Here is a 57,671-nt window from a genome sequence, read left to right as displayed (position 1 = left end):
TGGCCGCCGACGGCGTGCTGGTGCTGCGTCTGCAGGCGACGTGGCAGGGCCAGACCCTGCGTAGCCAGCGCATTCTCAACCTGCACGCTGACACCGGCATCAGCGAAGAAATTGGCGTCGAGCTGCAACCGTCCGCCACCTTGCTGGCCGGCTCGCAGCTGTGGCTGCAAGTGCCGCCTCCGGCGACCATGGGCGACTTCAACAGCACCTCGCAGCTGAACCTGTTCGATCCAAGCGATGCCACCAGCCCGGCCGTGCTGCCGTTCAGCGCCGCGCGTCAGGTTTGGAACAGCCGCTTGCAAGGCACCGCGCTGCGCCTGGACGCTGTGCTGCGTGACCGTTCCGGCCACGAGAAAATCGCCAGCCGCAGCCTGGAAAAACTCGCCTACCTGCAAGCCGAAAACCGTCGTGACGCCATCGACACCGGCTACCGCGCCAGCTTCCTGACCGCCTTGCCGGGCCACGCCGAAGGCGCGGTGTGGGCGGAAAACCAGCAGCGTGACGGCTACCGCATTCGCACCCTCGACGGCCTGGTGGAAAGTCGCGACAGCGGCCATATTCGCCAGCTCACCTACACCGGCGCGTTGCTCGCCGCTCAGGTACGCCGCGACGGTCAGGATTACCTGCGCGTTTGGCGCTGGCAGGCCAACGCCTGGCAAACCGGCACCGAGCAAGCCATTGCCGGCACCCTGCTGGGCGGCAGCGGCGAACTGCTGTTCGTCCGTCATGGCCAGCAAGTGGGCGCCTATGCCGTGGGCAGCGCCGGCTTCGCCGATGTAATTGGCGTGAGCTTCAGCGATGAAATTCGCCAGGTTCAGGTCGACGGTCAGCGCTTGGTAGTGCTCACCAACAAAGGCCTGGAATGGCTGCAACTGGACGACAGCAGCCTGCCGCAACTGGTACGCAGCGCCCGCGTGGCACTGGCCGACCGCATCGGCTTCGCCCTGCAAGGCGAGCGCCTGCTGAGCTGGACCGCCACGCAAGTCAGCAGCCAGACCGTCAGCGGCGACACCCTCGGCGCGGCCACCGTATTGCCAGTGGGTGGCGCGGTCAGCCAGGTGCTCTTCGACGGCGAGCTGAGCTGGCTGAACGTACGCGAAGACCTCTACGGCAACGCCTGGCAAGCCTGGCGCGGCACCGAGCGCGTCGGCGCCTTGAGCAACGAGCGCGAGGCCATGGCCTTTGTGGCCGGTCGCCTGATTTCTCTGCAACAGCGCGACGACATCCAACAACTGGTGGTCGAGCCGCTGGCCGTCGCCGCACCGTCGCGCGTCGCACTCACTGCCCAGGCCGTGCGCCTGCCGTTCGGCGTGTTGGTCGGTGGGTTGCCGGCCGCTGCCGAGGCGGCGCTGGGCGGCGCTGACGTCAGCTTCCGCGACAGCCAGGGCCAACTGCTGGCGGCGCAACCGTATGTGTATCAAGGCGAGCTGGACAGCTACCTGGCGCAACCGTTTGCCAAAGGCCGCGCGTGGATCGTGGCGAGCAGCGCCACCCAGCTCGAGCTGAACCTCAACGATCACGCCGGCAACCAGCAGCTCGACCTGATTGTGGCCGCCAACACCGCCCAAACCGCCAGCCTGAGCCCGGACGACGGTGCGCTGCTGACCGCTGGTGCCCGCCTGCCATTGGCCGCGCACTTTGCAGCCGGCAGCGACGGTTCCGCGTCCGGCTTGAGCGCCAACGGCGAAGCACAACGCGCCGTCACCGGCCTGCGCCACAGCTTCCATTGGCTGAGCCTGCCGAGCACCGACACCGCCAGCCTGCAATGGCAAGACGCCGCCGGTAGCCGCGCCGTCAATTTGCTCACCCAAGCCAACCAGCCGGGCGCCAGCCTGACCCTGAGCGGCGCCGGCAATAACCAGATTTTCGCTGAAGGCAGCACGCTCAACCTCGGCTACCAAGTAGGTGAAGTGCCGGCGTGGGTCGAGGTGCAACTGCTCAGCTTCAACGGCCAGCCACTGCAACGCCTGCTCATCGCCGGCCAGCAAGGCCAGTTCAGCCTGCGTCTGCCGCAAGTCAGCGTGCAGGAAAGTTTCAGCCTGCGCGCCCGTGCCTACTTCGGCGGCGACTTCCACTTTAGCGAGCAGCAACTGAACCTGCGCGTGGCGCCGGCCCAGCAGTTGCCGCAACCGGTGCTGAGCGGCCTGCCGAGCGTGCTGTACGCCGGCAGCCAGGTTGAGCTGCGCCTCAGCGGCGTCGATGCCGCGCGCTATCGCCTGAGCCTGGAAGCCCTGAACGGCAGCGACCAATTGCTCGCCAGCGGCAGTGACAGCCTCAGCCTACGCCTGCCAGCCAACCTGAAAGAGCTGCGCGTGCGCGCGCTGATCAACGACGAACTGGGCAACCAGCAAGAGCAGCGCTGGAACGCGCCGGTGATTGACGCCTGGCACCTGCAAAGCGATGCCGTGCGCGTGCCGTTCGACGTGCTGTTGCCGCAAGTGGGCGGTTACTGGCTGGCGCGCGGTGCCGAGCTGCATGACGCCCAAGGCTTGCGCCAGCGCCTGGGAGGCGACATCGCCGCCATGGATTACCTGCAGCAATACCTGCTGCTTAGCGTTAAAGGCTTCGGCCTGACCCTGCTCGACCCAACCGACGGCCTGCAAACTGCCGGCACCGTCGCCGTTGCCGCACCGCTGCAACACCTGGCCGTGCAGGGCGAACGCATACTCGCTGCCAGCGCTCGTGATCTGTACTGGTTCGACGCCCTCGGCAACCAGCTGAAAGCTGCCGGCACCCAGACCGTTGGCGCCGAAGTGCGCGGCCTGCTCGCCGATGGCGACGGCTTCCTGGTGCTCACCAGCGGCCAACTGCTGCGCCTGTCCGCCAGCGGCCAGACCCTCGCCACCTTTACCGGCGAAGGCCTGCTCAACGTGGTGCGCGCCGGTGACTACCTGCAGGTGCTGGATAACGCCGGCCGCCTGTGGCGCCTGGACGCCAGCCTGAGAGGCAGCGCTACGCAGATCGGCGCGGGTGCCAAGCGCCTGTTCGCTCTGCCAGGCCAGGTGCTGGCGCTGTCGCCGCAACGCATTCAACTGATCGACACCGCCACCCAACAGCGCGTCGGCAACTGGTCGCTGGTGGCCGCCTCGGTCGACGCCGCGCAGTGGACCGGCGGCAAGCTGTGGCTCGGCGGGAGCGAAGGCCAAGTGCTGAACCCGGTTCGCGGCAGCGACGGTTTCGTCAGCCTGTATGACAGCCGCAGCGCCACCACGCCAACCCGTGGCAGCATTGAAAGCCTGGCCCTGCGCGACGGTCAGCTGCTGGTGGCCGCCGATAACTTCGGCGCCCAGGTGTTGCGTCAGGACGCCGCTGGCACTTGGCAATCCAGCCTCTACCCGGAAGCCGCCTTCACCCGCGCCGCCAGCAAAGTGGCAGCCGCCGGCAACACGTGGTTTGTGCTGCAAGACCAGCAGCAACAAGTGCAGGCCCTGAACCGCAGCACCTTGGTCGCGCGCACCGTGTTCACCGGCATCGCCGCCAGCGACCTGGCGGTGTCCAGCGATTACCTGATCGTCGCCAGCGGTGGCAGCCTGCAACTGGCGTCCTTGAACAATCTGGACAGCAAACGCAGCCTGCCGATCACCACGCAAGAGAACCTGCGCCAGCTGTCCGCCCGTGGCCAACAAGCCGCCGTACTCAGCGAAAGCGGCCGCGTATTCCTGGTTGACCTGCGCAGCGACGCGCAGCAGCCAGTGACTGAACTGAGCGGGCAACTGGGCGGCGAAGTGCGTCAGTTGGCGTTCAATGGCGACACCCTGTTCTACCTGCTCGGCGACAGCGCCTGGCGCTACGACCTTCGCAGCCAACAACGCAGCCAACTGCTGATCGGCGCCACCGTCAGCCAGCTGTACCTGGGCGGCAACCTGCTGTGGCTGGAACAACCGCAAACCCAGGGTGTGCGGCTGGATGCCATCGAGCCGGGCACCGGCGCCGTTGTTGCCAGCAGCACCTTGCTGCTGGCCCAGCGCACCACCGCCCTCAGCGTGGAAAACAACCGCCTGGCCGTCGGCCAAGGCACCCAGGGCGTGCAGCTGTTCCAACTGCCCTACGGCCTGGGCGCTGCCGATGCCGCCGTGCTGTCGCCACTGGCCAGCAGCCGCCTGACCCCGGCGCAAGCGCTGCCAATCGGCCTGAACACCGAGGCCCTGCGTGGCGCCGCCTTCAGGATCAACGGCCAGCCAGTGGGCGCGCTCAAACAAGGCCTGACCACCACCAGCCTGCGCCTGCCCGCCAGCCTGCCGGGCGGCCAAGGCTTCGCCCTGACCCTGCGCACCGAAGACGTATACGGCGTGCTGCGCGAATCCACCGCCCGCGACCTGTTCCTGATGCCAGGCGACGGCGTGGCCAACCCGTTCAGCGTCAGCCTCACCGCCGACGAACATTCCTGGCTGCCGCTGCCATTGGCCGTCAGCGCGCAAATTACCGGCAGCCAACAGCCGCTGGCGCAAGTGGAATTCCTGCTCTCGGCCACCACCAATGGCCCATGGCAACGTGTAGCTGTGCGCAAAGCCGAACCGTTCCAAGCCAGCGTGGCACTGGACACCAGCTTCAGCGGCCAGTACCTCAAAGCCCGCGCCGTTGACGTATTCGGCAACAGCGCCGAGTCGGCGGCCAAACGCTTCTACCGCCACCAAGACAATAAAGCGCCGACCGTAACCCTGAGCTACGAAGGCAGCGCCGTCTTTGTCGACAGCAAGAAAGCTGTGCGTGGCTACCCGTTCACCGTCAAAGCGCAAATGGCCGATACCGACGGCGCCCTCGACAAAGCCACCCTGCTGCGCAACGGCCAAGTGGTTGCCGTGGCCTTCGGCAAAAACCAACTCACCTACCAGGACGCCGCCAGCGCCGTGGGCGAGCAGGTGTACAACATCGAAGTGCGCGATCAGGCGGGTAATGCCAGCAGTGCTGAGTTGCGGGTGACGGTGATTGATGACGCCTTCGCCGAAGTAACCGGCCTCGTTCTGCCAGGGGAAATCATCGAGCGCAGCACCTTTAACGTGCAGCTGTCGGCCAAGGACGACGTCGGCCTGAAAGCAGTGGATCTGGTCTGGAATGGCTTTACCGATCACTACGATGTGAGTGGCCTGGCTATTAACGGCCGCAGCTTCAGCGTGCAGGACAAGCGTACCGAGCGCGTGGCTACGACCCTGACTCAGCCATTCAAAGTGCTGCTCACCGACAGCCGTGGCCAAGTCAGCGAATCGCAGCCGCAAACGCTGCGCGTGATTCGCGACCAAGCGCCGAATGCGCAAGCCCTGCAAGTAACCCTGCCGGCCCGTGGCGTTTACGGCGGCCTGGTGCGCTTGAACCTGGGCAATCTCAACGCGCTGGATGACACCGGCGGCCTGGCCCTGCGCGTGGTGCAGCGCGTCGGCGACGTGCGTCAGGAACTGTTTAGCTGCCTGCGCGGCGCTAATGATTACTTCCGCTGCGCCAACGGCGATTACTGGAACAGCTACGCCCGCGACCTGCGCATGCCGGATACCGCGCTGGCCAACGACCAGTTCCGCATTCAGGTGGAACTGACCGACCGCATGGGCCAGCAAGTGCTGAGCCAAGATTACAGCGTGGCCCTGACCCAGTCGCCGAACCTGGTGCGCTTCCAGACTCTACAGGGCAGCGACAACCCAGCCACCGTCGCCGTGCAAAGCCAAGCGCTGTACCGCGTGCAAGTGCTCGACGCCGCCGCGCGCCCTGTGCCAGACCAGCCCGTGCAATGGCGCCTGCGCCGCCTGAGCGACGGCACGGTGGAAAACCTCGCTAGCAGCACCAGCGATGCCAGCGGCTATGCCAGCCTGCCACTCGGCACCGACCGCAGCGTCGGCGAGTACCAGCTGTGGGCGGACCTGCCGCAGTTCAGCCAGATTGCCCGTGCCGAGAAGGCCATCAGCGTGGTAGCCGGTCCGACCCGCCACGTGCTACTCAGCTACCTGCCCGCCATGGCGGCTGGCAGCACCGTGAGCCTGAGCCTGCAGGCGCAGGACAACGCGTTGAACAGCGTGAGCAATGACCAGGCAAGCGTGTTCCAGCTCACCTTGCCGGCCAGCGACTTCCACGTGCTGCCAGGCGCCGGTATCCAGATTTCCAGCACCAGCGCCAACGGCCAGACCGTCGAGCTGGTACGTGTAACCCTGAAAGACGGTCGTGCCCAGTTGAACCTGCAAGCCGGCCAGAGCGTCGGCCGTTTCAACCTGCCGGTGAGCAGCAGCGGTAACCAGATTCGCTATACCTATAACGCCGGCGGCAGCATCAGCAATAACGTGTCGGCGCTGACGCTCGACGTACTGCCGGCCGCCGCCAGCCACCTGCGTCTGGCCAACGACCAGGGCCGTGTACAAGCCAGCGGTGACGTGCTCGCCCGTGGCGTGAAGCAGGACGTGCGCCTGCAAGTGCTGCTGCAAGATCGTTTCGGCAACGCCATCACTCAACTTGACGGCCAGCCGGCCAATCTCAGCGTGCAAGCTCGAGTAACCGGCGCCGCGGCCATCAACGGCCAGGCCGGCACCGCTACCGTCGAGCTGGTGCAGGGTCAAGCCTGGCTGGCGATTAGTGATGAAACCTACGAAGAAGTCACCGTCAGCCTGAGCACCCCGGTTACGGTGTTGCCGCAGCTGAATCTGGACAGCCAGTTCCGCATCAACTTCACCCTGCAGCCGCCGGAAATCATTCGCAGCGTAATCGAAGCGCGCGATGGCACTACGTTGCGCGCCTATTTCGACTACGACGAACCGGTGCGTCTGGACAGCGGCAGCGCGATCAAACTGCTCGAAGGCACCGGCGTGCGTAACGGCACCGCCACGCTTAGCAGCGATGGCCGCAGCCTCACATTCGTAGCGCAGCCTGTGCTGCAACTGGGCCGTTGCTACAACTTCGACACCAGCGACTCCGGCCTGCGTGGCATCGCCCGCAACGACGAAGTGCGCGAGCAGGGCGGCGAGCTGTGCGCGCCGCATGCGCTATTCAACCTCAGCGAACCCGTAAAACTGCTGGCCGGCCAGAGCTATGCCGTGCCGATGCTGCTGGCCGACAACCTCAACTGGTGGACCATCAGTAACGGCCGCGCCGAGCTGGGCGGCCAGAGCCAGGGTTTCAACTGGTATTACGGCCCGACCCGTACCGTGACCGTGCCTGAGTTCTTCACCCAGGGTAACAGTGCGGTGGTTGACGGTGCGCTGCTCCCGCTGACCCTGAGCGGCACGTTGCCAGGCACGCCGGCCAAGCCGGTAGTCATCGGCAACGCGCTGGAGATTCAGGTATTCGACCCGCTGACAGACTTCGACGGCGACGGTCTGCTGAACAAGCTCGAACTGGAAACCGTCGGCCTCGATCCAACGCTGACCGACAGCAATGGCAATGGCATCGAGGACGGCGCCGAAGACTTCGACGGCGACGGCCTGACCAACCTTGAAGAGCAAACCGCCGGCACCAAACTGCGCGTGATCGACACCGACGGCGACGGTTTGTCTGACGGCGCCGAAGTGCGCACCCACCGCACCGATCCGCTGAACGCCGACACCGACGACGACGGCATGACCGACGGCCAGGAAGTCAGCAACATTCCAGCCTCTTCGCCGCTGAAGAAAGACACCGACAACGACGGCATTCCAGACAAGCTGGAAATCGACATGGGCCTCAACCCAAGCGATGCCAACGACGGCACCGGCGACAAAGACAGCGATGGCCTGAGCAACGCCCGCGAAGTGCTGCTCGGCACCCAGATCAACAACCCGGACACCGACGGCGACACCCTTAAAGACGGCGCCGAAGTCGATCAACTGCACACCGACCCGCTGAAAGCCGACACCGACGCAGACGGCCTGCGCGACGACGAAGACAGCCAGCCGCTGATCAAAGACACCCAGGCGCCAACCGTTGCGCTGGTGAACCCGGCGCCGGGCAAACAGCTGATCAAAGGCCTCAACCTGGTCATCACCCCAAGCCTGCAAGACAACGGCCGTGTGACCAAAGTGTCGGTACGCCTCAACGGTGCGCAGATTGCCCTGCTCACCAGCGCGCCGTTCACCTACGCCATGGCCCTGCCGGCCGATGCCGACAGCCTGCGCCTGGAACTGATCGCCACCGACACCAACAACAACCAGGGCAGCAGCGGCGAGCACACGTTCGCCCTGGTAACCGACCCGCTGACCACCGTGATCGGCCGCGTATTGGGCAGCAGCAACCAGCCAATTGCCGGCGCGCAGGTTGAAGCGCTGGGCATCACCGCCAGTACCGCCGACGACGGCAGCTTTGTGATCACTGGCGTGCCGGTTGCGCCGGGCCATGTGCAGGTTATTGCCAACGGCATTCTCGGCAGCCAGGGCGTGACCGCGACTTCCGCCGATGTGGAGCCGGTGTGGGGCGGTACTACGGATGTGGGTGTAATTACGCTGGTGTCGCCGAAGGTGCGGGTGGGGTATTTCAACGTCAGCGAAGGCGTCGGTCGCCCTTACCAGCAATTGGTGATCGAGCGTGCCGGCTACGAACCTGTACTGATTGAAAACCTGTCTACTTTCGACTTGTCGACCATCGACATGCTGACTGTCGATAGCTCTCGCGGTTACTACGGCAATGGTGCTTACACCAACAACCTGAGCAAGGTGTCGAGCTTCGTTAATAGCGGCGGCGTGCTGCTGGTCAACGAAGAGGCCAATTCCACCAACGGGGCGGTGACAGATGTTCCGGGCCGGCCGGCCATCGAATCTGTGTGGACTGGCGACTGGAATTATTTGGTACCGACTCAGCGCTGGTCTGGCGTCAGCGAAGGCAAAGCCGGCTCCTGGTGGCCGCACCGCGGCATCTCTTCGAGCTTGGCGTATATGCGCCTGGAGACCCTAGGCAGCGACATCGTGCCGCTGACCTATTCGGGCGCACGTGCCGACAAACGCGTGACGTCGGTACGCTACGCCTACGGTGCCGGCCAGGTTTATTACGGCCACACCCGCAACCAAATCTGGCGTCCGGAGGATACGAATCCGCTGTTGACGGTCCATGCGCCGAACGTGCTGGTGCTGATGCACGAGCTGACCCTCAAAGACAGCGACAACGACGGCCTCAAAGACGTTTACGAATATGCCAATGGCACCAGCGCCTTTAACCCGGATCGCGACGGCGACGGCTTGCTGGATGGCTTCGAAGTTAAATACGGCTTCAACCCGCTGGTGGCCGGCGAGCAGAACCTCGACACCGATGGCGATGGCCTGAGCAACCTGCGCGAGCAGGAGCTGGGCACCCATCCACGTCAGGCTGACAGCGATGAAGATGGTCTTAACGACGGCCTTGAAGTTAGCCAGCACAACAGCGATCCGCTGAGCGAAGACACCGACCTTGACCGCGTGCTTGATGCCGTGGAAATCAGCAACGGCGCCAACCCGCGCAAAGCTGACAGTGACGACGATGGCATCAGCGATTACGAAGAACTCAATACCTACGGCACGCTGCCGGGCAACCCCGACACCGATGATGACGGCCTGTCTGATTTCATTGAAACCAAAGGCCCGTACGAAGACATTCTCGACCCGCGCAACAGCGTCGACGCCGCGCAGGATTACGACCAGGACGGCCTGAGCAACAAGCAGGAAATTCTCGATACCCTGACCAATCCGAAGGTCAAGGACAGCGACAACGACGGCCTGAGCGACGGCGCCGAAATGCAGGCTGGCCTCAATCCGCTCGACGCCGACATGGATAAAGATGGTCTGCTGGACGGCGAAGACGCCGAGCCGCAAGCCAAAGACCTGTTGCCACCACAAGTGGCGCTGACGTCGCCGGCTGCGGGTTCGAGCCTGGTGCATGGCCAGCAGCTGCGCCTGGTTGCCAGTGCTACCGATAATGGCCGCGTTACAGAGGTGACGTTCTACGTGAACGGCTCTGCGACGGGCAGCTTCGCCAAAGGTCCGTACGAGCACCTGATCGTGGTGCCGGAGCAGGGCAGTGAGCTGACTGTAGAAGTCAGCGCTCGTGACACCAACGGCAACGAAAGCCGCACCGCCGTGCAGCGTTTCAGCATCAGCGCCGACGCTGGCACGCAGGTGACTGGCCGCGTGGTGGACGGCAACGGCACGCCAGTGGCGGGTGCCAAGGTGCGCCTGGTCAACGACTTTGCACGTGGCCCGGTTGTGCCGGTTTCGTACAGCTTCGACAAGGTTGCGCATTCGTCCTATGCCGATGACACCGCTCGTCAACTGAACGATGACCAGCTCGGCCGCGCCGGCTTCAACATCGACCTCGGCCAAGGCACTGCTTATGAGTGGTTGGGCTGGAATACCCAAGTGGTGAACGTCGATTACGACTTCGGCCGCTCGGTACTGATCGACAGCATCAGCGTAGGCGCGACCCAGGATTACCTGAGCAACGTGGTGCTGCCGTCGGTTGAAGTGTTCCAGCGCCTGGGCGATACGTGGGTCAGTGCCGGCACGCTGATCGTGCCGCCGAGCTCCAGCAACGACAACAGCAACACCGCGACCGGCCCGCACCGTTGGCTGGATGTATCGGACCTGAACATCCAGAGCCGTTATGTGCGCGTTGCATTGAAAGGCACCGGCAGCTGGATATTTGTCGATGAAATCGATTTCTCGAATGCCAGTGGTGGCAGTACCGCTGATGCCAATACAGCCACCACCGACAGCCAGGGCCGTTACACCTTGAATGCCGGGACCACCCTGCTCGATCCGCAGGTTAAGGCCACTGCCGTGTTCGGCAGCCAACCGGTTAGCGCCATCAGTCCCGTATTTGAGCCCGTACGCGGCGGCACCAGCAGTGTTGCCGATCTGGTGCTAAATGCCCAAGGTCGCCGCGCGTTTGAGCCGATCCAGGGCCGTCACCTCGCCTATGACAGCCGTGAGCAGAACTCAGCCAAGACCCTGAACAATCAGTACACCTGGGACTTCGATACTTATTACGGCAACATTCAAACCGCCAGCAATTACAGCTTCTACTACGCCCAGTACGTACAGGTGAACGGCGCGGAATACGGCAACGAATCGCATCGGTACCTGATGCGCCAGAACGGCCGTGAATTGACCCTGCCCGCCAGAGCAATGGACGCGTTGCAGGTCAGCCGCAAACTTTACGTGCCGCAGAACCAGGCATACGCCCGTTACCTGGACCTGTTCGAGAACCCGACCGACAACGACATCAGCGTGCCGGTGCGCATCCATGGCCAGTTCTACAACGATCCGCGCCGCATCACCGCAACGTCTTCGGGCGATACCGTGGTGGATACCGAGGACCGCTATCTGGTGTCGGACGATGCCACCGATAACGGCGGTCGTCCGGCCTCGGGTGTGTTGTTTGGTGGTCAGGTCGCCCCGTTGCAGCCAATGGCCTTCACCGGCAATGCGAACGGTTACTCGGTTACCTATTGGCTCACCGTACCGGCCCGCAGCCGCAAGGCGATCCTGCACTATGCCGTGCAGAACAACAGCCGTGCCGAGGCCAAGCGCATTCTCGATGAGCTGTCGGCTGCGGATTACCAAGAGCCGAATCTGACCGTTGAAGAACAGCGCGACATCGCCAACTGGACCACCCTGGTGGACAGTGATCGGGATGGCATTGTCGACCTTGACGAAGTCCTGCAAAGCCTCGACCCGCTCAACGCCGATAGCGATAACGATGGCCTGAACGACGGCTTCGAACAGCGCTATGGCTTTAACGCCAAAGCCGGCGATGGCCAAGCGCAGGTGGACACCGACGGTGACGGCTTGAGCAACCTGCAAGAGCAGGAGGCCGGCACGAATCCGCACCAAGTCGACACCGATGGGGACAGCTTAAGCGACGGCGCTGAAGTGCTGATTCACCACACCAATCCGTTGACCCGCGATACGGACCTGGACGGCCTCTACGATGCTGACGAAATCAGCCGCGGCACCAATCCGACGCTAGTCGACACAGACGGCGATGGTCTTAGTGATGCCGCTGAAGTCAGCGTGCACGGCACCGATCCGCTGAAAGTCGACAGCGACGAAGACGGCATGTCCGACAAGTTCGAAGTCGATAACAACCTGCAGAACGTCGACGCTGCCACCGACACCGATAACGACGGGCTGAACAACCTGGGCGAGTTCCTGGCTGGCACCGATCCGCGTAATCCGGATAGCGATAACGACGAGCTGCTCGACGGCTGGGAAGTGTCGGGTAACGTCGCAAGTGATCCGTTGATGGTGGACACCGACGCGGGCGGCCGTCAGGACATCAACGAGCGTTATGTTGACGGCACCAATCCGAAAGTAGCTGGCGACGACCGGGCAATGGTGTACCCGTATTGGTCCGTCAACGACGAGAACAACCGTAGCTTCACATTCGCTGAGAATGGCGACGGTTATTCGAGTACCGGTAACGCGATTAACAGCAATCGGGCGTTCCAGTTGATTGTCGACAACGCCTATTACAACTACCGCTACCTGCAAGCCACTACATCCGCCAACGGTCGCGAGTATCACTACGAAGCCCGCCGCATGAACAACCTGGTCGTCAGCCGTCGTGTGCTGGTGCCAAGTGCTGGCGGCGCCTATGTGCGCTATCTGGAGATCATCGACAACCCGACGAGCCAGGAGCAGGTCACCAATGTGCGCCTGCAGTCCTACTACGGCGCCGACTACGACAGCCAGGTAGCTGTGGTCACCAGCAGCGGCGATGCGCAATTGACCGCAAACGATGACTTCCTGGCCCTGCGAGATACCGCCAATGCCAGCCGTCCTGTTCTGCTGCACGTACTGGCCGGTAACGCCCGGCGTCGACAGGGCACCAGCTACATGGACCAGGCTGGCCGCTTGTGGCAGGCCGATTACCAACTGCGCATTCCGGCCGGCGAGCGCCGCGTGATCATGCACTTCGCCACCCTGGAAGGCTCCACGGATGCCGCCCTGGCCACTGCTGCCAAATTGCGTAGTCTTAAAGGCCTGGGGCTGGATAACATCGACCCGATCATGGCCGGCAAAGTGGTCAACTTCTTTGCCTTCTATGACAAGGACGAAGACGGCTTGAGCGACGCGGATGAAACCCGTCTGGGCACCGACAGCAACAACCCGGACAGCGACGCCGACGGCATTCCGGACGGCCAGGACAGCGAGCCGCTGGTAGCCGACGCCACCGCGCCAAACGTCAGCTTCGAACCGCTGCCTGTGGTGCGCCGTTATGCCGGCGAACCGCTGGACGTGACCGCATTGGTCAACGACAACGGCATCGTCACCAAGGTCGAGCTGCTGCAAGACGGCGAGCTGCTAGAAACCCGCAGCGCTGGCGGCCGCCAGACCTTCACCGTGCTGCTGCCGGATGCCGCAAACACACTGCTCCAAGTACGCGCCACGGACAGCCATAACAACGTGCGCACGGTTGATCTCACCGTGAACGTCAACGTCGACCCGCAACTGACTTTCAGCGGCCAGGTGCTCGACAAGCTCGGCAATCCGGTAGCAGGCGCAACCGTGCAGGTGAAAGCCATGCAAGCCACTACTGATAGCTCGGGCCACTACCGCCTGAGCGGCGTATTGAGCCGCGACACGCGCCTGCAAATCAGTGCCTCGGCCGTGTTCGGCGCACAGCGCATGCTCGCCAACCGAGAGGTCGATATTCCGGCCGACAGCGAGTCTGTAACTGTTCCTGCGCTGGTGCTGGAGCCAGAAGGGCGTCGTGCAACAGGGCTTATTCCGGAAAGCCAGCTGAGTTATGAAGGCGATGTCGGCTTGCCTGTAAACCTGATTGGCAACGGTTATATGTGGGACGTGCGTGGCGATGGCCATATCGAATTGGGCAGTGACGATGCCTACGACCATGGCCAATTGCTGACCGTGAATGGCTACGAAATGCCGTGGGTATCGCAGGGCAAGTTGCGCCTCTCCGGTCGTGAAGTGACCTTGGCGCAGCAGACCATTTCCGGCGGACTACGCGTGAGTCGTAAGGTCTACGTGCCAGCGGATCAAAGCTACGCGCGCTTCCTGGAAGTGATCGAAAACACGACCGATAACGAGATGACCGTGCCGGTTCGCATAAGCGGCAATCTCGGCTCTGACGGCGGTACGCGGATTATCAACACCTCGTCCGGCGACACCGCGTTCGGCATCGACGATTACTACCTGTTGACCGACGACGAGTCCAATGGGAGCGGCGACCCTGCCATGGGCCACCTTTTCGGCTCGGCGGACGCGAAGGTAAAACCTGTCGCTGTCGACCTGAACATCGATAACTACAGCATGAGCTACAGCCTCACCCTGCAGCCGCATAGCCGTCAGGTGCTAATGCACTACGCCGTGCAGAACTACAGCCGTGCCGAAACCCAGCGTGTGCTTAATGAACTGAGCGCGACTACGTTCGAAGAGATTGGTCTGACCGTCGAAGAGCACGCCCAGTTAATCAATTGGCAGAGCCTGGTGGACAGCGACAACGACGGCCTTCCAGACGCCGAAGAAATTCCGCTGGGTCTCGATCCGAGCAACGGCGATTGGGATAACGACGGTATGCCCGATGGGCAGGATGATGAGCCGAAGGTAGCGGATGTTACGGCGCCGGTTATCGAACTCAGCAGTTCCGAAGGGCCTTACTACCCCAACTACAGCGTGAGCCTCACAGCGTCCGTTACCGACAATGGTCGGGTGGCGCGGGTTGAACTGTGGCAAGACGGCGTGTTGGCCCAGCAGGGTGCTCAGGGCGGTCATTTGAACTACGACGTGGCCATTCCGTCTGGCGTCAGCGCCACCACGCTCGAACTGCGGGCCATTGACACCAATGGCAACGCCGCTGCCAAAACGCTGCTGCTCGACATTGATGACGCGCCGCCCACGCTGTTCACCGGCCGTGTGGTCAACCAGTTGGGTAAACCGATGGCTGGCGTCACCGTTGAAACGCGTCTGGATCATTGGGAAACGGACTTCGGCAACGCAGTCGTGACCGATGCTGACGGCCGCTTCGAAACGCAAGAGATCGATCCGCAGCAGGGTTCGAGCTGGTTCGTGCGCATTCAGAAAACGGCGCTCGATGAAACCGTTGAAGTGGTTGTTCCGGTGTCGATCGAGGGGGCTGGTAGCTACGAGCTTGGCGAGTATGAGCTGAAGGTTGATGAGAGTTGGGTGCAGCCGATTCAGGCCCAGGGCGTTGCGTATGACCCCTCGAACCAATCGATTTTCACAGTGCCTGGTTCTGGTCAAAGTGTGGTAGTGCAGGGCGATGAGATTCGCATGAGTGATGGCGTGGCCATCGTGCCTCTTCGCAGTAACGCCTACCTCGGCGAATCCAGCAGCTTCCTGGTTGATCAACAGGCCGACCGCCTCATGTTCTCTTGGATAGGCATGTTGTTGTATGAGGAAGGGTCTGAAGAGCCGGGTCTGGTGGATATGCAGGTCACGTTCTACGCCGATGGTCGCATCGAAACGCGTTACTACAATCTGCCTGAGCGTGGTTGGGGTTACAGCGATGTCACCTTCACGTGGTCGCGTATTTACCCAAGCAGTTACAGGGTGGATTGGAGCGAGGCTAATGGGCACCAAGTGTTCCTGGGCCAGCAGATCAGCGAAAGTTTTGAAGGACGTCCAGATCTGGGTGGAATGACCATCACCTACCTACCGACCGAAATCGGCACGTACCAAGTGCAACTTGGGCGCCTGCCAGGCCGTACCGATAGCGATGGTGATGGTCTGTCCGACCTCAACGAAATCTTCCTCGGCACCGATCCGAACGCGGCGGATACCGACGGTGACCAACTGTGGGATGGCTTCGAGCTGTACAGCGAGTTCGATCCCCTGACCGCCGAAGAAGGTATCGCAGGCCAGGATCCGGATGAAGATGGCCTGACCAACCTGCAAGAGCAGGGACTGGGGACGGATCCGCATAACCGCGACACCGACGGCGATGGCTTGTCCGATGCCGCCGAGGTGCAGGAGCACCACACCAACCCGACGTTGGCGGACAGTGATGGCGATGGCCTTACCGATGGCCAAGAAGTCGAACTGGGCAGCGACCCGTTGAAGCTCGACTCAGACGGCGACGGTTTGTTTGATTTCGACGAGGTCAACCGCTACTACACCAACCCGGCCAAAGCAGACTCGGACGATGACGGCATGTCCGACAAGTTCGAGATCGACTACGATGTTGGCGATGCTAACAGTGACCCGGATGGCGACGGTGTCGACAACCTGGAAGAGTTCCGCAACGGCACCCACCCCCGTCGTCTGGACACCGATAACGATGGCCTGCCGGACCAGTTCGAGATCGCCACGTTTGGTGCTGAAGCAGCCAGAACGTTCGACAGCGATGGCGGCGGTCGCGGTGACGGTGACGAACTGTTCGTGGACGGGACGGATCTCGAAAACTCTAATGATGACGCCCAACAGATTTACAACGGTTATTACGCAGAGCCTAGGACTGAAGCAGGTCTGAAGGTGCGCATTAGTCGCACAGGTGAGTTCAGCTTTAACGAGCCTGAAAACGGACCGCTCTTGGTGCAAAACGCCGCGAGCCTGGCCGGCTACAGGTTTGAAAGCAGCGAAAACTACGATCCACAATTCATCGAAATGCCGCGTGGTTTGACTCAGCTAGCAGGCGAGTCGATCTGGCGGAGTTCGCTGGTGGCGCTGGACAGCGGCTTACTAGTCAGCCGCGAGTTCTATGTGCCCACTTCCGGACGTGGTTTTGTGCGAGTGCTGGACAAGTTTTACAACGTGACCGACCACGTCATTACCACGGAACAGCGCCTGACCAGCGACAACGTTTATTCGAGCCAGGCTTACGAACAGCAAACCTCAAGCGGCGACAACCAGCTGGACGTCACCGACACCTGGCTGCGCCAGCGCAAAAATAACTATGAAGCCGAGCCTGGCCCAATCTCGCTAATCAACGTGTTTGCCGATGCGGCGGGACGTCAACGCTTGAACGCCGACATCGTGTCCAGCAACAGTTACACAAACTGGACTATCGGCTACCGCTTTGACGTGCCAGCTAACGATCACCGCGTGGTGATGAACTTCTACGCGCTCGAGAACCCGGATAGTCCCCAGCAAAACACCACCCAAGTGCTACAAAGCCTTGGCGAAAACAGCTTGCACGGTATCGCCGCTGAAGACCGCTCGCGCATCGTCAACTTCACCCTGTGCGCCGATGCGGACAGTGACGGGTTATGCGACAGCGCCGAGCAGCAGGCCGGTACCCAACTGAACAACCCGGACACCGACGCCGACCATTTCAACGACGAACTGGAAGTTCGCCTGGGAAGCGACCCAACTGACGCGCAGTCGATGCCGCTGATGGACATCTATACGTTTGCCGACTCCGGCGACCAGATCAAATTCATGCGCCAAAACGGCTTCAAGGGCACGCGCAGCCAGGTGACGACTTTCTATGAGCGCTTTGCGGGCGTCGATTTCGACAACCATGCGGGCATGTGGCTGGTAGATAGCGACAGCGAGACGCTGTCTGCTCGTTCGTTCGACCTCGACAGCTTGACGCTGAACGTTGAAGAAACTGTCGAGGCCGAAGGTGAATTGCTCGATAGCGCTGTGATTGAACAGAAGTCGAACTGGCTGCGCTTGGTCGAGCGGGAGATGGAAGAAGGCGCCGACCCGATTCCGGTGCTGTCTCTGGGCAATCGTACCCAGTGGGGCGCCAACAATTACGCGGAACGGACTGCAGATCTGCGCTGCGGCGCGGGCTTGAGCGAATGGAACGGTCTGCCTCTGGTACTTAACGGCTGCACATTGAGCCGCTACGACTCGCATACCACCAGCGACTTCGTGCCGCTGGTGAACTTGAGCTTCTCCACCGACTTCGCCACCCAACCCAAAGTCCTGGCCCTCGACGCCGCGCCGCAAATCAACGCCGTCCTAGCCCTAATCGAAGACACCCTCGACGGCACCACCCGCCGCAGCCTCGGCCTGATCGATATGAAAACCGGCAACGTCACGCGCCTGAGCGCCATGCCGGCCGATGCGAAAGGGCTGGCGGTGAAGTTTAAAGATTTCCAGAATGAACCAAAGTGGCCCTTTGAGGTCCCGCAGACCTGATTTGTGAGCCAGTTCACGCCCCCTTGCGTGGCTGCCCTGTATATCGCACACCGCGATAAATGGAATTTGACCTTACACAATGGTGATTTGAATGAAGCAGTTCCAACGCCTGGTCCTCGTGACTGCTGTAGTGGCCGTGGCTTTGACTGGATGTGATTCGGGTGGCGATTCGATTGCCGAAGTGAACGGCAAGCCGGTGACGCAGGAGCGCTTCGATGCGTACCTGAAGTTCAAGCGCGTGCCCACGCAAAATGCCGAGTTGGTGAACCGTGAGCTGGATGAGTATCTGGAGCGCGAGGGCCTGGCTGGGCAGATTGAAGAACAGAAGCTGTTGCCTGCCGAGCAGGTGGAAGCCGAGGTGGCGGAGTTCCGTAAGCAGATGCTGATCGGCCGCTACTTTGAGGAGTTCCTGAAAGAGCGCGTGACGGACGAGGCGGTACGTAATTACTACGCCACTAACCCTGATCAGTTCCAGGCCAAGAAAATTCACGTCGCCCACATTCTGGTGCGTACCAATCCGGGCTTGAGCGAGTCGGAGCGCCAGGCGCTGCTGACCAAAGCCAGCGCCATTTATACCAAGGCCAATTCCCAGGAAGATTTCACTGCCCTGGCCAAGGAGTATTCCGAAGACCAGCTTTCTGCCCAGCACGGCGGCGACCTGGGTTGGTTGCAGGAAGGCGCTATCGATCCGGCGTTCAGCACACGCATTTTCGCCATGAAAGCGGGCGAGTTGTCGGAGCCGGTGGTTACCCCGTTTGGCTTCCATATCGTCAAGGTGTTGGAAGGCCCGCAGGTGATCAAGCAGCCGTTCGAAAGCGTGGCGGGGGACATTCGTTATCGCCTGCGCCAGGAGGCCAAAGCCGCCGAGCTGGAGCGCTTGAAAGCTGCCGCGAAAATCGAGAAGAAAGACGCACCTGAAGCGCCGAAAGCCGCTGAAGCGGACAAGCCAGCAGGTGAAAACCGTGCATCCAGCTAAGTACGCCGGCGCCGCTCTGGCGCTTGCCGTGCTGCTGGCCGGCTGTAACGACGACAGCAAACAGGCACTCAGCGAGGTGCCGGTCGAGCCGTCGGCCACGCTGGTGACCGTGGATAAAACCCCGATCACCCGCGCCCAGCTGGAGCTGACCATCGAGCGCACGCTCGGCGAGTCGGCGCCGCTGTATGCCAACGAAGAAGTGGAACGCAAGATTCTTGAAAGCCTGGTTAGCAGCCGGGCCATGGCCTTGCTCGCCGAGCGTGAGCTGGATGCCAGCGAGCATGAGCAACTGGAGCTGAAAACCCAGGCGTATCGCGAAGAATTGCTGGTGCGCAATTACCTGCAAGCCCATGCCGATCCGCAGCCGGTCACCAATGAGCAGGTGGCCGATTACTACAACCGTCACCAGGACGAGTTTGGTGGCGGCGTCGAGAAAAGCTTCGAAATTATCGCCAGCGATCAGGAGCTGGAACCGGCACAGCGTACCGAGCTGATCACCTTGCTTAGCGGCACGCAGGTGCAGAGCAAAGATTGGCAGAAACTGGTGGCCGACTGGCGTCAGGCCGGCAAGCCGCTGCAATACCGGCAAAGCCGCCTGAAGCTCGACCTGCTCGAACAACCGCTGCGCAGCCTGGTGGAACCCACCGCGGCGGGCAGCATTGCGCCGTTGTATGTAGACGGCCAGCTGATGCTGGTGCGCGTGACCGCCGTGCAGCAGTTGCCGGCAAAACCGCTGGCTGAGGTGAGCGGGGCGATTCGCGAAAAACTGGCACCGCAAGCGCTGAAACAGGCCGTTAAAAGCCTGAGCAGCGAGGCGTTGAAAGGCGTGGATGTGCAGTACAGCTCGCACTAGACGAGCAACACCTGGGCCGGGCGCGTAGCCGGCAACTTTCAAGGACAGCGGTAGGCAAGGATGAACGTTATGGGGATGCTCGGGGGCAAGCGCGCAAGTGGCCGACTGTTGGTTGGCCTGCTGTGCCTGAGCGCGGCCGCTGCGCACGCCGCCGACTCGTGCCGGGCGGTGTTTACCTCCGGTCTGCAAACCCACGGCACTGGTGGCATCAACTTCCAGTGGGGCGGCCAGCTCGCCGACAACCCCGGCCTTTCGCTAGACAGCCTCAAAGTCCAAAGCGCGTTCGCCTCGCCCAGCTGCGGCAGCAAAAACTGCACGGCTAGCGGCCAGGCGGCCGGTGATTTGCTCACCCTGAAATTGCCCGCCGTCAGCGGCCAGTACGACCTGCGTCTGGGCTACCTGGGCAATGGCGAAGCCGGCGGCGACGAAGTAAACCGCTACCGCACCATCGAGCTGGAAAGCGCCGCCACCCTCAGCTTTAACCCGCGTCACCAGGCCTATTACATCGAGCGCCTGAGCCTCGGCTATGGCGCTAAGGTCACGTTGGCGCCGGGCCGTTACTGGATCGGTCAGCTGGACATGGCCAGCAACAGCCAACTGCGCGTGGCCAGCGGCACCGCAAAAATTATGGTCGGCAGCGCCGTGAACCTGCCATATCAGGCGCGCCTCAACGCGGGTGACGACGGCAGCGGGCGCCCGGAAGGCCTGCAACTGTTTGTGCGTGGCAACGTGGTGCAGGAATCGGCCAGCGTTATCAACGGCCTGGTGTATGCCGAGGGCGAATACCGCTCGGCTTTTGCCGCACGGCTGACCGGCGCCCTGAATGCCCGCAGCGTTGACGTTGGCAGTGCCGCACGCATCGAAACGCGCATGGCCGCCATCAATAGCGCCAGCTGGAATACCCAGTGCCAGGAACGCGCGGACCTCGACGGCGACGGCATCCTCGACCTGCTCGACGACGACACCGACGGCGACAGCTACGACGACGAACGCGAGCGCGTCGCCGGCAGTAACCCGCTCAATGCGCAAAGTATTCCCACCGTGGCGCCGCCGGCCGTGCAGCCGAGCATGTGCGTGGCGTCCTTTGCCAAAGGCCTGCAAACCCACGGCAGCGGCGGGCGTATCAGCTTTGCCCTGAACGCCCAGTTGCGCGATGCGCCGTCGGCGTACCTGGCCACCAACCGCGTCGATAACAGCTTTGCCTCCAGCGTGCGCAGCTGCGGCACGCAAGATTGCCAAGCGAGCTTTAGTCCCGCGCCAGTGCCGGTCATGCCGAGCTTCCGTGCCACCAGCAGCACCTTCAAGCAAGACGTCGCCTACGCCGGCAACCTGACCCTCGACGGCAGCCGCAAAGAGTGGCAACGCCTTAACGTCAACGGCACCGCCAAGGTGCGTTTCAACGTGGCCGGCGACTACCTGCTCAAAGAGCTGGAACTGGGTTACCGCAGCACCCTGGAACTGGCACCTGGCGATTACTGGATCGACAAACTGACCCTGGGCAGCGAGTCGAAAATTACGCCCATTGGTAACGGCACCGTGCGCCTGCACGTGCTGAAGAACCTCGAACTGCCGTGGCTGGCGTTGATGAACGCCACGGCTTACGAAACCCCCGGCGATGCCTCGCGCCTGCTGGTGCTGGCCGAAGGCAACGTCACCCTTGGCTCCAACGCTACCCTGGCCGGTTTCGTCTACGCCAAGGGCAGCGTCACCCAGCAATACGCTTCGCGGCTTTATGGCGGCGCGGTCGCCAGCACTGTCACGCTCGACACCCTGGCGCGCACCACCCATAACGCGGCGCAACTGAGCAAGGTCGACTTCGGCTTGCTGTGCGACCTGGACGGCGACGGTATTGGCGACAACACCGACCCGGACCGCGACGGCGACGGCATCTCCAACGATTACGAAGAGCAGGTCGGCACCAACCCCAACGACGCCAGCAGCGTGCCGCCTGACCTGGACCGCGACGGCATTCCCGACGCCGTCGACAGCGACCGTGACGGCGACGGCGCGGCGAACGACGTTGACGCCTTCCCCAACGACCCCAGCGAAAGCAAAGACCTCGACGGCGACGGCATTGGCGATAACAAAGACCCGGACCGCGACGGCGACGGCATTTCCAACGACTACGAAACCCAGTTGGGCACCAACCCCAACGACAAGACCAGCGTGCCGCCCGACTTGGACCGCGACGGTATTCCCGACGCGCTGGACGGCGACCGTGACGGCGATGGCGTGGCCAACGACGTGGATGCATTCCCCAACGATGGGGCCGAAAGCAAAGACCTCGACGGCGACGGCATCGGCGACAACGCCGACCTCGACCGTGACGGCGACGGTATTTCCAACGCCTACGAAACCCAACTGGGCACCGACCCGAACGACAAAGCCAGCGTGCCGCCGGACCTGGACCGCGACGGCATTCCCGACCCGCTCGACTTCGACCGCGACGGCGACGGCGTAGACAACGACAAAGACGCCTTCCCCAACGACCCGCGCGAAACCCGCGACCTGGACGGCGACGGCATTGGCGATAACGCCGACCTCGACCGCGACGGCGACGGCATCTCCAACGACTACGAAGTGCAGGCCGGCAGCAACCCGGACGACAAAACCAGCGTGCCTGCCGACCTCGACAAAGACGGCATTCCCGACGCGCTGGACAGCGACCGTGACGGCGACGGCGTGGCCAACGACGTTGATGCGTTCCCCAACGACCCGACTGAAAGCCGCGACCTCGACGGCGACGGCATCGGCGACGGCAAAGACCCGGACCGCGACGGCGACGGCATTTCCAACGACTACGAAGTGCAAGCCGGCACCAATCCGGACGACAAAACCAGCGTGCCCGCCGACCTCGACAAAGACGGCATTCCCGACGCCGTTGACGACGACCGCGACGGTGACGGCGTGGCCAACACCGTTGACGCGTTCCCGAACGACCCAAGCGAAAGCCGCGACCTCGACGGCGACGGCATCGGCGACAACAAAGACGCCGACCGCGATGGCGACGGCGTGTCCAACGACTACGAAACCCAGCTGGGCACCAACCCGGACGACAAAGCCAGCGTGCCGGCCGACCTCGACAAAGACGGCATTCCCGATGCACTGGATGACGACCGCGACGGCGACGGCGTGGCCAACGACGCGGACGCGTTCCCCAACGATGCAGCCGAAAGCCGCGACCTCGACGGCGACGGCATTGGCGACAATGCCGACACCGACCGCGATGGCGATGGCATTTCCAACGACTACGAAACCCAGGTCGGCACAGACCCGAACGACAAAACCAGCGTGCCCGCCGACCTCGACAAAGATGGCATTCCGGACAGCCTCGACGGCGACCGTGACGGCGACGGCGTGGCCAACGAGGCCGACGCATTCCCGGACAACGCCAGCGAAAGCCGTGACCTCGACGGCGACGGCATTGGCGACAACGCCGATACCGACCGCGACGGCGACGGTATTTCCAACGACTACGAAACCCAGGCCGGCACCGACCCGAACGACAAAACCAGCACGCCGCCAGACTTGGACGAAGACGGCATTCCGGACAGCCTCGACGATGACCGCGACGGCGACGGCGTGCGCAACCCAGACGACCTGTTCCCCGACAACCCGGCCGAGGCAAAAGACCAGGACGGCGACGGCATTGGCGACAACGCCGATACCGACCGCGACGGCGACGGCATTTCCAACGACTACGAAACTCAGCTGGGCACCAACCCCGACGATAAAACCAGCGTGCCGGCCGACCTCGACAAAGACGGCATTCCCGACGCGCTGGACAGCGACCGTGACGGTGATGGCGTAGCCAACGAGCAAGACGCACTGCCCGATGATCCAAGCGAAACCCGCGACCAGGACGGCGACGGTATCGGCGACAACAAAGATGCCGACCGCGATGGCGACGGCATCTCCAACGACTACGAAATTCAGGTCGGTACCAATCCGGACGACAAGGCCAGCGTGCCTGCCGACCTCGACAAAGACGGCATTCCTGACAGCCTCGACAGCGACCGTGACGGCGACGGCGTGGCCAACGAGGCCGACGCATTCCCGGACAACGCCAGCGAAAGCCGTGACCTCGACGGCGACGGCATTGGCGACAACGCCGATACCGACCGCGACGGCGACGGTATTTCCAACGACTACGAAACCCAGGCCGGCACCGACCCGAACGACAAAGCCAGCACGCCGGCAGACCTCGACAAAGACGGCATACCAGACAGCCTCGACAGCGACCGAGATGGCGACGGCGTGGCCAACGACGCCGATGCCTTCCCCGACAACGCCAGCGAAAGCCGCGACCTCGACGGCGACGGCATTGGCGATAACGCCGATACCGACCGCGACGGCGACGGCATCTCCAACGACTACGAAGTGCAAGCCGGCACTAACCCGAACGACAAAACCAGTACGCCGCCAGACTTGGACAAAGACGGCATCCCCGACAGCCTCGACAGCGATATCGACGGCGACGGCGTGGCCAACGAGGCCGACGCGTTCCCGAATGACCCGAGCGAAAGCCGCGACCTCGACGGCGACGGCATCGGCGACAGCAAAGACCCGGACCGCGACGGCGACGGCATCTCCAACGACTACGAAGTACAAGCCGGCACCAACCCCTACGACAAAACCAGCGTGCCCGCTGACCTCGACAAAGACGGTATTCCGGACAGCCTGGACAGCGACCGTGACGGCGATGGCGTAGGCAATGACGCCGACGCTTTCCCCAACGACCCAACGGAAACCCGCGACCTCGACAAAGACGGCATCGGCGACAACAAAGACCCCGACCGTGACGGCGATGGCGTCAGCAACGCAGACGAAGTGGCCGCCGGCACCAACCCCGACGACGCCACCAGCTTCCCGGACCGTGTAGCGCCCGTGGTGACCATCGAAGGCGCTGACAACGCCAGCGTCAGCGAAGACAGCATCACCCTGCGCGGTACCGCCACGGACGCCGGCGTTGGCGTGGCGCGTCTGGAATTCACCTCCAACCGCTTCGCCACCAGCCGCTTTGCCGTCACCCTGCAAGGCAGCAACTGGACCGCCACCGTGCCCCTGCAGGAAGGCGCGAACACGCTCACGCTCACCGCCTTCGACAAAGCCGGTAATCAGGCCAGCGTGGTACGCCACGTCGAGCGCGTGGCGGTGTCCAGCGACATCGGCTTGACCATCGACTACCCAAGTGCAGGCGCCACCGTCAAAGACGCCACCGTGGTGGTGCGCGGCGTGCTGCGTAGCGACAAGGCTGCACAGCGCATGGAAGTGCTAATCAACGGCCAGGCCGCGACCCTGACAGCCACCAGCCAGGTCACCGAGTTCGCCTACCAGTCGGCGCCCATCAACCTGCAAGTCGGCCCCAACACCCTGGTGGTTCAGGCCTGGGTTGACCAACGCAGCACCCAGCGCAGCGTCTTGGTCACCTACCAACCCGCGCAGACCACCTTCAAACCGCCACGCTTCGACAGCCTGAGCCCGGCCAGCGGCAGCCTGTTGCCCGGCAATGGTTTCGTGTTGCGCGGCCAGGTGTACGCCGAAGCCGGTCTGGACAGCGTGCGCCTCAACGGTCGCAACCTGGTGCTGCGCGAGGCCGGCACACAACTGCTCGACCTCAAAGAAACCCTCGGCGTGCCGGTCGGCCATTCCAGCTACAGCGTCGAGCTGTTGGCCCGCGACCGCAGCGGTCAGGAAACCCGCCAAACCCTCAGCTGGCAGCTCGACCAGACCGCGCCGGTGATTCAGCTCGACACGCCACTGGTGGAATTGCCCGCCGAAAACCGCGTGAGCGAGCAGCCGTTCCCAGTCAAAGGCACCCTGCGTGAAGCCAACCCTGGCAGCTTCCAAATCAACGGCAGCGACGTAACCCTGGAACCCGGCGCCAGCGCTGGCGAATTCCGCTTCGCCACCAGCCTGAGTCTGCCCCTGGGCAAAAGCGTGGAACTGACCCTGGAAGCGCGTGACCAGGCCGGCAATCTGACCCGTCAGGCCTACAGCCTGGAGCTCAACAGCCAGGCCGCCATCAACTGGGTTATCCCCACCGAAGGCACCGAACTGCTCAACCTCGGCGAGCCGATCAGCCTGCAAGTGGCCGCACGGATCGAAGACCTCAGCGGCCAACTGTTCCCGCGCGCCTTGTTGCTGGGTAGCAACGGCGACAACCTCGCCGACGCCGCCCTCACCGGCGACACCACGCTCAAAAGCGCCAACCTGCAAGTGCCGGCCGCTGCCGGCCAATACCGCCTGCTCGCCGTGCTGCAAAACAGCAGCGGGCAAGTGGTGGCGCAGAGCAGCCGCAGCATCACCGTGGTCACCCCGCAACAAGTGCCCGTCGCCCTGGAGCGCATCGAACCGGCCAGCGGTGAGCGCAACGCCAACCCCAACGACTTCATCAGCCTGTACTTCAACCAGGCCATCGACATCAGCAAGCTGCAGCTCAAAGTCTTCGAAACCGCCCACGGCAAAACCTACGTAGACCTCGACGGCCTCGGCACCAGCGAGCTGCAAGCCCAGGGCTACCAACTAATCGACGTCAACCGCGACTACCTGCCCGTGGCCGGCAACCTCGCCGAACTGCCCGGCAGCCAGGTGGTGGCCTTCTACCCAAGCCAAGACCTGGCCTACAACGCCGAGGTGTCGGTGGAAGTGACCTACGACGGCCAGGAACTCAGCCGCATCCGCTACCACACACGTCCGCTGCCGACCTTTATCAGCGGCGTGGTCATGGACCAACTGCAGCAACCGGTGGCCGGCGTGCAAGTGCGCATCGACGAACTCGACCGCAGCGTACAAACCAACGGCGACGGCGCTTTCAACTTCGGCTTCGGCGACAACGCCGCACAAAACATTCCGGCCGGGCGCTACAGCCTGCAACTCAACCCCGGCCAGAGCGTGCGCAGCTACGGCAGCGACAGCCGCACCATCAGCGTTCAGAACGGCGTGCTCAACGAACTCGGCCAACTGCAACTGGCCCAGCTCAACACCACGCTGCCCTATGTACCGGTCAAAGGCGGCAGCCAACTGAGCCTGCTCAGCGGCGAACTCAAACTCGACCTCAGCAACGCCAAACTGCAATTCCCCGACGGCCGCCAGGAAGGCGACCTGCACGTGCAAATGCTGCAATTCAGCGAACTGGCTTACCCGGTCGACCCGATGGCATTGCCCTACTGGATGTACGCCCTGCAACCGGCCGGCGTAAGCGTGCAAGGCAGCATCAGCGTCGACCTCGCCGCCCTGAAACTGGCCGACAGCTACGACTACCTGCCCGAAAACGGCGCCTACGTGGTGATGGTCGGTCTCGACCGCGCGGCAGGCCGCGTAGTGCCCGTCGGCGTCGGCCAGATCGACAACCTGCGCATCCGCAGCAAAGGCGCGCTGGAACCCGGCAACCTCGACCTGTTCGGCTTCGCCCTCGCCGGCATCGAAGCCCAACCCGCCCTCAAGGCTTACGCCGACGGGCAAATGAATTTGCGCCAGCTGCAAGCTGAGCTTTATCGACTGAGTAAGAGCCGCTGAGGCGGGTCAAGGAACTACAGACAGATGGAAATGTTGCGTATGCCCACAGCCTCCCGTTCGCGATTTGCGGTGCGCCGCAAGGTTTCGATGCTCGGCCTGGTGCTGGGCGTGGTGCTTGGCGGGTGGACCATGACGGCGCAGGCGTTTTTCAACCTGGGGTGGATTCCCGGTTTTTACGTGCCGCAGTGGTATTACAAGCACGGAGCCGTTTACACCCGCGCCATCGTGCCTGGCCCGAACAAGCGCCCGGTGTATGTCGAGTACGACAGCAGCGGCAAGGAAATGCGCGAGATTGGTGAGGCGATAGGCGATTACGAGCGGGCCCAAGTGATGTCCGGCGACGTCTATCGTGCCTACCTGCAACGCCAGAAAGACACGCGCGAGCATTACCCGACTGCGCAGGTCATGGCCGCCACCGAGTACCGCGGCAAAACTTTTAAAACCGTGACCGGCGAGACCATTAACAAGCCGGCCCTGTCGCCTTCGACGCTGACAGTGATGGTGCGCCCCGACAAAGAACTGTTCACCACCACCGGCACCGAACTGCTGTTATTGCAATTGCCGATCAAAGACGGCGTTACGCCTGATGCCTCGAGCAAGTCGCTGCTGCTTAACGCTGAGGGCGCGATCCTCAGCCAGACCGCGAACACCATTGGCTTCCGCGTCGGCTTCTTCGGCAAGGATGGCAAGGTCTCGGACAGCATGACCCGTGACCGTGATGCGCAAATTTACGGTGCCATGCCTGGCGTGGGCGTTTCGCTTGGTGGCTATATCACCGGGGGCTACGCGCTAACCAACGGCGAAGGCAAATACAGCATGCAGTACTTCCTGCCTGCTTGCCCCGGCTTCACCATGGAGTACACCACCCCCGCTTACCTGGAACTGCAATACAAACGCTTCAACCCACGCGGCGGCTCAATGATGCCGTACTACATGACGCGGATGGACTACGACTTCTGCAATGGCCTTGGGGTTTATAACCTGAGCGCGGCGATGATCATCGCCACGGCGGCTACGCCGATTAAACGGCCGATGGATTTTCCGGTTGATTTGATGGTGTTGGATGGCGCCGCTGCGCTACAGAACGCCAAGCTGGGTGATGCCACCGAATACAGCGCCGAAACCAGCGACCGTAAAAGAGCGCTGCAGCAAAAATACGATTTTGACGGAGACGAAAAACCGGAAACCGTGGTACCCGGCAAGAAGGTCAAGAAGACCGTCAACGGCGCGGAAAAAGAGGTGTTCGTCACCACCAGCGTGGAAGAGGCCGAGCTGCAAGGCATTTATCTGTCCAGTCGCAACGAAGCTGCACCCGCGAACACCGAAGAAGACGGCCCTGACTTCACACGTCTGATCGATGTAGCGGCAGACTTCCAAAATCGCGGCCTGCTGCAGAGCATCAGCAAGGAAGACCTGAAAGACACCGATATCTATGTGTTCCGCGAGAGTAACGGCCAGCTGGTCGCCGAGCGCCGAGGTCTGCACGAAGACGAACTGTATAAAACCTATTCCGGCGTCGACGACGCGGCCGGTGCGTTCCGTTACACCATTCAACTGCGCGGTTCGACCGAGAACTACTATTCAATCGCGGGCCGTACAGGCGAGTCCAATTTCGCCAAATGGCAAAGCGCCGGTGGGTTCAAAGAAGAATTTCAGAAACGCAGCGCCAACCACCTCAAGGCCGGCGAACAAGTCCGAATTATTGCCATCAACCGCCCGACCGGTTACATCGGCAGTTCGCGTATTCAGCTGCAATCGTCATTGAGCGGCAATTCGATCGATGTCAACCAGCAGCAGATCGTCATGGGCCCGCCCAATTTGAAAATATGGGCCGAGCGAAAAAATAAAATCGAAAAAGGCATGACCAAGGGCGAGCTGAAAAAGCAGCTGATTGGTAACGAGGGCGCCGGCTTAGGCAGCGATGTCAGCATCGCCATCTACACCGACTGGACCGATAGCGATGGCAGCCCGCTGCCGGAAGAGTTGGCCGATTACGGCTACACCGGGCGATTGGCAGCAGTGGTGTCGGCCAACCGTCTGGCGCCAGCGGGCGCGAACAGCCTGTCGCAATTCAAGATCAAACCCGGCCAGCAAGTGCAAGTCATCCGCCTGCCGGAACAGGTACTGGGCAAGCAGCATCTTTACCTGCAAGTAGCCGGTCAGCCAGAAAACCGAAACCCGGATTTCTCCACCGGCAGCGGCAAAGGCATTCTCCAATACCGACCCAAGCACTATGTGCCGGTGATCGTGCCGGTGAACGATGAAGAAGCTAGCGAAATCAGCCGTCAGGCTTACCGCAAAGTGCGTGATGCCAATCCGCAGCTGGACTTGAAAAAACCGGAGCCGATCTACCAGTGGGTGGCGCGGCCTGAGATGCAATTCAGTCTGTACGAACTGAACCTTAAAGAGGTGCGGCGCAAAGATTACGCCGAAAAAGTCACCAACGTGCTGAACCAGAAGACGCCTTCGTTCGCCAGCAGCGACACCTATATCGGCATCGTCTACGACTTGCTCAAGTCCGCTGCCGGGGCGCTGGAATCCTGGGCATTCGAGGGTGAGCAGCAGTTGGTTTTTGCTTTTGGTGAGCAGGAAGTAAAGGCCACCATTGGTAAGGACCAGAGTCTGGAATTCGAAAACATTGCGCATCTGGGGATGCTCGATCCGGAAGACTTCCTCTCGATGCGCTTGTACGCCAACAACGACGTGAACAACGTGCTCATGGAGTTTGCGTTTGAACATCTGGCATTGGAGCCGTCTGTGCTTGGCTACAACAACCAAACCGACGACACTTGGTACGTAAGTGCAGATGATCCCAAAGTGCCGATGCACGCTACGTTGCTTGGCTATCTGGAACGCAATCCAAAGATCAAAAAGCCCTTAACGCTGAGCTGGAAGGTTGAAGGCGACGGAACCCTGGCGGCCGCCGTACAAAACGATAGCAACACCGGCATTTTCGAAAATGTGCTCACCATGCCCACCAAAGCGGGTAGCACAGCACGTGTTAAAGCGTTGTTGCGAGAAAGCAATTCAGAAGCTGTATTCAAAAAGGTTGTCGTAGAACCTGGTAAACCAGCAAGCATCGATATCGTTGCGAGCGGCACGGCAGCTGCCATGGAGTCGGACCGGCTGACCCTCACAATCACAGTCAAAGACGCCAGCGGTAACCCAGTGGCTGATGGCACCAGTGTCGACATGGCGGTGAACCAGGATGCGCTGATGCCGGAGTATGTGCCCGGCACTGTCAATGGTGTTGCGACACTCACATTGACGGGTAACGCGTTTGCGGTCCCGGATGCGAAGTTGACCGTAAAGTCCGGCACCCTGACTAAAGAGTTCGACTTTGCTATCGAAGGTTTGACGGTGACGCTGGACGGTAGTCCCAGCCAATTTGTGCTGGGACAGCAAGGCATGGTCCAGGCCTTAGTCACTACGAGCTCTGGCAAGCCTGCGAAGGGTGTGCTGGTCACTGTTTCCAGCGATCTGGGCTACTTCAAAGAGAGCCAATACGAGACCGACGCCAACGGTCGGATCACTCCCACTTTCTATGCCGGACAGATGACTGGCCCTGGTAAGTGGAAAGTGCGTGCCGGTTTTGCTGGTGGTACCGAACACAGCTTTACCGTAAAAAGCCCTGACGGCGGAGGCGGGGTGGCAGAAGCGGACGTTCGTGACCTGATGGTGCTCGGCGACCGTCCTGCCGGCGGCGCGATCACCTACAACCGCTACGACGGTACTGCCATTAATCTGGAGTACGAAACCCACGGTAACCTCAGCGTTAAAGGCGCTTCTGGCAGGGTCGTTCAAGTGCGTCTAGGCGATATGAGCGACCCCAATCTGGAGCCGCTGCTTGCCTACTACATGAATGATCTCGAGAACGCGGGATTCGATGATGAGTTTCCCAACCGCGTCCTGAGTGACATCCCTGACGAGCTGGGTTTGCATGCCGGCGTCGGCTTTGATGTCACCGTAGCCCGCGACCATCCACTGGGTCGGGGTTCCAGCTACGAGTTTGATGGCACCTCCAAAATTGAGCTAAAAACCGCGAGTTCCGTGCAGAAGGGCGGGCAAACCGGTTTCCGTATCGATTTCAAAGCGATAGGCAATGGCGAAATTTTCAACCTCGGTGGTGGTCAGCGCCTGAGCTTTAGTGGCACTACGCTGCGTTATGAGGTGGACACCGAAGGTGGCACCTTTAGCGTAGAAAAACCTGCTGTGAGCTTGGACAGCTGGCACGCCGTAGGTGGCCGTTATATGGACGGTCAACTCGAGTTGGAAGTGGACGGCGTCAAGGTCGCCAGCGCGGCCTCAGGTATCGTGCAATACACCAGCAGCTCCCTGCTGATGGGCCAAGGCTTCAAAGGCAAGCTCAACAGCTTCAAGCTCTACGATTGGACTGCGCAACCGCTGGTGAACCTGCCGGGAGACGTGCAGCAGACTAGCCTCACGTTACCAGCTTCCGGCACCGCCACCTTGGCGGTACGAAGCTCCGGTCAGTTGGGCGCGCTGCAAAACGGTTCGAGCCTTCGCGCTGTGCGGGTCGCGGTGACTGTGGATGGCGTACGCCAATTTGTCTCGGTGCTCTCCACCAAGGCCTATATCGAATTGGCTGGACAATACCTGGATAGCAGTGCTGATGCGCCGCCAATCAATGTCGCCAACCTGCAGCAATACCGTCCGCTGCCTTGGTACACGGGGCTGACGATCGCCCCACTTGAATACATGATTCCCAAGGCATACGCCGAAGAGTCATCAGGTGCTTGGGGTTTCCTTAAGGCCGCAGTGAACTTTCTGATCCCCTTGGAAGACTTCAAGGTGCTCGGTGAGCAGCTTTACTACCTGGCCACTGGTGATTGGGAGAAGTTCGACGCCATGCAGCTGACCTTGGCCGCGCTCGGCGTATCAACCGTCTTCCCGGTCATGAAGCCGCTGAAGTTGGTGTTGGCGCCCTTGCAGAAGTTCGTCCGTCTGTATGGCAAAAATCCAATCGTAAAAGCGCTGGCGGCGGTAGTGGGGCGAGCGGCGGAGGAAGCTGCTAAAGGGCGCACCGAGAAACTGGTTTCATTGCTGCCGTATTTTCTTATCGTCGTGGAAATGCTGGAGTCCCCCGACGGGCCGGAAGCTATTCTTTCGATGGTAGAGGCCATTGAAAGTCCGGATGATTTATGGACGTGGATTGAATATTTCAGTATGCCCACCGATGGTTGGGAAGGTGACGAAATACCAGGCGTGTCGGTAATTAATGAGCCAGCGAAAAGTCGTGCCGAGACGATGGTCGCCAGCGCCGTGGAGTTCCTTGTTCCAAGCGCCCATGCTCGCGGCAAACTCACCGCCAACAGACGCAAGGGGAAAGAAGAAGCGGCGAAAATAGTGGCGGCGGCGAAAGTGGCTGGCTCGGCTAAGAATTTTACCGTTGTGTTTAAAGAGATCATGGCGGCTATGCGTGATCCCAATGTAAAGGGAATGAGGAAGCTCATTCACTCGCGCGCTTTGATTATGGCGGCGCTGGGTGTGGTGAAAGGCGCCGGTGCCAACGCGGTGCGCGGCATGATTACCACGCAGCCAAGTGACCGAGTATCGCCGCTGATGCTGGCGACTGCCATTATTTACCTGGAAACACGCATAGTTGATAAAACGGATCCTTTGCCTAAAGAGTTCCAGTATCAAATATGGACGCTCTATGGGCTGTCTTTGGTTACCAAAAGTGAGTCGGGGCGACATGGCGGTCGATTCCATTTGATGATGCTGGCGTATCTTGATGCCCTGCATAAATATTCAGGTGGAGAGCCCGTGATTGATGTGGAGGCCGTGCAAGCAATCAGCTACAAAGACTCCCAGGGCAATCCGCACAAAAACTACCCACGTCGAGTAGATATTGTCCTCGGTAATGCTGCGGAGCAAGAGTGGTACGAAGTTAAGTCATTAGGTAACCCAGGGTTCGTGCCAAGCAAGTTTAATGCTACCAGCGAGTACCACCGCGAGTATTATGCGGATCTGATGGCCTCTCATGGGCTAATCAAATCAAAAACGGTCTCGATGAATTGGCGGTTCCAGAAGTTTAAAGCCAAGGATGGAAGTCGTAGTCCCACCGCTGCGGAATTCAGTAAGTTTAAACCTAAGCAGTATTTGTGCGAGCCTGATACTAGTGTGGATATACCAAAGACATTAGGTGCGGGTTATACAAGTAAAGTTATTGAAATCAGTTGCCGCACAAAACCAGTCGATTTGATGACTAGCAGTATCTTGGTAAAGGATATCCTCTCTAATACGATTGATATTGAAGAGGTGTTTAAGAAAATTATGGAGGAGGCCGGTGATTTTGCGGATTAATAATGGCTGTTGACAAGGGGCTCTGGGCTGAGCGACAAGCCGCCTGGGAGGACATACGCTTTCGATTGTCGGTGAGCGGCTGGCACAAAAAGGCGGCCATTAAAATATTTGAAGCGTACTTCGTTAAAGGTAAAGAACCTAACTTACACCCGCTCGAAGAAGACCCCATTCCGTTGGTCTACAGGCTGTGGTTGGCCGCCGATCAAAGTACTGCGTCCTGGGTCAGAATTACCGAGCGTTTTCTTGCCGGTCCTGAACAGTGGATAACCAACATCAGTCTCGAGCCAACGGGCGATGGTGAATCATGGCGAGAGTTGGTCGGGGAGGCGAGTTGGGGGTTGCAACGGGAAAGAAGCTTGAAAGACTCCTTCGAGATCCTGATGCAGCTTACAACCCTGGACTACCTGGATGGTGTTCGTTGTTGGGCAGGAACCGAGGTGGTTTTGCCGGTCGGCTACATGGGTGGCACCGAAAAGAAGTTATACGAATTTATGACCGGCAAAACTCCTGGCAGTGAAAACCTTCGCTATAAGGGGGAGAGGCTGTTTGTGCCGTCGAGCCATTACGGTGCTCAATGTTACCGAGATTTATGTGTTTGGCTTGACGCTAAGAGGCCCCACAACCCATTCAGTCTTTATAATTATATGGGTGGATTCTGGGTGTCTACGTTTTCTGAAAAAAGAATGGCCGAGGCAAAGGCAAGTCGCACCGTTTTATTTTATCTCGAGTGCTATTTGCGCGTGCTGGCGAGATACCCGCGTGGCCCCGGAGAGCGTGAGTGTCATTGCGAAGAAGTGCGTCAGTTACTTGAGTCCAAGGGTATTCCTGCTGGGCTCAGTGCGTTGTGGGAAAGCGCTAAGCTATTCACCGGTCGAATCGACCTGAACAGTTTTTCTCGGGAAGAGCCGTACTACTTGCTGGAGTAAGCAGACACGGAGCTGGCATTTATTGCACAAGTCAGCAAAGGGCATTGCTGCTGCAATGTTGCTACAAGTAAAAGGGGAAAAGAAAGCAACCTTTTCGTTTAGCCCGAGATTTGTCAGGGAGTTGTTAGCTTTGGCCTTAATGGATCCTCGTTGTACGTGCTGTGCACTTCTTGTACGTCCCCAGGCGAAAGGTTTATTCAATAATATAAGTTCGACGCGGCTAGAAGGGGCGGAATTATCAAGCAGCTCTAAATTACAGTAGAATAATAAATCCGTACCCTTTTCCCGGACAAGATTCAAGAGCTAGAGGCCCAGCTTCAAGAAAAAGCGAATGGGATGATCGGTGATGATGCTCAAGATGTATTAAATGATTTTGAGCTGCCAAGTTTCTTAGAAAGTTATTGTGAGTTGCCATGATGAATGCTATTGGTTCTCTCCCGAGCGAGGCCCCTTTTGTCCACTTCAAAAAACTCTGGCTGTTAGATGACCCGGCGTGGATTAAGAAACGAAAGGAGCAATGGCGACTGTTGAAGACGGAGTTGAAGTTAACCGCCTCTCAGCAAAAAAACCATGTCGCAGTTCTTCGTTTACGGTGAAGCGTTGCCTGCTGTTGAGTCCGGGATCGTGTTGAATAGCTCGGGTATACACGGCTGCAACCGCCTGATTATGACGCCGTATTCCAGTTCTGAAGAGATTGCGAAGTTATACGGTGCGCTACCTTCAAGTGAGCAAGAGCAGGTGTTGATCGCTTTTTTTCGCAGGTCACGCCATATGACTTGCCTGCCTGATCATAGAGAAAAAGTCAGGTTTTTTATTGAAGGCGTATTCCTGCCATTGGTTCAGGAGCGCGAAGTGGGTGTGTCGGCTTTGTCCGGTGTGCTCTTGCGTACAGCAAGGAACTTCATGTATGACGCGGGTCAGCAAATAATCAGTCCAGGTGTGAATAACGATTTTTACGTAATTTACGCGGTCGAATTGTTCGGTGAAATTATATTGAAGCTAGGGGAGTCCGTTGCTGACGACGCCTCTATGCAAGAAATGCTTGATAGGGTCATACAGATTTTGTCGGAGTATAAAGACTCTTCATGTGAAGGCGAACGGAGGGTATTCGTGGATAGAATTCTCAGCCTCTTTCGTTCTTCTCACGCTGCCCCGTGGCTAAAAGCTTCATTTTCCCGTATCGAAGGATAGTATGGCCTGGAACATATTGCTCGGTTTAAAATTTGACGATGTTGAAACGCTCAACACGGTAATTAGTTTTTTGGTAGCTAAAACACGTCCTGACTTTGCGGAAGATGTTGACCCGCGTTGGATGCGTATTTACGAAGCCGTCTTGGATCTCGATTTCCCAGAGGAAATTGTGTCTCGCGGAGACTTCGTTCTGGTTCGCTGGCACGATTGCAATTTTGGTATTGCGCAGCTGGAATATTGGGCAAAGCAATGTCCTGAGCTGTCCTTTGGAGTCGCTTACGTCGAAGGCGATGACAGCGATGAAGAGGAGCCTTCTGAAGGGCGTTTTTACCGTTTTGCCAGCGGCGGATTTAACTGTCTTGCTGGCTGTAATCGCGAGGCCATTACTGGCGACCGCGACTGTGCCGAGGTTGTGGAAAAAGTTTTTGGATTGATGGCGTAGCGAATGGAAGCAAAAAGGTAACCCGTCCCCTTTCGATTGTTTCCTCAAGAAGACGGGTTGCTCCCAAGTCTCCCGGCACCCCACCTCCCCGCCGAACGGCACCCCAACCCTGCGCACTCCCGCACCAATTCCCCCCTCAACCTGTGATTTAATTGCCGGCACTTAGCCAGCCCCCGTCTGGCGCTGTTTAGCGGGCTGTTTTGCCTGTGTTCCCGTCGCTGTTTTCACATGGATTGTGCAATGTCGGTTCCCCCTTCTCTCGATTCGCTCGACACCCCCGCTGAAGCGGTGGCGGTGCGTCGTTTGCCGTTTGCGTTTGCCAAGCGCCATGGCGTGTTGTTGCAGGCGGGGCGGGTGGTGTATCGGCCGGGGGCGGCGTTGATGGCGGTGGCGGAGGCGTTGCGGTTTGCCGGCGCGCCGCTGGATGTGGCGCAGGTGGATAACGCGGCGTTCGATCAGGCGTTGAGCGAGGCGTATCAGCAAGATTCGTCCGCGGCCATGCAGATGGTGGAGGGCCTGGGTGATGACATGGATCTGGCCAGCCTGGCCGAGCGCTTGCCGGAAACTGAAGATTTGATGGAGCAGGAGGACGACGCGCCGATCATTCGCTTGATCAACGCCATTCTTTCGGAGGCGGTGAAGGAAAACGCGTCGGACATCCATGTTGAAACCTTTGAGAAACGCTTGGTGGTGCGCTTTCGTATCGACGGCATTTTGCGCGAGATGGTGCAGCCGCGCCGGGAGTTGGCCGGGCTGCTGGTGTCGCGGATCAAGGTAATGGCCAAGCTGGATATCGCCGAGAAGCGTGTGCCGCAGGACGGACGTATTTCTCTGCGCGTTGGCGGGCGTGAGGTGGATGTGCGGGTGTCGACGTTGCCGTCGGCCAATGGCGAGCGGGTGGTGTTGCGGTTGCTCGATAAGCAGGCCGGGCGCCTGACGCTGACGCACTTGGGCATGAGCCAGCGCGATCAGCGGTTGATGGAAGACACGGTGCGCAAGCCCCACGGCATCATCTTGGTCACCGGCCCGACCGGCTCGGGTAAAACCACCACGCTGTATGCCAGCCTCGTCAGTCTGAACACCGGCACGCGCAATATCCTCACCGTGGAAGACCCTATCGAGTACCACCTGGAAGGCATCGGCCAGACCCAGGTGAATTCCAAGGTCGACATGACCTTTGCTCGCGGGTTGCGGGCGATTTTGCGGCAAGACCCGGACGTGGTGATGGTCGGCGAAATCCGCGACAAAGAAACCGCCGAAATCGCTGTGCAGGCTTCGCTTACCGGGCACTTGGTGTTGTCCACGCTGCACACCAACAGCGCCATCGGCGCGATCACGCGGCTGGTCGATATGGGCATTGAGCCCTTTCTGTTGTCGTCTTCGTTGCTGGGCGTTTTGGCCCAGCGTCTGGTGCGTACGTTGTGCCCGGTGTGCAAGGTGCGGTATCAGGCCGACGCCGCCGAGTGCGCGCTGCTGGGCATCGACCCGGCCACCACGCCGACGCTTCATCGCGCCAAGGGCTGCAGCGAGTGCAATCAGATTGGCTATCGCGGGCGTACCGGTATTTATGAGTTGGTGGTGTTCGATGACCACATGCGCACGCTGGTGCACAACGCCGCCTCCGAGCAGGAAATGACCCGCCACGCCCGCACCAGCGGCCCGAGCATTCGCGATGACGGCCGGCGCAATGTGCTGGCCGGCGTTACCACGGTGGAAGAAGTGTTGCGCGTGAGCCGGGAGGAGTAATGGCGGCTTTCGAATATGTGGCGCTGGACCTGCGCGGGCAGCAGCGGCGCGGTGTGATGGAGGGCGACAGCGCCCGTCAGGTGCGTCAGTTGCTGCGCGATAAACAACTGGCGCCGCTGGATGTAAAGCCCACGCGCAGCCACAAAGAACACAGCGCTGGCGGCAGTTTTCGTTTTCAGCGCGGCTTGTCGGCGGCAGACCTGGCCTTGCTGACGCGGCAGATGGCAACACTGGTGCAAGCAGCCATGCCGATTGAGGAAGCGCTGTCGGCGGTGGCGGAGCAGAGTGAAACGCCGCGCGTTAAGTCGATGATGCTCGCGGTGCGTTCGCGGGTGCTGGAGGGCAATAGCCTGGCGGCCAGCCTCAAGGAATACCCGTCGGCCTTTCCCGAGTTGTACCGCGCCACCGTCGCGGCCGGGGAGCACGCGGGGCATTTGTCGTTGGTGCTGGAGCAGTTGGCCGATTACACCGAGCAGCGTCAGCAGTCGCGCCAGCGTGTGCAGTTGGCGTTGTTGTATCCACTGATTCTCATGGCGACGTCGCTGATCATCGTCGGGTTTTTGCTCGGCTATGTGGTGCCGGATGTGGTCAAGGTGTTCCTCGACTCCGGGCAGAAACTGCCGGCGCTTACCCGTGGCCTGATCGCCGCCAGCGATCTGGTGAAGAACTGGGGCTGGCTGTTTGTGGTGGCGGCTGTGGGCGGCACGGTAATGGCCCGCGCGGCGTTGCGACAGGAGGCCACGCGGCTGCGCTGGCACATTATTTTGCTGCGCTTGCCGGTGATCGGCCGCCTGGCACGCGCCACCGATACCGCGCGCTTCGCCTCGACCCTGGCGATTCTCACCCGCAGCGGCGTGCCGTTGGTGGATGCGCTGGGCATTTCTTCGCAGGTGATTACCAACCGCTCCATCCGCGCCAAGGTGCAAGTGGCCGCGCAAAAAGTGCGCGAGGGCGGCAGCCTCACGCGCAGTCTGGAGCAGACCAATGAATTCCCGCCGATGATGCGGCACATGATCGCCAGCGGCGAAAAGTCGGGCGAGCTCGACCAGATGCTGTCGCGCACCGCGCGTAATCAGGAGAACGACCTGGCGGCGCGCATTGCCATGATGGTCGGCCTGTTCGAGCCGTTCATGCTGGTGTTTATGGGCGCGGTGGTGCTGGTGATTGTGCTGGCCATCCTGCTGCCGATTCTTTCTCTTAACCAACTTGTGGGGTAGCTGAGTGAAACAACGCGTTAAACAGGCCGGCTTTACGCTGATTGAAATCATGGTGGTGGTGGTGATTCTCGGCATTCTCGCCGCGCTTATCGTGCCGCAGGTGATGAGCCGTCCGGACCAGGCCAAAGTGACCGTGGCCGGTGGCGACGTGAAGGCCATTTCCGCCGCGCTGGACATGTACAAGCTCGACAACTTCGCCTACCCCAGCACCCAGCAAGGCCTCGATGCGCTGGTGAAAAAACCGAGCGGTAACCCGGCGCCGAAGAACTGGAACAAAGACGGTTACCTCAAGCGCTTGCCGGTCGACCCGTGGGGCAACCCGTATCAGTACCTGGCGCCGGGCACCAAGGGCCCGTTCGATTTGTACTCGCTGGGCGCCGACGGCAAAGAAGGCGGCAACGACAGCGACGCCGACATCGGCAACTGGGACAACTAAGCCGCCATGCGCGCCGCCCGTGGGTTCACCCTGATCGAGTTGCTGGTGGTGCTCGTCATCATCGGCACGATGGTGGGCCTGGCCGTGCTCTCGATGGGCAACGGCACCGGCAGCCGCGAGCTGCGCAATGAAGCCGAGCGCCTGGCGGCACTGATCGGCGTGCTGGCCGATGAGGCCGTGCTCGACGGCCAGGAATACGGCCTGCTGGTGAATGCCGAAGGGTACCGCGTGCTCAGCTACGACAACCTCTCCGGCACCTGGACCGACGCCGCTACCCAGAAGGAACACCGCACCCCGGCCAGCCTGCGCCTGGTGCTTGAGCTGGATGGCGAAGCGCTAAAACTGCCCGAGCCTGAAGCGCAGGACGACCAGCCCGGCCTGGCGAAAAGCAGCGAAGAAAAGAAAGACCCGGTGGTGCCGCAGGTGCTGATTTTGTCCAGCGGCGAGCTCTCGCCCTTTCGCCTGCGCCTGGAAGAACGGCGCGCTGGCGGCAACGCCTATGCGCTGGCCAGCGATGGCTACCAACTGCCCAGCGCAGAAATGGACAGTTCGCCATGAATCAGCAGCGCGGTTTTACCTTGCTGGAAGTGTTAGTGGCGTTGGCCATTTTCGCCACGGTTGCCGCGTCGGTCTTAACCGCCAGCAGCCGCAGCCTGGTGGTGGCGCAGCAGCTTGAGGCGAAAACCCTGGCGGGCTGGATCGCGGAAAACCGCGTAACCGAACTGCAGCTCAAAGTGCCGACCCCAGGGGAGGGGCGCGACGACAAGAGTCTGGAGTTCGGCGGTCGCGAATGGGAAACCCACAGCGAAATCGAGAGCACCAGCGACAAGGGCATGCGCCGCGTCACCGTATGGGTCGCGCCCAAGGCCGAGCGCGGCAGCACCGGGCCGGTGAAAGACCGTGCGGTGCAAAGCCTGACTGGTTTTCTCTCGGTGCGCAGTTGATGAAGCACGCCGCGCAACGGGGTTTTACCCTGCTGGAAGTGATGATCGCCGTGGCGATTTTTTCCCTGCTGGCCATGGGCACGTACCGCATGTTGTCCACCGTGCTGAAAACCGATGAAGTCACGCGCCAACACGAGCGCGACCTGCGCGAGCTGAGCCGCGCCTTCGCCTCGCTCGACCGCGACATTACCCAAACGCTGAACCGCAGCGTGCGCGATGCCTACGGCGATGAGCGCGCCACGCTGATTGGCGAACTGGGCGCCAGCGATGGCGACGCGGCGCTGGAGTTCAGTCGCAACGGCTGGCGCAATCCGCTGGGCGGCACGCGCTCGCAAGTGCAGCGCGTGCGCTGGCGGCTGGCCGGTGGGAATCTGCAGCGCCTGTACTGGAACGTGCTCGATCAGGCGGTGGACAGCCAGCCGCGCATTCAAAAAGTACTCACCGGCGTGCAGGCCATGCACCTGCGCTTTATGGATGACAAAGGCGAGTGGCAGGAACAATGGCCCTCAAGCCAGAACAACGTCAGCGCCGACGAGGCGAAAAAGTTGATGCCGCTGGCGGTGGAAGTGAAGCTTGAACATCGTCACTACGGCGAGCTGACTCGCCTGTATCGCCTGCCTGAGCCGGGCATGAAAGAAGAGGCCGGCGACGCGCCGGCCGACCCCGACGGCGGTGGCTCGGGCGATAAAAAAGACGACCAAAACGCGCCGGGGAAACCCCCGGTCTCCTCGCCTGAAAAAGGCAGTGAGAGCGAGGCCGCGCTATGAAACGACAGCGTGGCGTGGCGCTGATTACCGTGTTGCTGGTGGTGGCCATCGTCACACTGGTGTGTGCCGGGTTGATTGCGCGCCAGCAACTGTCGATCCGCAATGCCGGCAATCAGTTGATCATCAGTCAGGCCCGGCAATACGCTTTGGGCGGTGAGGCACTGGGCCAGGCGGTGCTGCTGCGCGACCTCAAGGGTAAGGGCGTGGACCCGCGCGCCACCATCGATCATCCGCTTGAAGCCTGGGCCAAACCGCTGCCGGTGTTTCCCATCGACGGTGGGGAAATTGGCGTGGCCATCGAAGACCTCGCCGGGCGCTTTAACCTCAACAGCCTGGTGATCGACGAGCGCGCCAACGACCCGGCCGTGAAGCGCTTCAAGCGCTTGCTGCTGCGCCTGAAAATCGAGCAGCCGTATGCCGAGCGCCTGGTTGATTGGCTCGACAAAGACCAGGAGCCCAACGGCGAGTTCGGCGCCGAAGACAACACCTATCTACTCATGCAGCCGCCTTACCGCACCGCCGGCCATGCCATGCAAGACATCTCCGAACTGCGCCTGCTGCTGGGCATGACCGAGCTGGACTACCGCCGCTTGTTGCCCTATGTGGCGGTGCTGCCGGCCAAGGTGGCGCTGAACGTGAACACCGCCAGCGCCATGGTGCTGTCGTGCCTGAGCGACAGTCTGGACCCGGCCTCGGCGCAAGGCCTGCTCGCCGGCCGTGGGCGCGAAGGCTACAAAGAAATTCGCAGTTTCCTCGACCAGCCGGCGCTGGCCGGCACCGGGGTGACGGCGGCGGGCCTGACCGTGGGCAGTGCCTACTTTCAAGTGCGCAGCGAAGTGCGCCTGGGCGACCGCCGCCAGGTATTGCTCAGCACCCTGCAACGCGACCCCAAGGGCGTGGTGCGCGTACTGCGCCGAGACACAGGCCAGCCGGGCTACCTCAGCCCGGTGGCCGAGCAACCGGGAGAATGACCATGGACTGCCTTTTCTTGCCGCCCGCCTGTGGCCGCGAACTGGGCGAACAGGCCGCGCTGTACTGGCAGCCTGAAAACGGCATCGGCCAGTGGTTGCCCGCCAGCGAATGCGCTGCCAGCCTGGAAGGCCGCGCGGTGGCGCTGGTGCTGCCGATGGAAGCGGCGAGCGCGTTTGTAATCAGCTTGCCGACGCAAAAGGCGCGGTGGATGCGTCAGGCCTTGCCTTACGCCGTCGAAGAATTGCTGGCCGAAGAGGTCGAGCTGTTTCACCTGGCGCTGGGCGACGTGACCGCCGAGGGCCGCTACCGCGTGTTCGCCATTCGCCGCGCGCTGCTGGGCGGCTGGCTGGATGAGCTGCAAGAGATCGGTCTGAACATCGCCTCCATTTACCTCGACGCCGACCTGCTGCCGCGCTCCGGCGAACAGGCGCTGGCGATGGGCGAGCGCGTGTTGCTCGGCGGCGAACTGGACACGCGACTGGCGATTGCCGCCGAGCGCTGGCCGCAGTTCCAGTCGTTCTTCGACACCCTGGTGCAGCCGACTACCAGCGAAGACCCCTACACGCTGTTGGCCCAGGGCCGCGGCAAGGCCGTTGACCTGGCCCAAGGCGAATTTGCCCCGCGCAGCGACAACAAAGCCTGGACCATCTGGCGCCCGTTCGTGGCCGTGCTGGGTGTGTGGGCGGTGCTGTATTTGGGCACATGTGTGGTGCAGGCCTGGCAGTTGGAGCGGCGCGGCGATGCCTTCAACGCTGCGAGTGTGGCGTTGTACAAAGAGCTGTTCCCCGAGGACCAGCGCATCGTCAACCTTAAAGCGCAATTCGCCGAGCACCTGAGCCAGGGCCAGCAACGCGAAGGCGGGTTTATCAGCATGCTGGAGCAGGCCTCCGGTGCGATTGCTGAAGCCAAGTCGCCGCTGTCGGTGGTGCAAGTGGACTACAGCCAGGTGCGCGGTGACCTTGCCTTGCAAATTCGCGCCAAAGATTTCGCCGCCCTTGAGCAGCTTCGCCAGCGTCTGGTGGAAGGCGGCATGAAAGTGCAGCTGGGCTCTGCCAGTCGCGAAGAAGAAGGCATTACGGCGCGCGTCGTGCTGGGAGGTGGCGCATGAACGCCTTGAGCTTATGGAAAGAACAGGCGTTGGCGCAGTGGCGCCAGTCGTCGCTGGGCCAGCGCTGGCAGCATTTACCCAGCCGCGAACGGGTGGCGCTGTCGGCCCTGGCCGGGTTTCTGGCGCTGGTGCTGCTGTACATGTTCGTTTGGCAGCCGATTGTTCAGCGGCTGGAGCGCGCGCGCAGCTACTACGAAAGTCAGCAGGTGCTTTACGCGTACATCCAGGAAAACGCCCCTCGTGCACGCGGCCTGGCCCAGACCAAAACCGTGCTCGCGCCGGAACAACTGCAAGGGCTGGTCACCAGCAGCGCCCAGCAGCGCGGGCTGAACCTGGAACGCCTGGACAACGACGGCAGCAGCGGTTTGCTCATCTCGTTGGCCAAGGCGCCCTTCGAACCGTTGCTACTGTGGCTGAGCGAATTGCAAAGCCAGGGCGTGCGCTTGAGCGAAGTGAACTTCGACAAGGCCGAGACCGGAAAGGTGGATGCCAAGGTGACGCTGCAAGCAGGTGAGTGACAGCGGGCGTTGCTCGGCGGGGAACAGATGGTTCCTTGGGCAGGCGTTCTCTCGCGGGGGTGGATGCGCGAAGGGGGCGTGCGGTGTCTGAGGGTTCGGGATCCAGGGTGCCAAGAGTAAGGCGTATTTCTGAGCGAGCCTGGATCCCCGCCTGCGCGGGGATGACGGTGGTCTTGGTCTGGAACGTAGCCGGTAAACTTCACCCGTCATTCCCGAAGGCGGCGGTCCGACGGTTCGGAATCCAGAATGACGCGGGTGACGCCTGGTTTCTAACACGCGATACGGCGCCAGTCTTATCCGGCCCTCCTACCTCGCGCTCATCGCCCATTCTTGAAAAGTCAGTGAATTTTCCTCAGCAGTCGCGCTCAAAACCCGCAGTAACTCGTGGGTCTGGTGCAGGTTTTAGGGGTAGGACGATGTCGTTTTTGATGGAGAACCATGCATGCGCAGGCTGGGGAGGCGAGATGGCCGAGCGCATTCGGGCGTTCGACTGGTCGAGCACCGGCTTGGGGGCCATCGACACCTGGTCTAAAAGTTTGTGTACCAACGTGCAAATGCTGCTGGCATCCCCCGTGCCCCTGGTGATGCTCTGGGACCAGCCCGGTTACATGATTTACAACGACGCCTACGCCGAATTCGCCGGCGGTCGTCACCCTTATCTGCTCGGTACGCCGGTTGAGTTGGGTTGGCCGGAAGTGGCCGATTTCAACCGCAACATCATGAATGTCTGCCTCGGCGGCGGCACCCTCGAATACCAGAAAAAAGACCTGATTTTGCTGCGCAACGGCCAGCCCGAAGAAGTGTGGCTGGACCTCTACTACAGCCCCGTGTGCGACGACATCGGCAGCCCGGCCGGGGTGCTGGCTATCGTGGTGGAAACCACGGCCCACGTGATCTCCGAGCGCCAGCGCAGTGCAGCTCAAGCGGCGTTTGACGCGGCAAACGAGCGCCTGCAACTGGCCCTTAACGCCGGCGCTTTGTTGGGGTCGTTCGTGTGGGATGTGGCCAACGATCAGCTGTCTGGCGACGAGCGTTTTGCCCGCACCTTTTCCTATCCGCTCGATCAGCCGCTGGACAACCTGCCCATTGCGCTGGCCAACGCAGTGATTCATCCCGACGACTTCTCGCGCGTCGAGCGCCTGGTGCATTACACCCTCACGCAAGGCGGCCCCTACAACGCCGAGTACCGAATTCGCCGCGCCGATGGCGAGTACCTGTGGGTGCAAGCCAGCGGCCGCTGCGAGTTCGACGAGGCCGGCAAGCCGCAGCGGTTTCCCGGTCTGATTTTCGATATTCACGAACGCAAGGTGGCGGAAGAGTCGCTGCTGCAACTGACCCACACGCTGGAGCAACGCGTGGAAGCGGAGGTGCAGGCCCGCGCCGACGCCGAGGCGCGCCTGCGTCAGGCGCAAAAGCTCGAAGCCATCGGCGGCCTGACCGGCGGCGTGGCGCACGACTTCAACAACCTGCTGCAAGTGATCGCCTCCAACCTGCACCTGCTCGCTCGCCAGGAACCGGACAACGCCAACGTGCAGCGTCGCCTTGGCTCGGCGTTGGCGGCGGTAGAGCGCGGTGCCAAGTTGTCTTCGCAGTTGCTGGCCTTTGCACGTCAGCAGCCGCTGTCGCCTGCGGTGTACAGCCTCACCAGCCTGTACGACGGCTTGGGCGAGGTGCTGCAGCGGGCGTTGGGCGAAATGATTCGTGTCGACCTGCAACTGGTCGACGAGCCTTGGAGCGTGCACGTCGACCGCAATCAGCTGGAAAACGCCTTGCTGAACCTGGCGCTGAACGCGCGCGACGCCATGCAAGGTGAGGGCACCATCCGTATTCATGCCGACAACGTGGCGCTCGACGAAGCTTATTGCCAAGGCAAGGAAATCAGCCCCGGCGACTATGTGCACCTGTCCATTTCCGACAGCGGCAGCGGCATGAGCCCCGACGTACTCGGTCACGCCTTCGAACCGTTTTTCACCACCAAGCCCAACGGACACGGCACCGGCCTGGGCTTGAGCATGGTGTTTGGCTTCGTCAAACAGAGCGGCGGCCACATCGACATGACCAGCGAGCTGGGGCAGGGCACCACGGTGCACCTGTACTTCCCGCGCAGCACGCTGGAAGAAAATCCTCAACCCACCACCGGGCTCAACCAGGCGGGCAGCGCGGGCGGCGAACGAATTTTGGTGGTGGAAGACAACCCGGACGTGCGCTGCACCGTAGACGAGCTGCTGCAGCAACTGGGTTACAAAGTGCTGCTGGCAGCCAATGGCGACGCCGCCATGGACGTGCTGCAAAGCGGAGCGGAGGTCGACCTGATATTCACCGACGTGGTCATGCCCGGCACCATCAAAAGTGCCGACCTGGCCGCGTGGGCCAAACTGCAACACCCGGCTATTCCCGTGGTGTTCACCTCCGGCCACACGCGCGACATCATTTCGCGCAACCACCAGCTCACCCCCGACATTCATCTGCTGAGCAAACCCTACGGCCCGCAAGCGTTGATGGACATGTTGCAGAGCGTTTTGAGCAAGTCGGCCTGAGCAAAACCCTCGATTTTGAGCCTCTGGCTTAACCGACTTCACATATTTGCCCTGCTGTTGGTCGATCTGCCTGAACTCCTGAGCAAATTGGCGAGTCCCAGTCGGGTGTACAGAATTCTGGACCAACGTTGTGGAAAGAAGATTTGCAGCGACCCGGCCGGGAGCGCCGGTAAGCAGAGGGAAACCAATGACCGAACTACAAAGCACCGATGAACTGCTCGAAGAGCTCTTCGGCGACCCCCAAGCCGCTGCCGCAGCGGCCCGCGCACGCATGGCCAAGCCAGCGCAGCGCCACGAACCGGAAGATGTGCAACTGCAACTCGACCCCGCCGTGCTCAAAGCCTTCCGCGCCGCTGGTGGCGACTGGCAACAGCGCATCAACCTGGCGCTCAGCACCTGGTTGGTCGAGAACGATCCGAAGCAGATGCACAGCGCTTAAGCGCAGCTTTCAAAAAAAACGGAGCCTTGGGGCTCCGTTTTTTTATGGGCGAAGGGAATGTGGATTTTCCGTGCGCTTTTCTCACTGCATCTCCCGGCGTTGCCTGCGCGCTTGCTGGCTGGGTCGGATTGTTGCGAGACGGCCCTGCGTTCCTAATGGGCTGGAGTTATCCAAGGAAGGACCACCATGACGACGATAGAAAGCACAGCTAATTGGAAGGTAAACATCTACCCAAACGACGATCCGCCTCCACATTTTCACGTGCAAACCCAGGGGGGTGAGTCATTGGTCAACATAGCTACGCTGGCAGAGCGGCGAAGGGGAGCCGATAAGCAAGCGCTCCAAGAAGCGTTGGCCTGGGCCATTCATAACCACACCACACTGGCCCGAGTGTGGGGCGAGCAAAACTGCAGGAGCGACCTATGAACCAGGAGCTGCGAATAGTTGACGTGGAGTCCCTTGGCCAAATGACGTTAGAGGTTACGTGGAGCGACGGCAGTTCACTGAACGTGAATCTTGCGGAACCGATTCAGACCTTCAAGGTGTTGGCGCCCTTGGCCGACCCTGCGTTGTTTAATGACGTGGAGGTGGGCGACTGGGGATTTGACGTCGTTTGGCCCGGCGGCATCGAACTGCCTGCCTGCACACTTTATGGTTTGGCCATAGAGCAAGCGGAGCAAGCCATGCCCAGGTGGGCCTTCAATGAGTGGATGCGCCAGTACGGCTTATCACTGAAGCGGGCAGCAAATACGTCAAACCTTACCCGGCGGACCCTCGCAACTCGTAGCTCTGGACCGAGCCAGATTCCCCATCGCGCAGGCCTGGCGTGCGAAGGCTGGAGCGGGGTGTGTGAGTCTCTCGGCCAGTATGATGTTCAGCCGAATGCAATGCAGACGAAACAGCCGCAGGGTGCGGTGAGGGAAAACTAAGCGGAAGGTGTAGCGGCTGCCCAATAAAATCGGAGCCCCTCACTCTAGGCTCCGTTTTTATGCGCTGAGGCTGCGCCTTCAAATCACCTTCACCGCCCGCCCAATAAACTGAATCGGCCCGGTCGGTTTGCCAATGGGCGAGCCGGTTTTCTGTTCCAGGGTCAGTTCGAACAGCTGGTTGTCTTGCAGCGGCGGCAGTTTATCCAACGGCACGTGCAGGGTTTGCCCAGGCTTGACCAGGCCCAGCGATACCGGCCCTTGCCAGCCATCGCCCTTGGTCCAGAACTCCAGCGCCTTGTCGCTCGGTACTTCAGCCACGCCCAGCGGGATCAGCTGGATTTCGTTCGGGTTGTTGGCTTGCACCACCCAGCCCGGCGCGTTGCTTTGCGGGGCCACCAGTACAACCAGGTAGGTTGGCGTGGCGGACGGTACGGTCTGTGTGGCAAGCAACACGGCGAGCACCAGCGAGGCGCTCAGGCCCACCAGCGTCAGGCCGCGCCACAGGGCTAGCAGGTTCCACCAAGGCGTGGCGGCGGGTGGCGTTTGTCGATTTGCCAGCAGGCTGCGTTCGATACGCGCCCATAGCTGACGCGACGGTGTGTGCGGTTTGGCCAGCGCGGTCAGCGGGTGCAAGCGCTGCTCCCATTCATCTACCGCACGGCGCAGCGCGGGTTCGAAGGGTAGCCGGGCTTGCACCTGGGCGCGTTCTTCTGCCGGCAGGGTGCCGAGCACGTATTCGCCGGCCAGTTCGTTGAGGGCGGCGTCGTCTGTTTCGTGGTGTGTGGTCATCCCATGCACCCTCGTAAGGCCACCAGGCTGCGTTTGATCCAGGCTTTGACGGTGCCCAGCGGCGTCGCCAGCTTGTGTGAAATTTCTGCGTGGGAGTAACCGTCGACGTAGGCGTGAATCACGCACTGGCGGCGTTCGGGTTCCAGTTGTTCCAGGCAGCCGTGGATGCGTTCGGCTTGCATCAGGCTATCCAAATTCTCTGCGCTGTCGTTGCTGCCGGCTTGTTCCGCCAGCGCCTCCAGCGTGTGCGTATCGTCTACTTGAACGTCGCGGCCGTGGCTGCGCAGGTAGTTGAGTGCCAGGTGGCGGGTGACGCTGTAGATCCAGCCACGCGCGGAGCCGCGTTCGGCGTCGAAGCTGCCGGCGCCGGCCCAGATTTTCAGAAAGGCGTCGTGCAGGATGTCTTCGGCCAAGGCGGTGTCGCGCACCAACTGCCGCGCCACGCCAAGCAGGCGCGGACTTTCTTGTTGGTACAAGCGGTGCAACGCCTCGCGTTCGCCCCGGGCGCAGGCGGCCAGCGCGGCGGCGTAGTCAAAAATAGGTTCGGACAAGGTGAGGTTCGTCAGCAGAAGGAAAGGGCACGCGCCAGCCTAGACGACTTTACGCGTGCCCATACGCCGTGATCGTTTCCGGTTATTTGGCGGCCCAGAAAATGTAGTCGGCCTGGTAGCTGACGATTTCCTGTTTGCCTTTGTTGGCGGCGGTGCACGCGGTGGCCGGCGCAACGCCGCCTTTGAGCGCTACACGTTGAATGTAGGTCACGCCGGTCATGGCGCCTTTACCTTCAGCCGGGTTGGCTTTAACCAGTTGATACGGCAGGTTGCCCGCGCCGGACGGTGCTACGGCCACTTGGGTGCCGGTTACTTTCGAACCGTCCTGAGCTTGCCAAGTGGCGGGCGGGCCAAAGTAGGTGCCGACTTGCTTGCCGCTACGGTCGCTGAGCACGGCCTTAGGGCCCACGAAGAACCATTCCATTTGCCCAGCGGCGTCTACTTTGTCGCGGCATTCGTAGGTGATCTCGCCTTTGCCGACGGTTTCCAGGGCCACTTTGTGGCCGTCCGGTACTTTTACGCTGTCGGGCAGTTCCATGGCGGCGTGCGCAGCGGGGGCCAGCAGGCAGCTGGATAGCAGGGCGAGGCCAAGCAGGTTTTTGCTGTTCATGCAGTTATCTCCAGTAGGGATCAGCGGGCAGCGCAATCGGCTGCTGGAGGTACTACACGTGGGAGGGGCGATTGGATGCAGCAGCGGAAAAATATTTTTCGCCCATGGTTTTTACCGCTCAGTGTGGATAGCGGCGCATGCCCTGCAACGCCTCGCTCAAGGGTTGCGGGCGACCCAGCAAGTAGCCTTGAACCTTGTGCACGCCTAAGGCGCGCAGGGTTTCCAGCTCCTGTTGGGTTTCCACACCTTCGGCCACCACGCTGCTGCCTGTTTCGCGGGCGAAGGCGATAAGGGAGGAGGCCAGGGCGCGGCGTTTGAAGTCGTTGTCGATGCCTTGGGTGATGCTCATGTCGAGCTTGATGATGTCGGGGCTCAGTTCCAGGATGTGCCGCATGCTGGCGTAGCCGGCGCCGGTGTCGTCGATAGACAAACGCACCCCGCGCTGACGCAGCGGCGCGAGCGCTTGCTCCAGGCGCACGTAGTCGGCCACGGCGGCGTGCTCGGTAATTTCCAGCACCAGGCGGCGCGGCGGCAGGTTTTGCAGCAAGGGCGTCAAGCGTCCGCTGTAAACCAATTGCGGTGAACAGTTGAGCGCCAGGTATGTGTGGCCGGGCATATCGCTGAGCGCTTTAACGGCCAGTTGGATCGCGCGCAGTTCCAGGTCGACGCCGAGGCCGGCTTCGGCCGCTTCGATAAACCATTGGTCTGGCGTTTGCGGTGGCTGCGTGCTGAAGCGCGACAGGCATTCCCAGCCGCACAGTTCCAAACTTTGCGCCGCCAGAATGGGCTGATAAACGATGGTGGGCTGGTCGCTGGCCAGCACTTCGGAAATGCGGCGGTGCTTGTGCACGCGGTCGCGTACGCGTTTGAGCTCGCTATCGAGCTGGTCGGCGATCAGCTCGGCAAACACGCGCATCACCTGCACGTCACGCTCGCTCAAGGTGTCGTCGGCCGCGTAGCCAAAGCAGCAGAGGGTGCCGTAGAGGCGGCCGTCGCTGAGCCAGATTGGCACGCTCAAGTGCGCGCCAATCGGCAGCTCGGCGGTTTCCGGCAGTTCCTGGGCGAGCGGGCACATGGCTGTGTCGGCGATTAATTCCGGTAGTAGCCCGTCAACCACGCGCTGGCAGTAGCCGGCTTCCGGGCCCAGGGTGTCGCCGGGGTTGATGGGCGGCTCGCCCTCGGCGTCCACGTGGGTGAACACACGGTCTTCGACGCGAAACTGGGCGATGAACGCGACATCCATGCCCAGGTGCGTGCGCAGCGCTTTCAGCACGCGGTCGATGTAGCTCGAATCGGATACGCCCTGAGGACGCAGGGCGATCAGTTCAGCGAGTTGTACGGCGGTCATTCCCTGGGCCTCCTTACCAATCACCTGAAACTAAAGCCGGAAAAACCGCTGCTGGCCACTGCTGCCAGCAGCATTCGCAGTGCGTGCGGCCGAATGCAGGCGAGTATTCAAACGGCGCGGCCCTCTCTTGCCTGTGGAACACGCTGGGCGCGGAAAGTTGGAGGTTTCGGGCGGCAGACGACTAGCGAAGCGGCGGGAAATGACCCTGTAACCAGTGGCAGAACAGCTGCGCGCTGGGGCTGCTCCGCTGCGCTTCGGCGACCACCAGGCAGAAGGTGTCGGTGAGCACCACGCGCTGCCCAAACGGCGCGACCAGCACGCCGGCGGCCAAGTAGTCGGCGCAGGTCAGCGGATCGCCGATCGCGATGCCCTGGCCGTCGATGGCCATGGTCAGACAAGTGAGTGAGTCGTGAGCGGTGGTCGCCTTGCTGCTTTCGTAGGGCAGCGCGTCAGCAGCGGCCAGCCAGCGACGCCAGGTGCGGCGGTCGCCTTCGTGAATCAGCGTGTGGTTGGGCAAGTCTGCCGGCGTTTTCAGCGGCACGGCGCCGGCCAATAACGCCGGGCTGCATACCGGAAACTCCTCCATGCGCAGCAGCGGCTGCGCCTGAAATCCGCGCCACGGCGGCGAACCAAAAATAATCTGCACTGCGCCGCTGGCGCCGAGCTGGCTGCCGGTGAGCGAATGCATGGAGGCGCCGAGCTTCAGCTCCAGTTCGATGTCCGGGTGCTGGGCGCGAAATTGCGGCAGGCGTTTGACCAGCCAGGTGTGGGCGAAAGCGCCGTCGACAAACAGGCTGAGGGTCGACACGCGCGGCAGCAGCTCGGCAGTGGCGCGTTGAATCTGCTGCAGCGGTTTTTGCACCTGCGACAGGTACTTCTGCCCGCTGTCGGTCAGCGCCAGGCCCCGGTTGGTGCGGTGAAACAGCTGCACGTCGAGCTGCGCTTCCAATTGCTTGAGCTGGCGACTCACGGCCGATTGCGTCAAGCACAGTTCTTCAGCGGTGCGGCTGACGTTGAGGTAGGTGGCTGCCAACACAAAGGTGCGCAGGGCATCGAGGGAAGGAAAGCGCGTCATGGCGGGCTCGGTGGCGAGGTCTGGTATGCGTGCCAGTCATACCAGCCATGCGCTTTTTTTGATATCCCCCGGCCCATCGTTTTTGCCACGCTGGGTTATCAAGCCATAGCGGTAGCGGGGGAAATCGGCGTGTTGCAACTGTTCAAAGAAACGCGGGGCGCGGTCTGTCATGGCCTGGCGCTCACCTATGCACTGGTAGGCTATGGCCTGGGATTTGCCGGTTTATTCAGCGCCAACCTCCTGGTCAATCTCTTCGCCACGTTGTGGCTGGCACACGCCATGGTTATCGCCGGTTATTTGCTGCACGAGTGCGCGCACAACACCGTATTCAAGCGCAACGAGCACAACGCTCGGCTGGGCAAACTGCTGACGTGGGTAACTGGAAGCTGCTACGGCACGTATGAGGACATTCGCTTCAAACACTTTCGCCACCACGTCGATAACGCCGACGTGATCTGGTTTGAGCATGACAAATGGCTGGCCCGCCATCCGCGCGTACTGAAGACCATCGAAACGCTGGAATGGCTGTACATCCCCGCCCATGACCTGTTGATGCACGCGGTGATGGTGTTTAGCGCGTTCATCATTCCCCAGCGCAAAGGCCAGCGCGCCCGCAATCTGATGTTTGTGCTGGTGCGCGGCAGCTTGTTCGCGGCGCTGCTGTGGTTCGCCCCGTTTGCGGCGCTGCTCTACGTCGTCGCCTACCTGCTGATGATGACTGTGCTGCGCTTTATGGATGCGCCGCAGCACGACTATGGCAACTCGGCGACGCTGTTCGACAAGAGCCCAGCGCCTCACAAGGGCGACCGTGCCTACGAGCATCTGCACACCTTCAGCAACGTGCTGTCGCTGAAACACCCGGGGGTGAATGTGCTGGTGCTGAACTTCGGCTACCACAATGCCCATCACGTGAAGCCGACTACGCCGTGGTATCGCCTGCCAGCCGTACACCACGAGTTGTATGGCGACGAGCGCGCGATGCTGTTGCCGTTCCGGGCGCAGCTGAAAAGCTTTCACCGCTTTCGTGTGGCGCGTGTCGCCGGCACGGGTGACGGACCCGAGCCGGCTGCGGCGGATTACATGACCATGATGCGCAACGGCGAGATTCGCGGCGGTAACGCAGCGTCCTTTCTGACCTCTTTCTAACGGTGCCCACCATGCAAAAACTCGAAGTCTTTCAGTCGCTGTGGGGCATGGAACTCAAGCACCCGACGCAGCCCGAACGCAGCCATGAAGAAAACTTCGCCATGGCCGCCGAAGCGGGGTTCGCCGGCATGTGTCTGGACCCCAACACGGACGAACTGCCGTACTACCGCGAAACCCTGCCGCTGTTCGAAAAGTACGGTTTGAAAAGCATGGTCAACCTGTTCCCGCGCCGCGTGAGTGACATGCGCCCCTTGCTGGAGTTTGCCCGCGAAGTGAACGCAGTGAAGGTCAACACCATCGCCCAGGTGATGCCGGTGAGCGTGGCCGGCGCCGTGCCGTTGATCAGTCGCTGGCTGGAAGAAGCGCAGAGCATGGGCATTGAGTTGCTGTTTGAAACCCACCGCAACGGCATCCTCAACGACCTGTACTTCACCCTCGAAGTGCTCGACGCCATTCCCGAACTGCAGCTCACCGCTGACCTTTCGCACTTCGTGGTCGACCGCGAATTTCCCCTGCCCATCAGCGCGCGTGACCAAGGGTTTATCCAGCGCATTCACGAACGCACCGACTGCCTGCAAGGCCGCATCGCCACGGCCGAGCAGGTGCAAATTCAAATCGACTTCCCGCAACACCAGGCCTGGGTCGAGCAGTTCAAAGTCTGGTGGAAACAAGGCATGGCCAGCTGGCGCGCGCGCAATGCGGCAGATGCGACCTGCGTGTTTCTCTGTGAACTGGGGCCGCCGCCGTACGCGATTACCGGGCGCGATGGGTTGGAGCTGTCGGATCGCTGGCAGGAGGCATTGGTGATTAAGAAGTGGGCGCAAGAATTGTGGGGGGAGTTGGGGTCGTAGCGTGGCGCAGTCACGTCACTGACAACAAAGAAGAACCTATCTGACGCACTCGACAATCTGCATGTCCGTTATTTTGAGATGAGCCACTCTGGCGTTATCTCACGAAGATTTGCGAAATGAGTCGGGTGATTTCAAGCGCCCCTGCCTGATTACTTCGCGCTGCATAGGTCGGCACGCTGGCGCGTTTGCCGGTGTTCGCTGTGGCGGGGGCGCCGGTTGTCACGCCTTTGCGCTCGCCTCCATGCCTAAGGTGGCTCGCTTCTTTTTCCTACGGGGTCGCCACACGCGAATTTAGCGTGATTTGTGACGCTCGATTTTTCTTGGCGTCGTTGCGAGCGGTCCTGCGTTAAGCCGATGACTGCTCTTATGTTGCACGCTCAGCTGCCATGGAAGTATCCGCCGCCTATTCGCCTCAGGCGCTAACTGGCAGCGTATGACATGACCCTCTTGCCCCTATTTTTACGCAAGTTTTTTGTAGCTTATCTTTCCCTTTGCACCTTATTTGCGCCTATCGCGCCCGCCCTGGCAGACGCCAATCCAGGCGGTTGCTCGTGCACGGTTACGCAACCACTTCCTGAACTAGGTGGCGTCCCTGCCAAGCCGTCGCCGTCGCGTTCGTCTGCCGATTGGTTTCCTCCTGCCCATGACGCGGACCTCACTCCCCGCATGTTGCGGGACCGCACAAGAGGTTCGGACGACGCGATCAGCATGGGTGCTGGCATGCTCTCCAGCACGGCCAGCACAGCCGCTGAACACTGGTTGGTTGCACATAACATCACCTCGGCGGTGTCATTCAATTTGGGCGAAGGTGGCCTTCGTGGCGGCAGCCTCGACATGCTCGTACCGTTTTACAACGGCGGTAAGGATTTGGTCTTCACCCAGGTTGGCATGCGCCGCGCGAATTCCTACACCGCCGACTACCGCAACACCTTCAACATGGGTCTTGGTTATCGCCATGAGACGAATGGCTGGCTTCTTGGCGTGAACAGCTTTCTGGACAGCGATGCCCAGGGCGACCATGACCGCCTGGGTCTTGGCATGGAAGCGTGGACTGATTTCCTGAAACTCAGCGCCAACAGCTACCAGCGTCTCTCCAACTGGAAAAGCTCGCCTGACCGCGCGGACTACGAAGAGCGCGCCGCCCGAGGATGGGATGTGCGCGCGGAAGGTTATTTGCCCGCTTACCCGCAATTGGGTGGCCAGATGATTTTCGAAAAATATTACGGCGATGAGGTGAGTTTGTTCTCGGCCAACGATCGGCAGAAGAACCCTCACGCCATGACACTGGGCGCTATCTACAACCCGGTGCCGCTGCTAAGTCTCGGCGTCAATCACCGTATCGGCCAGGACGGTCGGGCAGATTCCGCCGCTAACCTTACGTTCAATTACCGGTTGGGCGAGTCGTTCGCCAAACAGGTTTCATCGTCGAGCCTCATTGCCAGCCGACTGGTGGCCAATGCGCGGTACGACCTTGTCGCACGTAACAACGAGATCGTGCTGGATAACCGCAAAAATGCGTTCGAGCTCAAAATTCCGGCCGCTGTTAGCGGTAAAGGTAACGAAGCTGTGCCGTTCGTTGTCACCGGGGCGAGCCACTTCAGCACCATTACCTGGGTGGGTACTGGAGCCGGCTTTGCCGGTGCGGTCGCAGGCGACGGCAATGCCAGCGTCACGCTGCCTGAGCACATCGACGGCGCACTCAACACCTACACGCTGCAGGCTTCGGGTATTGACGGTTCGGGTCGTAGCCAACTGTCCAACGTCATGACCGTGAGTGTTCGTTCCGCAACCCTGAAAGTTGATGCCACACCTGCGGCTATTGTGGCCGATGGTATTAGCACCACCACGCTGACCGCTCTTGTAGTGGATGCATCGAACAAAGCAGCACGCAGCGGTGAAACGGTGACGTGGAGCACGTCGGCAGGCACGCTTGCGAGCGACACATCGGTCACCGATGGAAACGGCGTTGCACGTGTGCTTCTTACCAGTCCAACAGTGGCCGGTTCAGCCACAGTGACTGCGCTTGCTGGCAACATTAAGGGCAGTAGCGCCGTTAGCTTCACCTCCGGTTCGCCTAGCACCGCTGATAGCGCCATTGACCTGGCCGCTACGCCACTGGCGATCACTGCAGATGGCACAAGCGTGTCGATGCTCAAAGCGACCATTTCAGACGACCAGGGCAACCCGGTTGCCGCTGGCTTTGCTGTCAGTTGGGAAACGAGCGCTGGCACTTTGGCCGGCGCCACTTCGCTTACCGACGCCAATGGCGTGGCGAGCATGCAGCTAACGAGCGCAACCAAGCCAGGTACTGCGCAAGTCCAGGCGAGCATTGGTGGCGCCAAGCAACGGGTTCCGGTCAGCTTTACTCCTGGAATTCCTGCTACTGGTAACAGTGGGCTTACCCTTACCGCCACACCCACAACCATCAAATCTGACGGCGTAAGCACTTCGCTACTCAGTGCCCATGTGCTGGACGCCCAAGGCAATGCGGTCGAAGCAGGTGTGGAAGTCGGTTGGACTAGCACGGCCGGCACGATTACAGCTGCCACCTCGTTTACTGACAATAACGGGGTCGCCACCATGACGTTGACCAGTGCGGCCTCACCGGCAGTAGCCTCGGTGAAAGCCAGCGCCGGTGCCGCTTTTAACGATGTGAGCGTTACTTTCGCCGCGGGCGTTGCTGCGGCTGGCAATGCGGGTCTGGCCTTGGTGGCGTCGCCTGATGAGGTGCTCGCCGACGGCAGCAGTACATCAGTGCTTACCGCTACGCTCCTGGACGATCAGGGCGATGCCGTTGGGGCAGGTGTGAACGTTGATTGGGTAACCTCAGCCGGCACCCTGACTAGCAACTCTTCCAATACGGATGCAAACGGTGTGGCTACGGTCTCGCTGATCAGCTCGACCACAGCGGGTACTGCGACTGTAGATGCTTCGTCAGGCGCAGCATTCAATTCCGTTGATGTAGCGTTCGCTCCGGGAGCGCCAGCTGCCGGCAATGCGGGCCTGGCCCTAAGTGCAAGTCCGTCTGTGATTGAAGCTGACGGAGTGAGCACGTCCGCGCTCAGCGCCGCGGTTAAAGATGTGCATGGCAACCCCGTACGAGCCGGCATCAATGTGAGCTGGACCACCAGCGCAGGTACGTTGGCCGACGCCGTTACCGTTACCGACGCCAAAGGCGTCGCGACAAACGTGCTTACCAGCAGTGCTACGGCCGTAACCGCTGCTGTCGGAGCCCAAACGGGTGCCGCGCAGAATTCAACTAACGTGATGTTCGCGCTTGGCGCGGCGACCATTACCAGCGCAACGCTCGAATTGACCGCTTCCACCACTTCACTGCTAGCTGATGGCGTGAGCACTTCCACCCTGACTGCCAGCGTAAAAGACAGCCAGGGACAGTCCGTGGGTGCGGGCATTCCGGTGAACTGGACCGCTTCGGTCGGCACGCTTAGCGCAAGCGTTTCCGACACTGAC

Annotated in this window: 29 protein-coding genes (2 of these 29 cut by a window edge); 24 read left to right on the top strand and 5 right to left on the bottom strand. The window is 61.2% G+C overall.

The window, feature by feature from the left end; genetic code table 11:
* From ACZZZU_RS14260 to ACZZZU_RS14160, 21 genes are all read left to right on the top strand, one after another.
* Nucleotides 1-17,984 carry the final stretch of an Ig-like domain-containing protein gene (locus ACZZZU_RS14260; protein WP_463550976.1) on the top strand. It extends 24,736 nt beyond the left edge of the window, so only the last 17,984 of its 42,720 coding nucleotides appear in the window; its start codon lies beyond the left edge, outside the window; it ends in the stop codon at nt 17,982-17,984.
* Nucleotides 17,985-18,075: 91 nt separating this feature from the next.
* A complete protein-coding gene (locus ACZZZU_RS14255; RefSeq protein WP_463384262.1) occupies nt 18,076-18,960 on the top strand; it encodes a peptidylprolyl isomerase in 885 nt (294 codons plus the stop codon).
* A complete protein-coding gene (locus ACZZZU_RS14250) occupies nt 18,947-19,813 on the top strand; it encodes a peptidyl-prolyl cis-trans isomerase (protein WP_463550975.1) in 867 nt (288 codons plus the stop codon). The genes ACZZZU_RS14255 and ACZZZU_RS14250 overlap by 14 nt, the downstream gene beginning before the upstream one ends.
* Nucleotides 19,814-19,882: 69 nt before the next feature.
* Nucleotides 19,883-27,331: a hypothetical protein gene (locus tag ACZZZU_RS14245; protein ID WP_463550974.1), complete on the top strand. Its 7,449-nt coding sequence runs from the start codon at nt 19,883-19,885 to the stop codon at nt 27,329-27,331.
* 24 nt (nt 27,332-27,355) lie between these two features.
* Complete coding sequence (locus ACZZZU_RS14240) at nt 27,356-33,658, top strand: hypothetical protein (protein WP_463550973.1); 6,303 nt, start codon at nt 27,356-27,358, stop codon at nt 33,656-33,658.
* Nucleotides 33,659-33,660: 2 nt separating this feature from the next.
* Entirely contained in the window at nt 33,661-34,584 is a 924-nt protein-coding gene (locus ACZZZU_RS14235; RefSeq protein ID WP_463550972.1) for a hypothetical protein, read from the top strand.
* Nucleotides 34,585-35,154: 570 nt separating this feature from the next.
* Nucleotides 35,155-35,775 (top strand): hypothetical protein, encoded by a 621-nt coding sequence (locus tag ACZZZU_RS14230; protein WP_463550971.1) that lies wholly within the window; start codon nt 35,155-35,157, stop codon nt 35,773-35,775.
* A 1-nt stretch (nt 35,776) separates the two neighbouring features.
* Nucleotides 35,777-36,217, top strand: a complete 441-nt coding sequence (locus ACZZZU_RS14225; protein ID WP_463550970.1) for a hypothetical protein — start codon at nt 35,777-35,779, stop codon at nt 36,215-36,217.
* A 240-nt stretch (nt 36,218-36,457) separates the two neighbouring features.
* Nucleotides 36,458-37,963, top strand: coding sequence for a type II secretion system ATPase GspE (gene gspE, locus ACZZZU_RS14220; protein ID WP_463550969.1), 1,506 nt, complete (start codon nt 36,458-36,460; stop codon nt 37,961-37,963).
* Nucleotides 37,963-39,180 (top strand): GspF family T2SS innner membrane protein variant XcpS, encoded by a 1,218-nt coding sequence (gene xcpS / locus ACZZZU_RS14215; protein ID WP_463550968.1) that lies wholly within the window; start codon nt 37,963-37,965, stop codon nt 39,178-39,180. The genes gspE and xcpS overlap by 1 nt, the downstream gene beginning before the upstream one ends.
* 49 nt (nt 39,181-39,229) lie before the next feature.
* A complete protein-coding gene (gspG, locus tag ACZZZU_RS14210) occupies nt 39,230-39,616 on the top strand; it encodes a type II secretion system major pseudopilin GspG (RefSeq protein ID WP_240994389.1) in 387 nt (128 codons plus the stop codon).
* 6 nt (nt 39,617-39,622) lie between these two features.
* Nucleotides 39,623-40,174 (top strand): type II secretion system minor pseudopilin GspH, encoded by a 552-nt coding sequence (gene gspH, locus ACZZZU_RS14205; protein WP_463384255.1) that lies wholly within the window; start codon nt 39,623-39,625, stop codon nt 40,172-40,174.
* Complete coding sequence (gene gspI / locus ACZZZU_RS14200) at nt 40,171-40,560, top strand: type II secretion system minor pseudopilin GspI (protein ID WP_122450111.1); 390 nt, start codon at nt 40,171-40,173, stop codon at nt 40,558-40,560. The genes gspH and gspI overlap by 4 nt, the downstream gene beginning before the upstream one ends.
* Nucleotides 40,560-41,327, top strand: coding sequence for a type II secretion system minor pseudopilin GspJ (gene gspJ / locus ACZZZU_RS14195; protein ID WP_463550967.1), 768 nt, complete (start codon nt 40,560-40,562; stop codon nt 41,325-41,327). Before gspI ends, gspJ begins: the two co-directional genes overlap by 1 nt.
* Complete coding sequence (gspK, locus tag ACZZZU_RS14190) at nt 41,324-42,298, top strand: type II secretion system minor pseudopilin GspK (RefSeq protein WP_463550966.1); 975 nt, start codon at nt 41,324-41,326, stop codon at nt 42,296-42,298. The genes gspJ and gspK overlap by 4 nt, the downstream gene beginning before the upstream one ends.
* Before the next feature lie 2 nt (nt 42,299-42,300).
* Nucleotides 42,301-43,407: a type II secretion system protein GspL gene (gene gspL, locus ACZZZU_RS14185; protein ID WP_463550965.1), complete on the top strand. Its 1,107-nt coding sequence runs from the start codon at nt 42,301-42,303 to the stop codon at nt 43,405-43,407.
* Nucleotides 43,404-43,925: a type II secretion system protein M gene (locus tag ACZZZU_RS14180; protein ID WP_463550964.1), complete on the top strand. Its 522-nt coding sequence runs from the start codon at nt 43,404-43,406 to the stop codon at nt 43,923-43,925. Before gspL ends, ACZZZU_RS14180 begins: the two co-directional genes overlap by 4 nt.
* A gap of 416 nt (nt 43,926-44,341) precedes the next feature.
* Nucleotides 44,342-46,462: an ATP-binding protein gene (locus ACZZZU_RS14175; protein ID WP_463550963.1), complete on the top strand. Its 2,121-nt coding sequence runs from the start codon at nt 44,342-44,344 to the stop codon at nt 46,460-46,462.
* Between the two features lie 187 nt (nt 46,463-46,649).
* A complete protein-coding gene (locus ACZZZU_RS14170) occupies nt 46,650-46,901 on the top strand; it encodes a BrnA antitoxin family protein (RefSeq protein ID WP_122492203.1) in 252 nt (83 codons plus the stop codon).
* A 186-nt stretch (nt 46,902-47,087) separates the two neighbouring features.
* Entirely contained in the window at nt 47,088-47,327 is a 240-nt protein-coding gene (locus ACZZZU_RS14165; RefSeq protein WP_463550962.1) for a DUF4160 domain-containing protein, read from the top strand.
* Complete coding sequence (locus ACZZZU_RS14160) at nt 47,324-47,830, top strand: DUF2442 domain-containing protein (protein WP_463550961.1); 507 nt, start codon at nt 47,324-47,326, stop codon at nt 47,828-47,830. Before ACZZZU_RS14165 ends, ACZZZU_RS14160 begins: the two co-directional genes overlap by 4 nt.
* Before the next feature lie 78 nt (nt 47,831-47,908).
* On the opposite strand, the gene ACZZZU_RS14155 is transcribed toward ACZZZU_RS14160, so the two are convergent.
* The 5 genes from ACZZZU_RS14155 to ACZZZU_RS14135 all read right to left on the bottom strand — a co-directional run bounded on the left by ACZZZU_RS14155 (nt 47,909) and on the right by ACZZZU_RS14135 (nt 52,203).
* Nucleotides 47,909-48,619 (bottom strand): anti-sigma factor, encoded by a 711-nt coding sequence (locus ACZZZU_RS14155; RefSeq protein ID WP_463384248.1) that lies wholly within the window; start codon nt 48,617-48,619, stop codon nt 47,909-47,911.
* The gene (locus ACZZZU_RS14150) at nt 48,616-49,170 is read right to left on the bottom strand and encodes a sigma-70 family RNA polymerase sigma factor (protein WP_463550960.1); all 555 of its coding nucleotides are present in this window, start codon (nt 49,168-49,170) and stop codon (nt 48,616-48,618) included. Before ACZZZU_RS14150 ends, ACZZZU_RS14155 begins: the two co-directional genes overlap by 4 nt.
* Before the next feature lie 82 nt (nt 49,171-49,252).
* Entirely contained in the window at nt 49,253-49,780 is a 528-nt protein-coding gene (locus ACZZZU_RS14145; protein WP_122450026.1) for a DUF3455 domain-containing protein, read from the bottom strand.
* Between the two features lie 118 nt (nt 49,781-49,898).
* Nucleotides 49,899-51,128 (bottom strand): sensor domain-containing phosphodiesterase, encoded by a 1,230-nt coding sequence (locus tag ACZZZU_RS14140; RefSeq protein WP_122492199.1) that lies wholly within the window; start codon nt 51,126-51,128, stop codon nt 49,899-49,901.
* Nucleotides 51,129-51,309: 181 nt separating this feature from the next.
* Complete coding sequence (locus ACZZZU_RS14135) at nt 51,310-52,203, bottom strand: LysR substrate-binding domain-containing protein (RefSeq protein ID WP_463384246.1); 894 nt, start codon at nt 52,201-52,203, stop codon at nt 51,310-51,312.
* Between the two features lie 129 nt (nt 52,204-52,332).
* Here ACZZZU_RS14135 and ACZZZU_RS14130 point away from each other — a divergent pair, with 129 nt between their 5' ends.
* The 3 genes from ACZZZU_RS14130 to ACZZZU_RS14120 all read left to right on the top strand — a co-directional run.
* Entirely contained in the window at nt 52,333-53,349 is a 1,017-nt protein-coding gene (locus ACZZZU_RS14130; RefSeq protein ID WP_206000655.1) for a fatty acid desaturase, read from the top strand.
* Between the two features lie 11 nt (nt 53,350-53,360).
* Nucleotides 53,361-54,200 (top strand): sugar phosphate isomerase/epimerase family protein, encoded by an 840-nt coding sequence (locus ACZZZU_RS14125; protein ID WP_463550959.1) that lies wholly within the window; start codon nt 53,361-53,363, stop codon nt 54,198-54,200.
* A gap of 438 nt (nt 54,201-54,638) precedes the next feature.
* Nucleotides 54,639-57,671, top strand: the 5' portion of a protein-coding gene (locus ACZZZU_RS14120; RefSeq protein ID WP_463550958.1) for an Ig-like domain-containing protein. The gene runs 2,193 nt beyond the window's last position; the window shows 3,033 of its 5,226 coding nt (coding positions 1-3,033); it begins with the start codon at nt 54,639-54,641; its stop codon lies beyond the right edge, outside the window.

The organism is Pseudomonas sp. AC136, from assembly GCF_979258585.1.
Note: the sequence above shows the minus strand (reverse complement) of the source record. Positions and strands in the feature narration are given on the sequence as shown.

Bases quoted from the DNA above. Each gene is read 5' to 3' on its own strand.
- ACZZZU_RS14255 (WP_463384262.1), top strand. From the start codon at position 18,076: ATGAAGCAGTTCCAACGCCTGGTCCTCGTGACTGCTGTAGTGGCCGTG.
- ACZZZU_RS14245 (WP_463550974.1), top strand. From the start codon at position 19,883: ATGGGGATGCTCGGGGGCAAGCGCGCAAGTGGCCGACTGTTGGTTGGC.
- ACZZZU_RS14240 (WP_463550973.1), top strand. From the start codon at position 27,356: ATGGAAATGTTGCGTATGCCCACAGCCTCCCGTTCGCGATTTGCGGTG.
- ACZZZU_RS14235 (WP_463550972.1), top strand. From the start codon at position 33,661: ATGGCTGTTGACAAGGGGCTCTGGGCTGAGCGACAAGCCGCCTGGGAG.
- ACZZZU_RS14230 (WP_463550971.1), top strand. From the start codon at position 35,155: ATGTCGCAGTTCTTCGTTTACGGTGAAGCGTTGCCTGCTGTTGAGTCC.
- ACZZZU_RS14225 (WP_463550970.1), top strand. From the start codon at position 35,777: ATGGCCTGGAACATATTGCTCGGTTTAAAATTTGACGATGTTGAAACG.
- gspE (WP_463550969.1), top strand. From the start codon at position 36,458: ATGTCGGTTCCCCCTTCTCTCGATTCGCTCGACACCCCCGCTGAAGCG.
- xcpS (WP_463550968.1), top strand. From the start codon at position 37,963: ATGGCGGCTTTCGAATATGTGGCGCTGGACCTGCGCGGGCAGCAGCGG.
- gspG (WP_240994389.1), top strand. From the start codon at position 39,230: ATGGTGGTGGTGGTGATTCTCGGCATTCTCGCCGCGCTTATCGTGCCG.
- gspH (WP_463384255.1), top strand. From the start codon at position 39,623: ATGCGCGCCGCCCGTGGGTTCACCCTGATCGAGTTGCTGGTGGTGCTC.
- gspI (WP_122450111.1), top strand. From the start codon at position 40,171: ATGAATCAGCAGCGCGGTTTTACCTTGCTGGAAGTGTTAGTGGCGTTG.
- gspJ (WP_463550967.1), top strand. From the start codon at position 40,560: ATGAAGCACGCCGCGCAACGGGGTTTTACCCTGCTGGAAGTGATGATC.
- gspK (WP_463550966.1), top strand. From the start codon at position 41,324: ATGAAACGACAGCGTGGCGTGGCGCTGATTACCGTGTTGCTGGTGGTG.
- gspL (WP_463550965.1), top strand. From the start codon at position 42,301: ATGGACTGCCTTTTCTTGCCGCCCGCCTGTGGCCGCGAACTGGGCGAA.
- ACZZZU_RS14180 (WP_463550964.1), top strand. From the start codon at position 43,404: ATGAACGCCTTGAGCTTATGGAAAGAACAGGCGTTGGCGCAGTGGCGC.
- ACZZZU_RS14175 (WP_463550963.1), top strand. From the start codon at position 44,342: ATGTCGTTTTTGATGGAGAACCATGCATGCGCAGGCTGGGGAGGCGAG.
- ACZZZU_RS14170 (WP_122492203.1), top strand. From the start codon at position 46,650: ATGACCGAACTACAAAGCACCGATGAACTGCTCGAAGAGCTCTTCGGC.
- ACZZZU_RS14165 (WP_463550962.1), top strand. From the start codon at position 47,088: ATGACGACGATAGAAAGCACAGCTAATTGGAAGGTAAACATCTACCCA.
- ACZZZU_RS14160 (WP_463550961.1), top strand. From the start codon at position 47,324: ATGAACCAGGAGCTGCGAATAGTTGACGTGGAGTCCCTTGGCCAAATG.
- ACZZZU_RS14155 (WP_463384248.1), bottom strand. From the start codon at position 48,619: ATGACCACACACCACGAAACAGACGACGCCGCCCTCAACGAACTGGCC.
- ACZZZU_RS14145 (WP_122450026.1), bottom strand. From the start codon at position 49,780: ATGAACAGCAAAAACCTGCTTGGCCTCGCCCTGCTATCCAGCTGCCTG.
- ACZZZU_RS14140 (WP_122492199.1), bottom strand. From the start codon at position 51,128: ATGACCGCCGTACAACTCGCTGAACTGATCGCCCTGCGTCCTCAGGGC.
- ACZZZU_RS14135 (WP_463384246.1), bottom strand. From the start codon at position 52,203: ATGACGCGCTTTCCTTCCCTCGATGCCCTGCGCACCTTTGTGTTGGCA.
- ACZZZU_RS14125 (WP_463550959.1), top strand. From the start codon at position 53,361: ATGCAAAAACTCGAAGTCTTTCAGTCGCTGTGGGGCATGGAACTCAAG.